Source organism: Planosporangium mesophilum (genome assembly GCF_016863255.1).
Lineage (GTDB): Bacteria > Actinomycetota > Actinomycetes > Mycobacteriales > Micromonosporaceae > Planosporangium > Planosporangium mesophilum.
The window spans coordinates 1-57671 of the sequence record NZ_BOON01000045.1; the positions used below are offsets into that span (position 1 = coordinate 1).

Annotated in this window: 48 protein-coding genes (1 of these 48 running past the window's edge); 20 read left to right on the forward strand and 28 right to left on the reverse strand. The window is 71.5% G+C overall.

Annotation, left to right across the window (positions count from 1 at the left end):
- Positions 1-297: 297 nt before the first annotated feature.
- Entirely contained in the window at positions 298-516 is a 219-nt protein-coding gene (locus Pme01_RS22920; RefSeq protein WP_203935815.1) for a hypothetical protein, read from the forward strand.
- On the opposite strand, the gene Pme01_RS22925 is transcribed toward Pme01_RS22920, so the two are convergent.
- The gene (locus Pme01_RS22925; RefSeq protein WP_168117388.1) at positions 504-2102 is read right to left on the reverse strand and encodes an esterase/lipase family protein; all 1599 of its coding nucleotides are present in this window, start codon (positions 2100-2102) and stop codon (positions 504-506) included. The two genes, Pme01_RS22920 and Pme01_RS22925, sit on opposite strands and share 13 nt — an antisense overlap.
- Before the next feature lie 300 nt (positions 2103-2402).
- On the opposite strand from Pme01_RS22925, the gene Pme01_RS22930 reads away from it, so the two are divergent.
- Positions 2403-3149, forward strand: a complete 747-nt coding sequence (locus Pme01_RS22930; RefSeq protein ID WP_168117387.1) for a hypothetical protein — start codon at positions 2403-2405, stop codon at positions 3147-3149.
- A 28-nt stretch (positions 3150-3177) separates the two neighbouring features.
- Here Pme01_RS22930 and Pme01_RS22935 read toward each other — a convergent pair whose 3' ends face one another.
- The gene (locus Pme01_RS22935; protein ID WP_168117386.1) at positions 3178-5319 is read right to left on the reverse strand and encodes a hypothetical protein; all 2142 of its coding nucleotides are present in this window, start codon (positions 5317-5319) and stop codon (positions 3178-3180) included.
- 416 nt (positions 5320-5735) lie between these two features.
- On the opposite strand from Pme01_RS22935, the gene Pme01_RS22940 reads away from it, so the two are divergent.
- Complete coding sequence (locus Pme01_RS22940; protein WP_168117385.1) at positions 5736-9800, forward strand: nSTAND1 domain-containing NTPase; 4065 nt, start codon at positions 5736-5738, stop codon at positions 9798-9800.
- Between the two features lie 10 nt (positions 9801-9810).
- Here the strand turns inward: Pme01_RS22940 and Pme01_RS22945 are convergent, their stop codons facing one another.
- On the reverse strand, positions 9811-10359 hold the full coding sequence (locus Pme01_RS22945; protein WP_168117384.1) for a DUF2165 domain-containing protein: 549 nt from the start codon (positions 10357-10359) through the stop codon (positions 9811-9813).
- 73 nt (positions 10360-10432) lie between these two features.
- Positions 10433-10870 carry a DUF4383 domain-containing protein gene (locus tag Pme01_RS22950; RefSeq protein ID WP_168117383.1) on the reverse strand — a complete coding sequence of 146 codons (438 nt, stop codon included), beginning with the start codon at positions 10868-10870 and terminating at the stop codon, positions 10433-10435.
- A 245-nt stretch (positions 10871-11115) separates the two neighbouring features.
- Here Pme01_RS22950 and ligD point away from each other — a divergent pair, with 245 nt between their 5' ends.
- Positions 11116-12075 carry a non-homologous end-joining DNA ligase gene (ligD, locus tag Pme01_RS22955; protein ID WP_168117382.1) on the forward strand — a complete coding sequence of 320 codons (960 nt, stop codon included), beginning with the start codon at positions 11116-11118 and terminating at the stop codon, positions 12073-12075.
- A gap of 64 nt (positions 12076-12139) precedes the next feature.
- Here ligD and Pme01_RS22960 read toward each other — a convergent pair whose 3' ends face one another.
- Complete coding sequence (locus Pme01_RS22960; RefSeq protein WP_168117381.1) at positions 12140-13285, reverse strand: MalY/PatB family protein; 1146 nt, start codon at positions 13283-13285, stop codon at positions 12140-12142.
- A 228-nt stretch (positions 13286-13513) separates the two neighbouring features.
- Here Pme01_RS22960 and Pme01_RS22965 point away from each other — a divergent pair, with 228 nt between their 5' ends.
- On the forward strand, positions 13514-13777 hold the full coding sequence (locus Pme01_RS22965) for a S1 RNA-binding domain-containing protein (RefSeq protein WP_168117380.1): 264 nt from the start codon (positions 13514-13516) through the stop codon (positions 13775-13777).
- Between the two features lie 75 nt (positions 13778-13852).
- On the opposite strand, the gene Pme01_RS22970 is transcribed toward Pme01_RS22965, so the two are convergent.
- The 6 genes from Pme01_RS22970 to Pme01_RS22995 form a co-directional block, all read right to left on the reverse strand.
- Complete coding sequence (locus Pme01_RS22970) at positions 13853-15196, reverse strand: phenylacetate--CoA ligase family protein (RefSeq protein WP_168117379.1); 1344 nt, start codon at positions 15194-15196, stop codon at positions 13853-13855.
- Positions 15197-15222: 26 nt separating this feature from the next.
- Complete coding sequence (locus tag Pme01_RS22975) at positions 15223-15921, reverse strand: nucleoside/nucleotide kinase family protein (protein ID WP_275408559.1); 699 nt, start codon at positions 15919-15921, stop codon at positions 15223-15225.
- A gap of 32 nt (positions 15922-15953) precedes the next feature.
- Positions 15954-16628, reverse strand: coding sequence for a response regulator (locus Pme01_RS22980; RefSeq protein WP_168117378.1), 675 nt, complete (start codon positions 16626-16628; stop codon positions 15954-15956).
- 28 nt (positions 16629-16656) lie between these two features.
- Positions 16657-18027, reverse strand: a complete 1371-nt coding sequence (locus tag Pme01_RS22985; RefSeq protein WP_168117377.1) for a sensor histidine kinase — start codon at positions 18025-18027, stop codon at positions 16657-16659.
- Between the two features lie 47 nt (positions 18028-18074).
- Positions 18075-20015, reverse strand: a complete 1941-nt coding sequence (locus Pme01_RS22990; protein ID WP_239088402.1) for an APC family permease — start codon at positions 20013-20015, stop codon at positions 18075-18077.
- A gap of 95 nt (positions 20016-20110) precedes the next feature.
- The gene (locus Pme01_RS22995; protein WP_239088403.1) at positions 20111-21292 is read right to left on the reverse strand and encodes a metallophosphoesterase; all 1182 of its coding nucleotides are present in this window, start codon (positions 21290-21292) and stop codon (positions 20111-20113) included.
- 59 nt (positions 21293-21351) lie between these two features.
- On the opposite strand from Pme01_RS22995, the gene Pme01_RS23000 reads away from it, so the two are divergent.
- Both Pme01_RS23000 and Pme01_RS23005 read left to right on the forward strand, forming a co-directional pair.
- Complete coding sequence (locus Pme01_RS23000) at positions 21352-22296, forward strand: DUF5996 family protein (RefSeq protein ID WP_168117374.1); 945 nt, start codon at positions 21352-21354, stop codon at positions 22294-22296.
- 9 nt (positions 22297-22305) lie between these two features.
- Positions 22306-23214, forward strand: a complete 909-nt coding sequence (locus Pme01_RS23005; RefSeq protein ID WP_168117373.1) for an endonuclease/exonuclease/phosphatase family protein — start codon at positions 22306-22308, stop codon at positions 23212-23214.
- A 50-nt stretch (positions 23215-23264) separates the two neighbouring features.
- Here the strand turns inward: Pme01_RS23005 and Pme01_RS23010 are convergent, their stop codons facing one another.
- The 3 genes from Pme01_RS23010 to Pme01_RS23020 form a co-directional block, all read right to left on the reverse strand.
- Positions 23265-23711 (reverse strand): DUF6789 family protein, encoded by a 447-nt coding sequence (locus Pme01_RS23010; RefSeq protein WP_168117372.1) that lies wholly within the window; start codon positions 23709-23711, stop codon positions 23265-23267.
- 70 nt (positions 23712-23781) lie between these two features.
- Positions 23782-24765, reverse strand: a complete 984-nt coding sequence (locus Pme01_RS23015) for a phosphotriesterase family protein (RefSeq protein WP_168117371.1) — start codon at positions 24763-24765, stop codon at positions 23782-23784.
- Positions 24766-24907: 142 nt separating this feature from the next.
- Positions 24908-25585: an IclR family transcriptional regulator gene (locus Pme01_RS23020; protein ID WP_203935816.1), complete on the reverse strand. Its 678-nt coding sequence runs from the start codon at positions 25583-25585 to the stop codon at positions 24908-24910.
- A 159-nt stretch (positions 25586-25744) separates the two neighbouring features.
- On the opposite strand from Pme01_RS23020, the gene Pme01_RS23025 reads away from it, so the two are divergent.
- The 7 genes from Pme01_RS23025 to Pme01_RS23055 are packed head-to-tail and all read left to right on the forward strand — an operon-like array spanning position 25745 to position 34019.
- Entirely contained in the window at positions 25745-26920 is a 1176-nt protein-coding gene (locus Pme01_RS23025) for an ABC transporter substrate-binding protein (protein ID WP_168117370.1), read from the forward strand.
- Positions 26921-26929: 9 nt separating this feature from the next.
- On the forward strand, positions 26930-27799 hold the full coding sequence (locus Pme01_RS23030) for a branched-chain amino acid ABC transporter permease (protein ID WP_168117369.1): 870 nt from the start codon (positions 26930-26932) through the stop codon (positions 27797-27799).
- Positions 27799-29598: a branched-chain amino acid ABC transporter ATP-binding protein/permease gene (locus Pme01_RS23035; RefSeq protein ID WP_168117368.1), complete on the forward strand. Its 1800-nt coding sequence runs from the start codon at positions 27799-27801 to the stop codon at positions 29596-29598. The genes Pme01_RS23030 and Pme01_RS23035 overlap by 1 nt, the downstream gene beginning before the upstream one ends.
- On the forward strand, positions 29598-30341 hold the full coding sequence (locus Pme01_RS23040; RefSeq protein ID WP_203935820.1) for an ABC transporter ATP-binding protein: 744 nt from the start codon (positions 29598-29600) through the stop codon (positions 30339-30341). The genes Pme01_RS23035 and Pme01_RS23040 overlap by 1 nt, the downstream gene beginning before the upstream one ends.
- 57 nt (positions 30342-30398) lie before the next feature.
- Positions 30399-31358 (forward strand): MBL fold metallo-hydrolase, encoded by a 960-nt coding sequence (locus Pme01_RS23045; protein ID WP_168117367.1) that lies wholly within the window; start codon positions 30399-30401, stop codon positions 31356-31358.
- Positions 31355-32938, forward strand: a complete 1584-nt coding sequence (locus Pme01_RS23050; protein ID WP_168117366.1) for an FAD-dependent monooxygenase — start codon at positions 31355-31357, stop codon at positions 32936-32938. The genes Pme01_RS23045 and Pme01_RS23050 overlap by 4 nt, the downstream gene beginning before the upstream one ends.
- A 4-nt stretch (positions 32939-32942) precedes the next feature.
- A complete protein-coding gene (locus Pme01_RS23055) occupies positions 32943-34019 on the forward strand; it encodes an L-histidine N(alpha)-methyltransferase (RefSeq protein WP_203935817.1) in 1077 nt (358 codons plus the stop codon).
- Between the two features lie 23 nt (positions 34020-34042).
- Here the strand turns inward: Pme01_RS23055 and Pme01_RS23060 are convergent, their stop codons facing one another.
- The gene (locus Pme01_RS23060; RefSeq protein WP_168117365.1) at positions 34043-35296 is read right to left on the reverse strand and encodes an MFS transporter; all 1254 of its coding nucleotides are present in this window, start codon (positions 35294-35296) and stop codon (positions 34043-34045) included.
- Between the two features lie 137 nt (positions 35297-35433).
- On the opposite strand from Pme01_RS23060, the gene Pme01_RS23065 reads away from it, so the two are divergent.
- Both Pme01_RS23065 and Pme01_RS23070 read left to right on the forward strand, forming a co-directional pair.
- Positions 35434-35607 (forward strand): hypothetical protein, encoded by a 174-nt coding sequence (locus Pme01_RS23065; protein ID WP_168117364.1) that lies wholly within the window; start codon positions 35434-35436, stop codon positions 35605-35607.
- Positions 35608-35686: 79 nt separating this feature from the next.
- Positions 35687-36280 carry a hypothetical protein gene (locus tag Pme01_RS23070; RefSeq protein ID WP_168117363.1) on the forward strand — a complete coding sequence of 198 codons (594 nt, stop codon included), beginning with the start codon at positions 35687-35689 and terminating at the stop codon, positions 36278-36280.
- A gap of 88 nt (positions 36281-36368) precedes the next feature.
- Here the strand turns inward: Pme01_RS23070 and Pme01_RS23075 are convergent, their stop codons facing one another.
- Together Pme01_RS23075 and Pme01_RS23080 are read right to left on the reverse strand one after the other, a co-directional pair.
- On the reverse strand, positions 36369-36908 hold the full coding sequence (locus Pme01_RS23075; RefSeq protein ID WP_168117362.1) for a hypothetical protein: 540 nt from the start codon (positions 36906-36908) through the stop codon (positions 36369-36371).
- Between the two features lie 83 nt (positions 36909-36991).
- Complete coding sequence (locus Pme01_RS23080; RefSeq protein ID WP_168117361.1) at positions 36992-38155, reverse strand: globin domain-containing protein; 1164 nt, start codon at positions 38153-38155, stop codon at positions 36992-36994.
- 869 nt (positions 38156-39024) lie between these two features.
- On the opposite strand from Pme01_RS23080, the gene Pme01_RS23085 reads away from it, so the two are divergent.
- Positions 39025-41244: a fibronectin type III domain-containing protein gene (locus tag Pme01_RS23085; protein WP_168117360.1), complete on the forward strand. Its 2220-nt coding sequence runs from the start codon at positions 39025-39027 to the stop codon at positions 41242-41244.
- A gap of 345 nt (positions 41245-41589) precedes the next feature.
- Positions 41590-42756, forward strand: coding sequence for an alpha-hydroxy-acid oxidizing protein (locus Pme01_RS23090; protein WP_168117359.1), 1167 nt, complete (start codon positions 41590-41592; stop codon positions 42754-42756).
- 122 nt (positions 42757-42878) lie between these two features.
- Here the strand turns inward: Pme01_RS23090 and Pme01_RS23095 are convergent, their stop codons facing one another.
- From Pme01_RS23095 to Pme01_RS23105, 3 genes are all read right to left on the reverse strand, one after another.
- The gene (locus tag Pme01_RS23095) at positions 42879-46472 is read right to left on the reverse strand and encodes an ATP-binding cassette domain-containing protein (RefSeq protein WP_168117358.1); all 3594 of its coding nucleotides are present in this window, start codon (positions 46470-46472) and stop codon (positions 42879-42881) included.
- An 86-nt stretch (positions 46473-46558) separates the two neighbouring features.
- Positions 46559-47821 carry a L,D-transpeptidase gene (locus Pme01_RS23100; RefSeq protein ID WP_168117357.1) on the reverse strand — a complete coding sequence of 421 codons (1263 nt, stop codon included), beginning with the start codon at positions 47819-47821 and terminating at the stop codon, positions 46559-46561.
- A 217-nt stretch (positions 47822-48038) separates the two neighbouring features.
- A complete protein-coding gene (locus Pme01_RS23105; RefSeq protein ID WP_168117356.1) occupies positions 48039-48500 on the reverse strand; it encodes an SRPBCC family protein in 462 nt (153 codons plus the stop codon).
- Between the two features lie 93 nt (positions 48501-48593).
- Between Pme01_RS23105 and Pme01_RS23110 the strand changes: the two genes are divergently transcribed.
- A complete protein-coding gene (locus Pme01_RS23110) occupies positions 48594-48728 on the forward strand; it encodes a TetR/AcrR family transcriptional regulator C-terminal domain-containing protein (protein ID WP_203935818.1) in 135 nt (44 codons plus the stop codon).
- Between the two features lie 74 nt (positions 48729-48802).
- Complete coding sequence (locus Pme01_RS23115) at positions 48803-49603, forward strand: endonuclease/exonuclease/phosphatase family protein (protein ID WP_168117355.1); 801 nt, start codon at positions 48803-48805, stop codon at positions 49601-49603.
- Positions 49604-49650: 47 nt separating this feature from the next.
- On the opposite strand, the gene Pme01_RS23120 is transcribed toward Pme01_RS23115, so the two are convergent.
- The 8 genes from Pme01_RS23120 to Pme01_RS23155 form a co-directional block, all read right to left on the reverse strand.
- On the reverse strand, positions 49651-50424 hold the full coding sequence (locus tag Pme01_RS23120; protein ID WP_168117354.1) for an enoyl-CoA hydratase-related protein: 774 nt from the start codon (positions 50422-50424) through the stop codon (positions 49651-49653).
- A gap of 92 nt (positions 50425-50516) precedes the next feature.
- Complete coding sequence (locus Pme01_RS23125; protein WP_168117353.1) at positions 50517-51470, reverse strand: PDR/VanB family oxidoreductase; 954 nt, start codon at positions 51468-51470, stop codon at positions 50517-50519.
- A gap of 19 nt (positions 51471-51489) precedes the next feature.
- On the reverse strand, positions 51490-52215 hold the full coding sequence (locus Pme01_RS23130; RefSeq protein WP_168117352.1) for an SDR family NAD(P)-dependent oxidoreductase: 726 nt from the start codon (positions 52213-52215) through the stop codon (positions 51490-51492).
- On the reverse strand, positions 52212-53411 hold the full coding sequence (locus Pme01_RS23135) for a cytochrome P450 (RefSeq protein ID WP_168117351.1): 1200 nt from the start codon (positions 53409-53411) through the stop codon (positions 52212-52214). Before Pme01_RS23135 ends, Pme01_RS23130 begins: the two co-directional genes overlap by 4 nt.
- Before the next feature lie 13 nt (positions 53412-53424).
- A complete protein-coding gene (locus Pme01_RS23140; protein ID WP_168117350.1) occupies positions 53425-54888 on the reverse strand; it encodes an aldehyde dehydrogenase in 1464 nt (487 codons plus the stop codon).
- Positions 54889-54959: 71 nt separating this feature from the next.
- Entirely contained in the window at positions 54960-56276 is a 1317-nt protein-coding gene (locus Pme01_RS23145) for an ABC transporter substrate-binding protein (protein WP_168117349.1), read from the reverse strand.
- Between the two features lie 53 nt (positions 56277-56329).
- Positions 56330-57463, reverse strand: coding sequence for a branched-chain amino acid ABC transporter permease (locus tag Pme01_RS23150; RefSeq protein ID WP_168117348.1), 1134 nt, complete (start codon positions 57461-57463; stop codon positions 56330-56332).
- Positions 57460-57671, reverse strand: partial view of a branched-chain amino acid ABC transporter permease gene (locus Pme01_RS23155; protein WP_168117347.1) — the end only. The gene runs 715 nt beyond the window's last position; the window shows 212 of its 927 coding nt (coding positions 716-927); the start codon falls outside the window, past its right edge; the stop codon is at positions 57460-57462. The genes Pme01_RS23150 and Pme01_RS23155 overlap by 4 nt, the downstream gene beginning before the upstream one ends.

Sequence of the window (57671 nt, forward strand, 5' to 3'; positions counted from 1 at the left end):
AGCAGTCGGTACCCGCCAAAGGCGGCGGCCACGATAGCCAGCGCGGCCACCGCAGCGGCAACCGCCCACAGCAGACCGCGCCCCCTCGGCCGCCGCTCGGGGCGGTCATCGACGTAGTGGCTGCGGTAGGAGTTCTGAGTACTCATGGCTGCCTGTGCGCTCCTCGATCGGGGGCGGATCGCCTTACGCTCGGCCGCCAACCTACTGGTCCGAACGAGGGGAGACATCCACCGAACCGTCGGAGCGCATCGATATCCAACCGACACGGACCCCCCGTCAGAACCGTCCGGTAATCGTGTGAGAACACTGCGTCGCACTCGGCGGCTGCTGGCCGCGTACGGGGGAAACGCCGCGGGCATCGCGGGCACGGCCTGCCTGGTGATGACCTTCCTACTGGCAACCGCGCACGCCGACGTCCCGAGCACGGCTGTCCCGAGCACGGCTGTCCCGGGCACCGCGGTCCCGCACCGCGACGACGAGGTGGCGCACGGCTCCCCCGACGATCAGCCCCACTGACTCACGGTCATCCGGAGCCGCGCATGGTCACCGAACAGATAGCGGCCGGAGGGCGGCAGCGGCACCGAGGCGATCAGCGTCCCGCCGTCCTCGCTGAACTTCAGCGGCTCGGCGCTGATCGGGTCGGTCGCCGCGATCGTCTGCCGGACGTCGGAGTTCCAGGCGGCCCAGGTCCCGACCGAGGCGTCCGGGGCGGCGTCATCGGTACCGACGTCGGCGATCAGCGTGTCCTCCCACTCGGGGATCTGCTCCAGGTGGTCGCCCCACAGGAACGTGTCGTGGTGCTCCTGGAGACGGAGTACGCGCAGCCCCAGCGCGTACCGGGCACGGCGGGAACCGGTCGTCCCGGTCGTGACGCCTGCCCGCGCCGGATCCAGCAGGAACGCCGTGATGAGCGGTACCGGGGTGTCCGGGGTGTCGCTGTGCCTGACCACCTCCCGGTCGAGTTGGACCGGGCAGTAGTGCGCCGCGCTCTGCTCGTGCATGAGGATCGGCAGCCCTCGTACGGACAGCCGCACCTCCGCCTGCCACGTCGAGTTCTCGGCGTCGGGGTCGCGTGGCAGCGAGAAGTCGCACAGGTCGATCCTGACCTGGTACCGGCCGAACAGGAACCGCCGCAGGTTCTGGTATCCCTCCTCCGAGTTGACCTCGCCGTACCGGCCCGAGTGGCTGCGGTGGACGAAGGCGCGGTGGGCGCCGCGCACGTACGCGTTGTCGATCTGAACCAGGCCGTCGCTGCGCGCGCCCACCACCTTCGCCGACAGCCCGAACCCCGCGCCGTAGTCGCCGGGGTCGGTGCCGATCAGGCAGAACACCCGCCCCGGCGGGAAGCCGACGAGGTCCCTGGGGTCCCAGCCGTCGGGCGGGCCGCCGTTGCTCTCGCCGGGGGTGAGGTACGTGTACATCACCGGAGGGCTGAAGATGTCGGCCCCGTTCGGGCCGAAGACCTCCATCGCCCAGTCCAGCAGGCCGCCGCCGGCCTGGAAGGAGATGCCGCCGTGCGGCGTGCCGTAGGTGAACAGCTTGTCGACGATGCTCGCGGCGTAATTTTCCGGCGTCGCGTCTTCCGGCGTCGCAGCCGGGTTGCCGGGGTCCCGCTCGGCCGGGGCGGCGGCCGGGCACGCTCGCTGGAGCATCGACCGACACAGCAGGCCGCCCATCGAGTGCGCGACGAGGTTGACCCGCGGCGCGCCGGTCTTGCGGCGCACCAGGTTGACGAAGTCGAGCAGCTGCGTGGCGGCCTTCTCGAGGTCGAACGCGACCGGGACCTGCCCGAACGTGGTCGCCGACCGGTCGTAGAAGCGGTAGATCCAGATGGTGGCGGGGCCGACGTCGCCCCCGCCGTCGGCGCACGCCTCCAGGAAGGCCTGCTGTCCACCGCGTACGAAGAGCTGGTAGCCCTCGTCGAGCATGAGGCGGAGCAGGGGACTCTCGAACTGGTAGTAGCGGGGGACCCCGTCGCCGTCGACGCGCACATGGGTGGAGCCGCCGTTGAAGCCGTAGAACGGGTCGTCGACCTGCGCGTCGATGCCCGACGTCCCGCCGGCGTAGCCCCGGACGTAGATGATGGGAAGTCTGTTGCCCATGTCGGCCCCCAGCGACTCAAGCCCTCAGCGACGTGGATCCCTGGGAGTGAGCCTGCTACGGACGGTGTGCGGTGGTGCCGAAGTGTCGTTGACCCGTCAGCGAGCGCCTCCGACGCCGCAGACCGGGCGACACTCCCATGGACCGGCGGTGTTCACTCCCCGACTTCCGGACGGGCGGTCGCGATGAGCCATCCTCACCAGCAACCTCAGCAACCGGCGGCGCCTCCGGCGTTACGGGAGCCGGCACTGGCGCCGCAGCCGACGCACGCCGAGGCACGACTCTCCGAGCAGAGCGCCAGGGTGCTCCCCGAGGCGGCGTTGGTCCGAACGGACCACGTCCTCGCGGAGGTGCCGCGGGAGCCCGAGGCGGCATTCACGGTATTGGTGACGATGACCGACTCCAGGCCGGGTCTGATACGCGATATCACCCAGCCGACCGACACCGCGCCCGGGTTCGTGAAGATCTCCTCGCAGCCCGTGGAGATCGAGGCTACGCTCGATGTCAAGGTCCCCGGGGACGAGATCGGCAAGTGGCAGGTCGGGTTCATCCAGACCGTCACGTTCCAGCGTGAACTATGGATAAGGGCCACTTCCGGCATATACCTCTGCTTCGCCCATGACCTGAAACCGACGCGAGACGCGGGTGAGGGCACAGAAGCGCCCTGGTACGACCCCATGTCCGTGAGAACCGTGACCAGCAAATCGGATCGGTTGACGGTGAGGATGTTCGATCAGCCGGCCTTCGAGGTGCGCCCCGCCAAAGGAACCCGGTTCGAAGACTTCCGTGGTAAGGACACGTACAAGACGTGGCTCATCGCCAAGAAGTTGGGCGCGTCCCTGTCACAGATCAGGTTTCTCTGGTGCTGGATCTGGAAGATCGACTGGGGCGGCGCGACGCGGGAGGGAATGGGCGTTGAGCAGATCGAGGACAGGCCCGGCGACTCCGGGGCCGAGGCGGTGCTGAGCGGTCGCGTGGCGCCGGCCGGGGAAGAGGAGACAGACTTCGGCCCGTACGACCAACCCCGGTTCCCGCCCGCGTCCGGCTGACCGGTGGCCGCCGGTCAGCCGGCACTGTTCACGCGGTGGCCGAGGTCGGCCTGGAACCGTCGGCAGTCTGACCGATGACGGCCTGATCGACCTGGTTGACGATCTGGGGCGGCGGGAACAGCTGCCGGTACAGGGCGGCGCGGACGGTGTCACCCGACTCGACGATCTGGGTGGCCAACTCCAGCCGGTCGACCTCGGCCTGGTGACGGTCGTTCTCGATCCGGCGGGCCCGCACCGACTCCGCCTGCAGGCCGATGGAGTAGTCGTCCAGGCCGTTACCCAGGCCGAGGAAGCTGTCGACGACGACGCCGTCGGTACGCATGACGTGGGAGTCGGCCGCGAGGATGATGCCCGGCACGTACACCACGGGCCCGTCGGAGCCGGTCTGGTAGCCCGACACCGTATCGGGGTTGACCCGCAGGTACGTGATGGAGTCGCTCTTGGCCTCGCCGGTGAGGGTGACGGTCTGGACGAAGTCGGGGTGGACCTCGCCGCGATAGTCGGTGATGCTGTCCAGCTCGGCGGTGATCGCGGCGCGGACCTCGTCCTGGTGGTCCGCCACGATGTAGGTGTCCAGGAGCTCCTGGAGGTGGGGCAGCGGCACCTCCAGCCGGGACTCGCGATAGCCGTTGAAGAAGGCCACCCGGACGTCGACCAGGTGTAGCAGACTGACGAACTCCTGGTTCATCTGCCGGAACACGAAGTTGAGGGTACGGCTGACGTTGATGTTCTCCAGGTCCCGCTCGACCGCCTGCTCCTCGCCGGTCTCCAGCTTGACGTCGAGGCTGGTGTCGACCTCCACATCGCGCCGCGAGGAGGCGCGGGCGGCGTTGTGCGCCACCGAGTTGGAGACGTTCTTGGCGAACTCCTCGCGCGCGGCGTTCGAGACGCCCTTGACCCCGCCGCTGGCCTTGACGCTGGCGCTGCCCCAGCCCCAGCTACCCTTCGCCTCGGCCGAGACGTCGGCCTGGTACTCGAAGCTCTTGTTGGTGTTGTCCTGGCGGGTCTGCTCGGCCAACACGGTGCGCTCAAACTCGCTCTCGGTGTCGTCGCTGGTGGAGTCGACGATCGAGGTGGACCGCTGGATGCTCTCCGTGCTGCGCTTGTAGGTGTTGAGCCGGATGCGGCTCCGCTCGCCGGGGAGCAGCGAGAAGGTCTTGATGGTACGGCCGGCGCCGTAGCGGGCCGGGAACGACGACAGCCGGTAGTACTCCACGAGCAGCAGGGTCGGCACGGCGCGGGCGGGGGCCGGGATGAACCGGAAGATGCACCGCCCGCTGATGTCCCGGTAGATAGTCAACTGGTTGCCGGCATTGAGTTGGGCGTAGACGGTGGCGACGTCGAGGCCGGCCAGCGCCTCCATGACGCAGGCGCGGCTGAAGGTCTCGTTGCCGGCCTGCACGTTCGGGAACACCTCTGGGTCGAAGTAGCCGGTCTGCTGCGCGATGTTGAACGCGTCGGTCACCGTATCCCTGGTCAACTCGGTTGACAGCGTCCGATTGGGGGTCGCGTCGCCCCGGATCGGCTCGGGGCTGCCGTAGATGTCGCTCGGGCCGGACACGATCGATGTCGCCGGCCGCGAGCCCGGCCCGGGCTGCGTGGGGGCCGGCGTGACCATCGCCTTGCGCTCCGCGGGCGTCGCCTTGCGCTCCGCGGGCGTCGTGGGTGACGGCGGGATGAAGTAGGTGTCCGGGAAGTCCAGTTCGATCACGTGCCGTCCGCGGTAGCTGGTCGGCTCGGGTACGTCGTAGCTGAGCACCACCGGCGAACCGTGCGGGTCCAACTCGATCAGCGGCCGGGCCGGGCCGGCCACCTCCACGGTGCGCGCCGACCAGACAAAGTGGAGGTCGCGCTGGTTCAACGCCGTGGCCAGATCGTCGGCGAACACCAACGGGACCACGATGTCGTCGAGCCCGCTGTCGGCGTAGTTCAGCCGCGCCGACAGCGACTTGCCGGCGAACCGGTCGAAGGGGATCGGCTTCGACCGCGTCGTACCGCCGGTGGTGGCCATCCGAATGACCTTGCCACCCCGCTCGTTGTACAGGTCGCAGATGAAGCGACGCGGATCGCCTGCGATGGCCGTCACGGCGAGCCGGAACGTGTTGTCGGGAAGCGAGTCATCCGGCTCGATCAAATAACTGACGTACAACGTCTGCTCGGGCGTGGGCATGGCGACCTCCGGGCGGTACGGGGCGCCGCGACCCTCCGCGGCGCCACCTGATCCCCCGTCGCTGCCACTATCGGCCCGGGCCGGTACCAGCGACCGCCCCTGTCCCCTATCCGACACAGCGCTCGGGGCCGTGTCGGGATCCGGTCCCTCCCGGATGAGCCGCCCCCGTTGTGTATCGCAGCCATCCGGGTCGACCGTCACCGACCCAGCCCCGTCGTGACGCGCCGGTTGTGCCGCGCGCCGGCTTGTGTCCCTTATGTAGGTTCACGAACAACGATGGGAAGCATGACTGCCGCGGAAGCGCGGAGCCAGGTGCGGCGCCCTCCCGGTCCGCATCGTCGCTGGTCAGTCGATCACGGTAGGTTTCCGGTCCGGAGCCGGAACGCTTGGGAACCAAGACCTTGAGAATTGGGGACATGGACGCGGGCATCGACGAGGCAGGTCCGGATCGGGATCCCCGCGCCGCGTTCGCGGAGCGGTTCGCGTTGCTGTACGCGCAGGCCGGCAACCCGACCCTGGACCGGGTGGCCACGTCGGTCGCACGGGCCCGCCGGCTGGACGAACGGGGGCGGCCGACGCGGGTGTCGACCCAACGGGTCAGCGACTGGCGCCGGGGCAGGAACGTGCCCGCCCGGTTCGCCCCACTGGCCGCCGTCCTGGAGGTCCTCATCGGGGAGGCCCGGAAGACCCGGCCGCAGCCGGCCGTGGAGGGCCTGTACAGCCTGGACGCCTGGCGATCGCGGTGGGAGGAGGCGCTTGCCAGCCCCGCGACCGTGGCACCGGACGGTGGCGCCGAGCGGGACTCACCGCCACCGTCCCGCCAACCCCAGCCGGGCGTGTGCCCGTACCGAGGGCTGTCGGCGTTCAGGCAGGAGGACACCGCCTGGTTCTTCGGCCGTCAACGCAGTACGGCCGCGCTGGTGGCGCGGCTCGCCGACGCCCTCGCGACCGGCGGGATCGTCATGCTGGTGGGGCCCTCGGGGGCCGGCAAGTCCTCCCTGATGAAGGCGGGCCTGGCGCCCGCCCTGGCGCGGGGGGCGCTCGCGGGGCCGGGGTCGGCCGACTGGCCGATCGTCATGATGACCCCCGGCACCGACCCGCTCAAGGAACTGGGCCGCCAGATTCCGGAGCTGACGGAGGTCCTCGAGAACGGCCCGGATGCCCAGAACGGCTCGGATGCCGAGAACGGCCCGGAGGGCCCCGAGAACGGCCCGGAGACGGCCGGCGTCCGGACCGCGTTCGCCGCCCATGCCGAGCGCAGGGCCGGTGCCGGCGCCCGGACGGTCCTGCTCGTGGACCAGTTCGAGGAGTCCTTCACCCTCTGCGAGGACCCCGACCGGCTCCGGAGGTTCATCCACGCCCTCGACGCCGCGTGCACCCCGGCGCCGGGCGGGACGGCGCCCGGCCTGGTGGTCCTGGGTATCCGCGCGGACTTCTACGGCCGCTGCCTGGACCATCCGGAACTGGAACAGGCCCTGCAGCACAGGCAGATGGTGCTGGGGCCGATGACCGCCGGCGAGCTGCGGGAAGCGGTTGTCGGCCCGGCGAAGGCGGCCGGCCTGCAACTGGAGACCGGCCTGGCGGACCTGATCCTGCGTGACCTGGGTGTCACTGGCGGGCGCGGGCGGGGCACCGACGGCCGGGGAGCGTACGACGCCGGGGCGCTGCCGCTGCTGTCGCACTCCCTGCTGGCCACCTGGCAGCGCCGGCGAGGCGGCAAGCTCACGATCGCCGGTTACCGGGCCGCCGGCGGGATCCAGGGCGCCGTGGCGACGACGGCCGAGCGCGCGTGGTCCGAGCTGTGCGCGGCCGGGCAGACGGCGGCACGCACGATGCTGCTGGGGCTGGTACGCGTCGGCAACGACACGCAGGACACCCGCCGGCGGGCCAGCCGGGACGAGCTCGTGGAGCGGGCGGAGGACCCTACGGCCGCCGCGGACGCGCTCGAGGTACTGGCCAAGGCGCGGCTGGTGACGCTGGACGCGGGTTCCGTCGAGATCACCCACGAGGCGCTGCTGCAGGCCTGGCCCCGCCTGCGCGCCTGGATCGACGCCGACCGAACCGGCAGCCTGGTACGGCAGCGGCTGGAGGAGGACGCCTCGGCCTGGGCCGACGAAGGACGGGACTCCTCGCTGCTGTACCGGGGCGCCCGGCTGGAGACGGCCCAGCACTGGGCGCAGAGGGCCGGCGGGGCGGGGCTGAGCGCGGCGGGCCGGGACTTCCTGGCCGTGTCGGCGGGGTACCGGCGGCGCAGCACCTGGATGAGGCGGGCCGCCGTCGCCGCCGTGGTGGCGTTCGCGTTGATCGCGGCCGCGGCGGCGACCGTGGCCTTCCGGCAGCGCGACGACGCCGTGTTCGAGCAGCTCGCGGCCCAGGCCGACCACATGCGCCAGACCGACCCGTCGCTGTCCGCGCAGCTGGATCTCGTGGCCCACCGGATGCGGCCGGACGACGGGGGCACCCGGGCCCGGTTGCTGTCGACGCAGAACGTACCGCTGGCCACACCGCTGGCCGGGCACACCGGCGCGGTGTACCTGACCTCGTTCAGCCCCGACGGTCGTACCCTCGCGACCGCGAGCTTCGACCGGACCGTCCGGCTCTGGGACGTACGCGACCGTGGCCGGCCGGCGCCGCTGGGCCGGCCGCTGACCGGCCACGGGAGCTGGGTGACCTCGGCGGTGTTCAGCCCGGACGGGCGGACGCTCGCCACCGCCGGCGACGACGCGACGGTACGGCTGTGGAACGTGACCGACCGCGATCGCCCGGTACCGCTGGGGTCACCTCTGGTCGTCGGCAACGGCACCATCTACCTGGTGGCGTTCAGCCCCGACGGCCGTACCCTCGCCACCGCCAACGCCGACCACACCGCGCGGCTGTGGGACGTGACCGATCCGGCCCGACCGGCGCCGCTCGGCCACCCGCTCGCCGGGCACGACGCGGCGGTACGCGCGGTGGCGTTCAGCCCGGACGGCCGTACCCTCGCCACCGGCAGCGACGACAAGACGGTCCGGCTGTGGAACGTGACCCAGCCGGGACGGCCCACCATCCTCGGCCAGCCGCTCGCCGGACACGCGAACACGGTCCATTCGCTGGCGTTCAGCCCCGACGGGCACGTCCTCGCCAGCGGCAGCGAGGACAAGACCACGCGGCTGTGGGACGTGACCGACCCGGCCCACCCGACCCCGACCGGCATGCGCCTCACCGGGCACGACGGGCCGGTCTGGTCGATCGCGTTCAGCCCCGACGGCCGCATGCTCGCCTCGGGGAGCGCCGACGGTACGGCTCGCCTGTGGACGGTGTCCGACCCGGCCCGTGCCGAACCCCTCGGCCAGCCCCTCGCCGCCCGTACCGGCATCGTGTACGCGGTCGCGTTCAGCCCCGACGGGCGTACCCTCGCGACCGGCGCCGACGACAGCACGGTACGGCTGTGGTCCCTGCCTGACCGGGTCCTGTCCGGCCACAGCGCCGGCGTGCTGTCCACGGCGTTCAGCCCGGACGGGCGGGTCCTCGCCACGGGGAGCGCGGACAACACGGCTCGGCTCTGGGACGTACACGATCCAAGCCACCCGGTACCGTTCGGACCGCCCCTCGCCGGCCATACCGGCCTCGCCACCAGCCTGGTGTTCAGTCCGGACGGGCACCTCCTGGTGACCGCGAGCGGGGACAGGGTGACCCGCGTGTGGGACGTACGCGACCCGGGCCACCCGGTGCCCGTCGGGCTTCCCCTTACCGAAAACGCCGGGAAACAGGTGGCGTTCAGCCCGGCCGGCGAAATCCTCGTCACCCAGAGCGAGCAGACGATCCAGCTGTGGGACATCCGCTCGCCGGACCGGCCGGCGCGCCTCGGCGTCATCCAGACCGGGCACGCCGGCTACATCACCTCGGTCGCGTTCAGCCCGGACGGCCGCACCCTTGCCACGGCGAGCTTCGACACCACGGTCCGGCTGTGGGACGTGACCCACCCGGCCGCCCCGGCGGCTCTGGGGCAGCCCCTCACCGGGCACTCGGGGCCGGTCTGGTCGGTACGGTTCAGCCCGGACGGGCGTGTCCTCGCCACGGCCAGCGGCGACAAGACCGTACGGCTGTGGAACACCCGCAACCGTTCCCACCCGGTGCCGCTCAGCGCGCCGCTGGCCGGGCACACCGATGTGGTCAGCGCCCTGGCGTTCAGCCCGGACGGTCGGACCCTCGCCAGCGCCGGCTACGACAAGACCGTACGACTGTGGGACGTGAGAGACCCGGCGGAGCCGGTGTTCAGCGGCGAGTCCCTCACCGGGCACACCGGCATCCTGCTCTCCCTCGCGTTCAGCCCGGACGGACGGTTCCTGGCCACGGGCAGCGGTGACACCACGGTCCGGCTGTGGGAGGTGGACGTCGACCACGCCGTCCAGCGGATCTGCGACATCACCCGGGGCGTCCTCACCGCGGCGCAATGGCGGGAACTGCTGCCCCAGTTGCCGTACCGGCCGCCGTGCCGGTAGTCCAGTGCCGCTAGCGCGTGCTCTGCTCGACCCGGCTGGACACCCGGGCGCCGTCGCTCTCGACAGGGGCGTCACCCGGTCCGGAGAGGTGGACGAGGACGAGACCGACCGAGGCGATCAGAAAGTTCTGCAGCGCCGACTGGAGACCGTTCCAGTCCGACGACTGCCACATCTGGAACCACTCGCCGCCCACCGCGATGAAGCCGCCCCCGAAGAGCATGACCTGCATGAGCCACCCGAGCGTCGACAACCGGCGGGCGACCGGAACGCCTCGGACCCAGGCGACACACGCCCCGGCGAGGACGACTGCGGTGGCCCACTCCCAGGCGATGATCGCGAGGTAGACGGCGGTGACGGCCGCGGGCGAGGTGATGGCGCGCCACATCATGTGCGGCGACCTGAACGTCGTGTCCATGGCGAGCACGTGCCTGACGAACGCCTCGTTGGTGCCGTAGTCGGTGACGTTGCCGAAGGCGGCGAGGCCGATCAGGGCGGCGGTCATCGCGGTCAGCACCACGAGGACCGCACGAAGCGAGCCGATCCGCGCGAGAAGACGCATAGACCAAGACCTTAGTCGTCGAAGGGCCCGGAGTGAGGTGTCCCGGGCCCTTCGCGATCACGGTGCGTACGCGCTACCGCCGCCGGCCCGTCACCAGACCCAGCAGGATCATGACGACCCCGAGTCCGAGGTGCAGCCAGTCGTCGGCACCGTTGACCGGCACGAAATTGGCGGCGCTGCCGTCGCTGATGACCAGCCCGTAGAGCCACAACGCGAGGTAGATGACGCCGCCTCCGACGAGGAACAGCCGGGCAGAGTCGGCCCGCCGCGACATCGCGATGCCGGCGACGCCGAACAGCAGGTGGACGATGTTGTGCAGGATCGATACCTGGAAGAGGCCGAGCAGCATGGCGCCGGACCCGTGCCCGGCGAAGCTCAGCGTGTCGTAGTCCGTCGTGAGGCCGGGGATGAACCCGGCCACGCCGACCAGCAGGAACACCACACCGACGACGAGAGCGAGCCGGCTGACCAGTGGCCGTGCCTCGGCCCTCGATTGGGGAACACTTACCATTCGCGTCACCTCCATGCGATGGGGACGGCGTTGCGCCGTCCCGAGGGGACCGCGGTGCCGGCGTTCGCGGGTCGCGACGTCCGGCATCGATACTGGTAAACATCGTCCCAATCGGAACTGCCGTCAATAGCCCACGTCGCCCCTGCCTGTCCGGGTGGCACCCCATCTTGGAGAGTTTGGAAATGGACGCCGTGAGCACGCTCCGGCGGCGCCCTGTCCGTACCCTGATCCGGTGAGGGGGTCCGATGGGCAATCAGGGTGAGACGCGCGACGGGGTGGCACTGACCAACCTGGACCAGCCACTGTTCGACGGGGCCGACGCCACCAAGCGGGACCTGGTCGACTACCTGGACGCGGTCGCCGACCGGGTCATCCCGGCGCTGCGGAACCGGCCGCTCTCGGTGATCCGGGTGCTGCGCGGCCAGGCGCCGTTCATGCAGAAGAACCTGCCCAGGTACACCCCGCCGTGGGTGCCGAGGGCATCGCTGTGGGCGGAGGCCTCGAAGCGGCAGGTGTCGTACGCGCTGTGCAACGACCGCCGTACCCTGCTGTGGTTCGCCAACCAGCGCGCCGTGGAATACCACCCAACGTTGTTCCTCGCCGATCGCTGGGAGCACCCCACCCACCTCATCCTCGACCTCGACCCGCCGGAGGGTGACGGGTTCGGGCTGGCGGTCCGGGCCGCCCAGTTGGTGCGCCAGGTGCTTGCCGACGCCGGCCTGGCGGGGGCGGTCAAGACCAGCGGGGCGAAGGGCGTGCACGTGTTCGTACCGGTAGAGGCGCAGGCGACGGCCGAGGAGGTGGCCGCCGCGACCCGGGCGGTCGCGGCGCGGGCCGAGCGCCTGGACCCCGCGCTCGCCACCACGGCCTTCATCCGGGAGGAGCGCGGCGGCAAGGTGTTCCTCGACTCGACCCGGGCCTACGGGGCGACGGTGGTGGCGGCGTACAGTCCCCGGATCCGGCCGGGCGTGCCGGTGTCGTTCCCGGTGGCCTGGGACGAACTCGACCGCGTCGCGCCGGCCGACTTCACGCTGCGCACGGTGCCACGGCTGGTCGCCGACCGCGATCCGTGGGCCGACGAGATGCCCGAGCCGCAGCGGCTGCACCCCGACCTGGTCGAGGAGGGTCGCGCCATCCCGGTCGCCCGGGTACAGGCGATGCACGAGGGCAAGCGGCGCGCCCGCGCCCGCCGCGAAGCCGAATGACGCCCGCTCAGCGCAGCACGGCCGGGTGACGCCCGCTCAGCGCAGCACGGCCGGGTGCGCCCGCTCAGCGCAGCACGGACGCCATCCGGCGGACCGCCTCGGTGATGATGTCCGGGGAGGTCGCGAGGTTGAGCCGGACGCGCCCGTCGCCTCCGGTACCGAACTCCGGTCCCGGGTTGAGCGCGACACGCCCGCGCTCCAGGAACACCGCCGCCGGGTCACCGGGCAGGTCCAGGGCGCGGCAGTCCAGCCAGGCCAGGTAGGTGCCCTGCGGCTGCCGGTACCCGATCTCGGGCACCCGCTCGGCGAGCAGCTCACCGAGCAGGCGGCGGTTGTCGTCCAGGCCGACCAGGAGGCTGTCGAGCCAGTCGCGGCCGTGCCGCAGCGCCGCGCTGTGCGCGATGATCCCCAGGTGGCTGGGGCCGTGGCTGACCTCCTCGGGCATCCGCTCCAGGTCCTTCGCGACCGCCGGCCCCGCGACGGCGACGGCGGCCTTCAAGCCGGCCAGGTTCCAGGCCTTGGAAGCCGACAACAGCGCGAACGCGTTGTCCGCGCCGGGCAGGGTCAGGTACGGCACGTGCGTGGAGTCGGGGTAGACGAGCGGCGCGTGGATCTCGTCGACGACGACCCGTACCTCGTGGCGGGCGGCCAGGTCGGCCACGGCGGTCAGTTCGTCGCGGGTGTGCACGGTGCCGGTCGGGTTGTGCGGGCTGCACAGCAGGTACGCGGCGGGCCGGCCGCCGGCGGTGGCGGCGCGGAAGGCGGCGTCGAGGGTGGCCAGGTCGATCCGGTGTGCGGGCGACAGCGGCGCCTCCACGACCCGGCGGTCGGAGTGTTCGATGAACTGGTAGAACGGCGGGTACACGGGCGGGTTCACGACGACGGCGTCGCCGTTGCCGGTGACCAGCTTGAGGACCTCGACGATGCCCATCATCACGTCCGGCACGATCGCCGTACGCTCGACGTCGACCGTCCAGCCCCACCGCGCGGTGGCGAAATCGGCGAGCGCCTCCGCGTAGACCGGCCCCTCCGGGTACCCGGTGTCGCCGAGCGCCACCGCCTCGGTCAGCGCCCGCGCGACGGGCTCCGCGAGCGGCACGTCCATCTCTGCCACCCAGAGCGGCAGCACGTCCGGCGAGTACCGGCGCCACTTCATGCTGGTACGGCGGCGCAGCTCGTCCGGCGAGAGCACGCGTAAGGGGTTGCTCATCCTGGCACGTTACAGGACCCGCTACTCCGGACGGCGGCACACGGCATCGACGATACGCCGTTCCGTCCAGATCCGAGACCCGCTACGATCGCGACGTGACTGCCGGGTCGGCTGCTACCAGCCACGAGCGGATGAGGCACCCGGCCACGCCTTGATCACGCCGCGGGCCCGCGGCCCGCCCCTCCTCGCCTGCGCACGGCGGAATCTGCGCGGAGAGGAGGTGATCGCATGTCCCGCCCCGAACACTCCAGTCACGAAAGCAACGGAGCCGGCTGGGCCGAGTTCGTCGCCCGGCACGGCGTCGGTGACGTCGTCGACGGCCAGGTCGTGAGCATCGTGCCGTTCGGTGCCTTCGTCCGCATCGGCGACGGCGTCGACGGGCTCGCGCCGAAGTCGCACTGGCAGGCCCTGCCCGACCTCGGATCGCGGATCCGGGTACGGATCGAAGCGATCGACGCGGATAACCAGCGCGTCGCGCTGCACCCGGCGTAACGGCCGGTTTCCGGGGGCTCGATTTCCGGGGACTCGGTTTCCGAGCGCTGGGGTCGAGCCCCCGGAAACCCCGCGTCACCGTTCGGCCGGGGTTTCCGGGGGCCCGGCCGGGTAGTCGACGAGCTGGAGCTTGTACTCGCTCCGCGGCAGCGTGCCAGGCCGTACCAGCTCCACACGCATCCGAGCGACGAGCTTCGCCCGAATGGCTGTCTCGATCTCACCGGCCAGGCCGTCGTCGGGCTGCTCCGCGTCGGCCAGTTCGACCAGCACCGTCGGGGGCTGGTCCTGTCGTACCCCGGTGATGCGCGGCCGGATGAGGACCGCCCCGCTCACCCTCGGCCGGAACTCATGCACCACCGCCCGTACCGCGGTCGGGAAGACGTTGACGCCCCGCACGATCAGGAGATCATCGGTACGCCCGACGCACCGGACCCGGACGCTGGTCCTCCCGCACGGGCACGGTCGTGCGTTCACCACGACCCGGTCGCGGCTGCGCAGCCGCAGCATCGGCACGGCCTCCCGCCGCAGCGCGGTGTAGACGAGTTCGCCCTCGGCGCCGTCGCGCCAGGCCAGGGGCTGCCCGGACGCCGGGTCGACCAGTTCGATGTGGACGTAGTCCTGCCCGCAGAAGTGCATCCCCTGCTGGTCGTCGCACTCGCCCCACAGCGACGGCGACACGTCGCCGATCCCCATCGCCTCGGTCACGATCGCGCGGAAGGCGGCCTCGAGCTGCGACCGGATCGCGGCCTCTCCCCCACCCGGCTCGCCGGCCAGGCACAGCCGCCGGACGCCGAGCCCCGCCGGGTCGAGGCCGCGCGCGGCGCACCACTCGGTCAGGTACAGCGCGTACGACGGGGTGCAGGCGAGCGTCTCGGCGCCGAGCCGCTGGAAGGCGCGTACCACCCGCTCGGTGTTGCCGCTGCCGACCGGGATCACCGTGGCGCCGATGGCGGTGAGCGAGTCCAGGACGGCGCCCGCGACGAACGGGCCGGCGTTGTACGTGAGGACGATCCGCTGCGCCGCCCGTACGCCCGCCGAGGTGTACGAGCGGGCGCCGATCCGCGACCAGGTGCCGAGGTCGGCGGCGGTGACCGGGATGTAGCAGGGCTCCCCGGTCGTGCCGCTGGTGGAGTACACGCGCCGGATACCGTCGGCGGGTGCGGCGAGGTGGTCGCCGTACGGCGGATGCTCCGCCTGGCTGCGCCGGATCTCGTCCTTGGTGGTGAAGGGCAGCGCGGCGATCCCGTCCAGGTCGCCGGCGTCGGTGGCGTCGGGGAAGCCGGCCTCGGTGAGCTTGCGCCGGTAGAAGGACGAGTGGTCGAACAGGTAGGCCAGCTGTACGCGGTACGCGTGCCGGTCGCGTTCCCGCTGAGCCGGCTCGGGACGGGTCTCGACTTCCGGATCGACGTGGAAACTCATGCTCACCTCCAGGATGGACACCATGGTCACCCGGCGGTGAGCGTCACCACCAGATCGCTGCGCGATCGGGTCGTCGCGATGAACTCCGCGTTGCGCTGGTCGTTGCCGTACGCCCGCTCGGCCGCCTCCGCCGGATCCCGGCCGTACGCGACGTGCCGGGCGACCAGGCGGGACAGCCGGGTCTCGTCGTCGACCTCCACGTACCAGGCCTCGTCGAGCAGGTCCCTGATCGCCGCCCACTCCCCCTGGTCGGCCAGCAGGTAGTTGCCCTCGGTGACCACCAGCGGCACGTCCGGCGGTACCGGGATGGCTCCGGCGATCGACTCCTCGATGTCCCGGCGGAACTCGGGTGCGTACACCGTCGCCGGCCCCGCTTCCCGCAGCCGGCGCAGCAGGCAGACGAAGCCGGCGGCGTCGAAGGTGTCGATGGCGCCCTTGCGGTGATGCCGGCCGAGCCGGTGCAGCTCGGCCTCGGCGAGGTGGTACCCGTCCATCGGCACGAGCACCGCCGCGGGCCCGAGCGCGGCCACGATCCGGGCGGCCAGCGTGGACTTGCCGGCGGCCGGGGCGCCCGTGATGCCGAGGATGCGCCGACGACCGTCCCGGATCAGCTCTCGCGCCCGGGCCAGCAGCTCGTCGACGTCACTGTCGTCGACGCCTCTGTCGTCGACAGAGCCACTGTCGTCGACAGAGCCACTGTCGTCTACAGCCAGGTGTTCGGTCACGGCTGGGTTTCCCGGTGCGCCACGATCAGAGGTTACGGGACGAACCGGTACCCCAGCCCCGGCTCCGTGATGAGGTACCGCGGCCGGGCCGGGTCGGGCTCCAGCTTGCGGCGCAGGTTGGCCAGGTGTACGCGCAGGTAGTTGGTCTCGGTCTGGTACTGCGGGCCCCACACCTCCCGCAGTAGCTGGCGCTGGGCGACGAGCTTGTCCGGATGCCGGGCCAGGATCTCCAGCAGGTGCCACTCGGTCGGGGTCAGCCGGATCTCGCCGTCCGGACCGGTGACCCGCTTGGCGGCCAGGTCGACGGTGAACGCCGCCGTGCTGATGACCGGCGCGTCCGGGGTGGGCGCGGCCCGGCGCAGCGCGGCTCTCACCCGGGCCAGCAGTTCGTCCATGCCGAAGGGCTTGGTGACGTAGTCGTCGGCGCCGGCGTCGAGCGCGGCGACCTTGGCGGCCTCGGCGTCCCGGGCGGAGAGCACGATGATCGGGACCCGGCTCCAGCCGCGCAGCCCCTCCACGACCGCGATGCCGTCCAGGTCGGGCAGGCCCAGGTCGACGATGGCCAGGTCCGGTGGTTGCCGGCCGGCGGTGGCCAGGCCGCCGGCCGCGTCCGTCGCGGTGTGGACCTGGTACCCATGGGCGGTGAGGTTGATCCGCAGGGCGCGCAGCAGGTACGGGTCGTCATCGACGACGAGAACACGAGTCATGGCGAGGCCGCGGGCGGGATCGTGATGGTCATGACGAGACCGCGAGCGGGATCGTGATGGTCATGGTGAGACCGCCACCTGGGGTGTCGGACGGGGTGAGGACGCCGCCCATCGCCTCGGTGAAGCCGCGGGCGATCGCCAGGCCGAGCCCGAGGCCGGTACCGCCGCGGTCGTCGAGGCGCTGGAACGGCGCGAAGAGCCGGTCGCGGTGCTCGGCGGGCAGGCCCGGACCATGGTCGACGACGCGCAGCGCGAGGCGTTGGCCGTCGAGGCGGCCCTCCAGGTGGACCGTACCCTCGGGCGGGCTCGCGGTCAGGGCGTTGGCGAGGAGGTTGGCGACGACGCGCTCGAGCAGCCCGGGGTCGGCCAGGGCCAGCGGCAGGTCGTCGGGGACGTCCACCTCGACGCCGGTACGGCCGGGGGTGTGCAGTACCGCCTCGGCCACGACGGCGTCGAGCGCGACCGGCCGCGGATCGGCCGACAGCACCCCCGCCCGCAGCCGGCTCACCGACAGCAGGTTCTCGACGAGGTCGACCAGGCGGTCGGTGGATTCCTCCACTGTGGACAGCAGTTCGGCCCGGTCCTCGGGGACCCAGGCGACGTCGGGCTGGCGCAGGCTGGACACGGCCGCCTTGATCGCCGCGAGAGGGGTACGAAGGTCGTGGCCGACGGCGTTGAGCAGAGCCGCCCGCAGCCGGTCGATCTCGGCCAGATCGCGGGCCCGGGCCGCCTCGTCGGCCAGCCGCTGGTTCTCCCGCAGCCGTGCCGCGGCGGCGACGAGCCGGGCGAGCGTACCGCGGTCCTCGGCGAACACCGCCGGCCCCCACGCGGCCAGCCGCAGCCCCGGCACCTGCGAGGCGCGCCCGTCACCGTCCACGCTCAGGGCCGGCTCACCGTCCGGCACCGGGCCGACCCGCGCCACGGCGCGGTCGGCCTCGAACAGCGCGACCGAGGTCATGCCGTAACTGTCGCGCACCCGCTTCAGCAGCGTGGTCAGCGAGTCGGGTACCGCGGGCGCGGCGCTGATCTGGGCGAGCAGGCCCGCCTCGACCGACCGGCGGGCCGCCGCCGCGCGGTGCCGGGCGGCGACGTCCACGGCCACCGCGACGGTGGCCGCCACCAGCACGTACACCACGAGCACGACGACGTTACCCGGGCTGTCGACGACCAGGGTGTGGTAGGGCGGCACGAAGAAGAAGTTGACCAGCGCGTCGGCGGCGAGCGCACCGGCCAGCGCGGGCCACGCCCCACCGGCGACCGCGGCCGCCAGTACCGGTACCAGGTAGAGCAGCGTCACGCCGGCCAGCGACAGGTCCCCGCGCAGCGGCAGCAGTACGGCGGTGGTCCCGGACAGCCCGGCCACGCCGACCACGGTGCCCAGCCAGCCTCGCCGCACCATCCCGGCATTGTGCACCCCGTTCCTATGATCCTGGAACGTTGGTGCCGCTACGACGACGCCACCTTGCCGTGATCATGGGAGAAGGAGGAGCGGAGCTGCCACGGCACGCTGATCACCATGACCTGGCGCTGGAACAGCAGCCGCGTTTTCAACCGCAGCGCGCTCTGGTTGTGCAGCAGCTGCTCCCACCAGTGGCCCACCACGTACTCGGGGAGGTAGACCGCGACCAGGTCGCGCGGCGCGTCCCGGCGCAGCGCCGCGACGAAGTCCAGGATCGGGCCGGTGATGTCGCGGTACGGCGAGTCGAGCACGGTCAGCGGTACCGGGATGCCCCGCTCGGCCCACCGGGCCTGCAACGCCCGCGCGTCGGCCGGCGAGGTCGCCACGGTCACCGCGGTCAGCGTGTCGGGCCGGCCGGCGCGGGCGAACGCGAGCGCCCGCAGGGTGGGCCGGTGCAGCCGGGACACCAGGACCACGGCGTGGATGCGCGCCGGGAGCACCTCCCCGCGCGCCTGGGGTTCGAGTTCGGCGCTGACCCGGTCGTAGTGCCGGCGTACGGCGCTCATCATCGCGTACAGCAGCGGCATCGCAATGATCACCAGGTACGCGCCGTGGCTGAACTTGGTCGCCAGCACGATCACCAGTACCAGCGCGGTGAACGCGGCGCCGACGGCGTTGATGGCGCGGGAGCGGTGGATTCGCCGGCGCGCCGCGGGGTCGCGCTCGGCGGCCAGGGCCCGGTTCCAGTGCCGCACCATGCCCGCCTGGCTGAGCGTGAACGAGGTGAAGACGCCCAGGATGTACAGCTGGATCAGCCGGGTCACCGAGCCGTCGAAGGCGTAGATCAGCCCACCCGCGACGACGGCCAGCACGATGATCCCGTTGGAGTACGCCAGCCGATCACCCCGCGTGTGCAACTGCCGGGGCAGGTACCGCTGCTCGGCCAGGATCGCGCCCAGCAGCGGGAACCCGTTGAACGCGGTGTTGGCCGCCAGGATCAGGATCAGCGCGGTGGTGGCCTGCACGAGGTAGAACCCGGCACTGTGGTCGCCGCCGAACACCGCCGCCGCCAGCTGCGCGATGACCGTACGCTGCGCCGCCGTGGTGCAGTCTCCGGGGAAGCCGACCAGGCTGCAGGCGTTGTCGGCGATGCGCACGTGCGCGATCAGCGCCAGCGCCGTGATACCGGCGAACATGGTGATCGCCAGCGCACCCATCGCCGCCATGGTCCGGGCGGCGTTCTCGCTCTTGGGCGGCCGGAACGCCGGTACTCCGTTGGAGATCGCCTCCACCCCGGTGAGCGCGGTACAGCCGGAGGCGAACGCGCGCAGCGCCAGCAGCGTGAGCGCCAGGCCGGTCAGCCCGACCTGATGGGGTCGCACCTGCCAGCCGGCCGACTCGGCCACCGGCGGGTGCCCGACCGCGGTCCGGCCCAGGCCGACCGCGATCAGCACGAGCACCCCGGCGATGAACAGGTACGTGGGTACCGCGAACGCACGGCCCGACTCCCGCACGCCGCGCAGGTTCATCGCCGTCAGTACCGCGACGAAGGCGAGGTTGATGCCGACCCGGTGCGGGTTGAGCGCGGGTACCGCGGAGATGATGTTGTCCACCCCGGCGGCGACCGAGACCGCGACCGTCATCACGTAGTCGACCATCAACGCGGCGGCCACCGTGAGGCCGGCCGCCCGGCCCAGGTTGCGCGACGCCACCTCGTACGAGCCGCCGCCGCCCGGGTACGCCCGCACCACCTGCCGGTACGAGACGACGACCACCGCGAGCAGCACGACCACCGCGATCCCGATCCAGGGCGCGAGGTACAGGTACGCCAGCCCACCGAGGGTGAGCACCAGCAGGATCTCCTGGGTCGCGTACGCCACCGAGGACAGCGGATCGCTGGCGAAGATCGGCAGCGCCAGCCGCTTGGACAGCAGCTGCTCACCGAGCCGGTCGCTGGGCAGCGGACGGCCGACGAGCAGTCTTTTCACCCACGTCACCACGGTCACAGCAAACCGCGCGGCTACCCGGATCCGACCGATCTTGACGCGTTCTTCGCGGCCGTACCGTCAATCTTGTCGCGTTCTTAACCCGCCGCCCTCAACGTGAGCAGGGTGATCTCACTCGGCGCGAAGATCCGGAACGGTGGCCCCCAGAAGCCGGTCCCCCGGCTCGTGTACAGCTGGGTCTTCTCCCCGTGCCGGCTCAGCCCGGCGACCACGGGCTGGTCGAGGCGTACCAGGTAGCGGAACGGCCAGATCTGGCCGCCGTGGGTGTGCCCGGACAGCTGGAGGTCGACGCCGTACTCGACCGCCCCGTCGATCTGCTTCGGCTGGTGTGCCAGCAGCAGGACCGGCGCGTCCGGGTCGGCGCCGGCGAGCGCGGCGGCGTGGTCGGCGCGGTGACCGGGGGTGCCGGTGGACGCGGCCGTCCGGTCGTCGACGCCGGCGACGACGAGCCGGGCGCCGTCGCGCTCCACCACGATGTGCCGGTTGTGCAGCGGCTCCCAGCCGAGCTCGCGCATGTGGTCGAGCCAGCCCTGGGCCTGCCCGAAGTACTCGTGGTTTCCGGTCACGTAGGTCCTGGCCAGCCGGGCCTTCACCACGCCGAGCGGCGCGGCCTGCTCCCGGCGGCGCTCGACGGTGCCGTCGGCGATGTCGCCGGTGTGGCACACCACGTCGGCGTCGAGGGTGTTGACGGCCTCGACGACCCGGGCCGACCACCGGGCCCGGTTGATCGGGCCGTAGTGGGTGTCGGTCAGCAGCACCACCCGTACGCCGTCCAGACCGGCGCCCAGCCGCGGGATCGTGACCTCCACCCGCCTGATCCGGGGCAGCCGCATCGCCTCCACGTACCCCCACAGCAGCAGGATCAGCGACACGGCGGCGACCGCCACCGCGACGATCCGCGACCGGGCCGGGTCGGCGACGCCGGCGATCACGAGGGCGAGCCGCAGCCCGTTGCCGAGCAGCGACCAGGCGAACAGCACCCAGACCACGCCGAGCATCGTGTCGCCGAGGCGGGCCGCCCGGTCCCGGTGACGGCCGTGACCGTGGAACATCAGGATCGGAAGCGCGACGAGCGCCCCGGCGAACAGCACCGTGCCGGCGACCACGACGGTGCCGGGCCAGCGGGCACCCGCGACGACCAGGGTCCACCACGGCACGCCGAACAGCAGCGCCAGGACGACGGTGATCGTCGCGGCGAACCGTAACCGCAGACGTGATCGCTCGGCGGCCGCCGCCGGTACGGCCTCGGTAGTTGACACGTTGTCCTCCCTCAATCCCGGTCCGTGCAGCATGACACGCGTGGCGGGATGGTGGTGCCATGGACCTGTTCCCCCCGATGCCGCTGGCCGACTGGCACGAAACGAAGTCCACTCTGCACCGGTTCGCGCAGGTGGTAGGCAAGATCCGGCTCGCCGCCGGCGTGCGGCGCAACCACTGGTGGAACGTGCCGTTCCACGTCACCGGGCGTGGCATCACCACCCGCCCGATGGGCCAGGTCGACGGCAACCCGATCTTCACGATCGACTTCGACTTCGTCGACCACCAGTTGGTCCTCGCCGCCGGCGACGGCGCGTCGGTGTCGTTTCCCCTGTACGGCCGATCGGTGGCCGCGTTCTACCGGGACACCCTGGCGGCCCTGGAGGCCGTCGGCGTACGGGTGAGCCTCGACCGGCCGGTACCGTTCGACCTGCCCGACTCCGACCGGCCGTTCGCCGACGACACCGAGCACGCCGGCTACGACCCCGTCTGGGGCAACCGGTACTGGCAGGTCCTGAGCCGGGTGAACCTGATCCTGGAGGAGTTCGCCGCCGGGTTCTCCGGCAAGGCCAGCCCGGTGCACCACTTCTGGCACACCTTCGACATCGCGCACACCCGGTTCTCGGATCGCCGCGTCGTCGCGCCGCCGGCGGTCGACTCGGTCACCCGCGAGGCGTACTCGCGGGAGGTGGTCAGTTTCGGCTTCTGGTTCGGTGACGAGAGCTTCCCCGCGCCCGCGTTCTACTCGTACACCGCACCGGAGCCCCCGGGGCTGGCGGCCGAGCCACTGGTACCGGAGGCCGCCGAGTGGACCGAGCGCCGCGGAAGTCACCTCGCCGTGCTTCGATATGACGATGCCCGTGCCGAGCCCGACCCGCGCACCGCGGTGCTCGACTTCTACGAGAGCGCCTACCAGGCCGGAGCCCGGCTCGCCGGCTGGGACATCGCCGGCCTCGCCTGCCCCGGGGGCATCACGGATCCGCACCACTGGCTGCCGCTTCGTTAGGAGACCCGGATGACGCTCAGGAGCCGACGGTCCCTGCTCGGTACGCTCGCCGCGTCGGTCGCGTTCGCCGTCGGCGCAGTAGCACCAGTAAGCGCAGTACCCCCGGCAAGCGCAGTACCACCAGCAGGCGCGGCGCCCGCCGCACCAGCGGCACCCGACGACAACGCCCGGGCGACCTGGCTGCGGGTGGCCACGTACAACATCCACGCCGGCGCCGGCGAGGACAACGTCTTCGACCTCGGACGTACCGCGGACACGCTGCGCTCACTGCACGCCGACGTGATCGGCCTGCAGGAGGTCGACGTGCACTGGGGTGCCCGCAGCGACTTCGTCGACGAGGCTCGTGAGCTGGCCGTACGGCTGAACATGCGGGTCTTCTTCGCCCCCGTCTACGACCTCGACCCGGCCATCGAGGGCGCGCCGCGCCGGCAGTTCGGGGTGGCGGTGCTCAGCCGGTACCCGATCACGCGCGCCGAGAACCGCGAGATCACCCGGCTGTCCACCCAGACGCCCAACCCGGCACCCGCCCCCGCGCCCGGCTTCCCCGACGTGACCGTCAACGTCCGGGGCGTACCCGTGCACGTGTACTCGACGCACCTGGACTACCGCTCCGACCCCTCGGTCCGCCGTGCGCAGGCCACCGACATGCTCAAGATCCTGGCCGCCGACCCGGGGCCGAAGGTACTGGTCGGGGACTTCAACGCCGAGCCGCAGGCCCCCGAACTGGCCGAGCTGTGGCAGCGCGGGCTGCGGGACGCGGCGCCGGACGGCGGCGGCACCTACCCCGCCGCCGACCCGGTCAAGCGCATCGACCTCGTGACGGTCTCGCCCGAGATCATGGTCCTCGGCGCGCGCGAGGTCGCCACCACCGCGTCCGACCACCGCCCGGTCGCCGCCGACATGCTGGTACGCCGCTAGGCGGACCTCCGCGCCGCTGGTCCTCGGCACGGTCCGCGAGGCTGCGTCCGCTAGTCCTCGGCGCGGTCCGCGAGGATCTGCCCGAGGACCGCGCCGTAGATGACGTGCGCGGTGAGCATCGTCCAGGCCCGGCGGGGCTCGTCGCGGTGGGCCGGCGGCAGTATGCCGATCGCGGGAATCCAGCCGAGGTAGGAAACGCCCCACACGGCCAGCCCGAACGCGACGCCGCGCGGAATCGTGGACCGGGGAACCGCCGCCGCGTACAGGGCGCCGGCGCCGACACCGAAGCCGAGGTGCGCCACCCCCGACGCCAGTACGGTGCCCGGGCCGCGCCGGCGCGCCGGTAGCCCGGCGCGCCTGGCCAGCCGCCGTACCAGCTTCTTGGGCGCCTGCTCTCCGTGCGGCCCGGTCAGGTCACGGGCCACCATCCACCCCGTCATGACGACGGTGGCCAGTGCGCCACCGACCGATCCCGTGGCGATACGTTCGGCGCGCATCGGGCCTCCTCGGATACGCAGCGGTGAGTGAGCCTGCAATCCGTTGGGGTTTACCCGCGCGCCGGTCGCGCTAATCGCCGGCGAGGACGCGCCGCGGCACGTCGACCAGCATCGTGGTGAGCTGGTCGTCGGTGACGCCGTGCTCCCGGAGGTAGGGCAGCACCTCCTTGTCGATATGCAGATAGTTCCACTGCGGCAGGAAGGCCATCACGTTCGGGTCGATCCAGTCGATGTAGCAGGACGCGTCCTGGGACAGCACCATCCGGTCGGCGAAGCCCCGGCGGCACAGCTCCACGACCGTGTCGGCCCGCGCCTCGAACGTCGTGTCGAGGTTGATGCCGAACCGGTCCATCCCGAGCACGAACCCGGCCTCGGCCAGCTCCGACAGGTGGTCGACGTCGGCGGAGTCGCCGCTGTGCCCGAGCACGACCCGGCGCGGGTCGACCCCCTCGGAGTCGCACAGCACCCGCTTGACGTGCAGGCCGGTACGGCTGCCGGGGTGGGTGTGCACGGTGATCGGCGTACCGGTCTGCAGGTGCGCCTTCGCCACCGCCCGAAGCACCCGCTCGACGCCCGGCGTCAGCCCCGGCTCGTCGATGGCGCACTTGAGCATGCCGGCCTTCACGCCGGTACCGGCGATCCCGTCGGTGATGTCACCGACGAACATCTCCACCATCGGGTCGGGCACCTCGGCGCCGACGACCGCGTTGAGCGCCGGCCCGCGGTGGCGGAAGAAGAACGGCACGTCCTCGTAGGTGTAGCAGCCGGTCGCCACCACGATGTTCAGGTCGGGTACCTGCTCGGCGATGCGCTGGACGCGCGGGATGTACCGGCCGAGGCCGAGGACCGTCGGGTCGACGATGGTACGCACGCCCTGCGCGGCCAGTTCGCGCAGCTTGGTCACGGCGTCGTCGACGCGGGTCTCCTCGTCACCCCACTCCCCCGGGTAGTTCTGCTGCACGTCGGCGGAGAGGACGAAGATGTGCTCGTGCATGTACGTGCGGCCCAGGTCGGCGCTGTCGACCGCGCCTCGGACGGTGTTGACCGGTGACATTCAGCGCAGCTCCTTCTCGAGGTTCTTGCCGGTCGGCCCCTTCGGTATCCCCTGCTCCCGATGTGTGGTACGGGTCACCGGAACATACCGGTCGGCGCTACGGTGGGGACAGCCCCTTCGGGGCAGCGGAGAGACAGCCGGCTCAGGGCAGTCGCGCGGCGACGGCGGCCGCCGCAGCCGCGACCCGCGCACCCAGTACGGCCCTGTCGGTGTCCTCCGCGACGTAGACCACCGCCACCGACGCCGGCACGTCGCCGCGACGGTCGACCACGGGCGCGGCGACGGAGCGCATCCCCGACAGCACTTCGCTGTACGAGTACGCCCACCCGGCGGCCCGGGCGGCCGTGACGCGCGCGGGGTCGTCGGGCTGCGGCGGGCGCCCGGCAAGGACGGCGATGCCCGGCGCGCCCCTGGTGACCGGGTGCCGGTTGCCCGGCCGGTACGCGACGTGCACGTTGGCGCGCCGGGGTTCGACGCTGAGCAGCGTGACCACGTCATCGCCCTCCGGCACGACGATGAAGGCGGTCATGCCGACGTCGTCGGCGAGGTCCGACAGCGCCGCGAGCGCGGCGGACTGCAGCGCCGAGTTGACCGAGCGCGCGAGCGCGGGCAGTCCGAGGCCGAGTTCGTACAGCCCGTCCCCCGTACGGGCGACGAGCCGGTGCTCTTCGAGGGTGCGCACCATGCGATAGACGATGGAGCGATGGACCCCGATGGATCGGGTGAGGTCGACGATCGACATCGGCCTGTCGGCCGCCGCGAGGACCTCCAGCACTCGCAGCCCCCGGTCCAGGGTCTGCGAGTACGGCGCCTGCGTCACGGGTGCCAACCTTCCGCTCGGGTCCGTACGGTCTTGTGCCAAGACATCGATGAGGACTAACCTCTCGATTCATTATTAGAACATCCCGTTCCATTATCGAACAGCCACCGGTGCAAGCCGGCCCACGTCGCCGGCAGCCGTGACGTCAGGGAGCGAGTGATGGTAGGGACCCGGGGAGTCGGCACCGTCGCGGCGATTGCGGCCCTGCTGGTCGCGGCCGGCGGGTGCGCCGAGAAGAGCGGCACCACCGGCACCGGCAACAACACCGGCCCGATCAGGATCGGCGCGGTGCTCGACATCACGGGTGCGGGCGCGAGCCTGGGCGTACCGGAACGCATGACCCTCGAGATGCTCACCAGCCAGGTGAACGAGGCCGGTGGCGTCAACGGGCGCAAGATCGAGCTGATCACCGAGGACAACAGGTCCACAGAGGACGGCGCCGCCAAGGCGATGAACGTGATGCTGTCCAGGAACGTGGACATCGTCATCGGCGCGAGCCGGACCGGGCCGAGCCTGGCGATGCGTCCGCTCGCGGAGTCCAACAACGTCCCGATGATCTCGCTGGCGGCCAACGCGAAGATCGTCGAAGGTGCGAAGTGGACGTTCAAGACGGCCCAGAACGACTCCGCCGTCCTGCAGAACATCGTCGACCACGCCAAATCCAAGGGGTGGAAGAAGGTCGGCCTGCTGCGTGACTCTTCCGGGTTCGGCGAGGGGGTCGCCGAGACCCTGAACGAGCTCGGCAAGCCGTCCGGGATCTCGGTGGTGGCCACCGAGAAGTTCGCCCCCGACGCCACCGAGTTCACCGCGCAACTGATCAACCTCCGCAACGCCAGGGCGGACATGAACCTCATCTGGGGGATCCCGCCCGCGGCCGCGCTGGCCCAGAAGGCGTACCAGCAGCTCGGAATCACCACCCCGGTGATGCAGAGCCACGGCATCGGCAACCAGGTCTTCCTCGAAACCGCCGGCACCGCCGGCGACGGGCTGGTGGCGCCGCTGGGTCGGCTGGTCGTGGCCGACCAGCTCCCCGACAGCGACCCGCAGAAGCAGGTCCTCACCAAGTTCCTGGTCGACTACGACCGGACGTACCGGGCCCGCCCGTCGACCTTCGCCGGCCACGCGTACGACGCCTTCCAGCTCGCGGTCGAGGCGTTCAAGGCGGCCGGTACCGACCGGCAGAAGGTACGCGACCACCTGGAGCGGGTGAAGGGCTTCGTCGGGGTGACCGGCGTGTTCACCATGACCCCGGACAACCACTCCGGCCTCGGCAAGGACGCCCTCGTCATGGTCACCGTCAACGCCGGCTCGTGGCAGATCCTGCCGGGCAGGTAGCCGCTCGCGATGGCTGACCTGCTCCAGCTTCTTCTCGCGGGCGCGTCCGTCGGCGCCGTGTACGCGCTGACGGCGTTGGGCTTCGTCGCGGTCTACACGGTGAGCCAGGTGGTCAACCTCGCTCAGGGTGAGTTCGCCGCGCTCGCGGGGCTGGTGGCGATCAGCGCGGTGGGCGGCGGGCTTCCGCTGCCCGCCGTCGTCGTCCTCGCGGTCGGTACCGTCGTCATCGTCGCCGCGGTCATGCAGCGGTTGACGATCGCCCCGGTCAAGCGGATGACCACGCTGCTGTCGATCATCCTGACGCTCGGCGTCTCCACCACGCTCAAGGCCGCGATGCTGCTGATATGGGGAGCTGAGGGCAGGGGTCTGACCCCGTTCGGAGGCCACGACCTCACCGTTGCCGGCGTCTCGGTACAGGCGCAGCAGCTGTGGATCCTCGGGGTCACCGCCGTGGTCGCCGTCGCGGTCGGCTGGTTCTACGAGCGCACCCTCGCCGGTAAGGCTCTGCGGGCCTGTGCCGAACAGCCCACCGCCGCCCGGCTCGTCGGGATCTCCATCGCCCGCGCGTCGCTGCTCTCTTTCGTCATCGCCGGTCTGCTCGGCGCCGTCGCCGGAGTACTGGCCAGCCCGATCTACTTCAGCGCCTGGGACTCCGGGCTCGCCCTCGGGCTCAAGGGCTTCGTCGCGGCCACCCTCGGCGGCCTGACCTCGGTCCGCGGCGCGATCGCCGGCGGCCTGGTCCTCGGGGTCCTGGAGTCGCTCGTCGCCGGCTACGTCGACTCCGGTCTGCGCGACGCGGTCGCCTTCGTCGTCCTGATCGCCGTCCTGGTGATACGCCCCGGCGGTGTTCTCCGCCAACGCGCCGCGGCGGGGATCTGATGACCGGCGCCCGCCGCGGGGAGCTGCCGGCCTTCGCCGCCCTGGCCCTGCTGCTCGCCGTCTTCCCCCTGGTGGCACCCGACTCGGTCGTCAACGTCGGCGTGTACGCGTTGACCTACGGGCTCGCCGCGATCGGGCTGACCCTGCTGATGGGGCTGGCCGGGCAGGTCAGCCTCGGCCAGGCCGCGTTCTTCGCGGTCGGCGGGTACGGCCAGGCGCTCCTGGTCACCCGGTACGAGGTACCGATGGTCGTCGCGGCCGGAGCCTCGGTCGGGCTCGCCATGCTCGTGGCGCTGCTGGTGGGCCTGCCGCTGCTGCGGCTGCGCGGGCACTACCTGGCGCTCGCGACGCTCGGGCTGGGCATCATCGTCACGGTCGCCGCCACCGAGTCGTCGTACCTGGGCGCCACCTCCGGTCTGTACGGCGTCGGCAAGCCGGCGTTCGGCGGGCGCCGGTACGACAGCCCGGCCGAGTACTTCTGGCTGCTCGCCCCAGTCGTGTTCGTCGCACTGCTGGTGGCCCGCAACGTCGTCGCCGGCCGGGTCGGGCGTGCGCTCGGCGCGGTCAACGACTCGGAGGTGGCCGCCGAGTGCCTCGGCGTGAACACGTTCCGCCTGCGGCTGCAGGTCTTCGTGCTCTCCGCCGGGTACGCCGGGCTCGCCGGCGTCGCGTACGTGCACTGGATCGGCGTGGTCAACCCGAACGCCGCCAACTTCCCGCTCTCGGTCGAGTTCCTGCTGATGTCCGTACTCGGCGGCCTCGGCAGCGTCTGGGGCGCCGTGGTCGGCGCGTTCGCGGTCGAACTGCTCGACGAGGGGCTGCGCTACGGGATCCCGCTGGTCATCCCTGACGCGGTCGGCGAAGTACAACTCATCGGTTTCGGCGTCGTCCTCACCGCCGTCATCCTGTTCATCCCCGGCGGCCTCCACCAGATCGTCAAACGGATGTCGCGGCGCCCGACACCACCGACAGAAGACCCGACGGTGCCGGCAGAGGACGACTCCCCGCTGCTGCCGCGCACCGGGCGCCCGGAGCCCGGCACGGTACTGCTGGAGGTCCGCGACCTGACCCGGCACTTCGGCGGGGTGACCGCCGTGGACGGCGTCTCCTTCGACGTCGCGGCCGGCGAGATCCTCGCGCTCATCGGCCCCAACGGCGCCGGCAAGACCACCTGCTTCAACATGATCAGCGGCGTGCTGGCCCCGTCGGCAGGATCGGTGCGGCTGGGCGGCGAGCGCATCGACGGCCGCAAGCCGCACGTGTTCGCCCGTCACCGCGCCACCAGGACGTTCCAGAACCTGCAGATCTTCCGGTCGGCGACGGTACGCGGCAACGTCGCCGTCGGCCGGCACCTGCGCAGCCGCGCCGGGATGCTGCGCGGCGCGCTGGTACTGCCGGCGCGCGGCGAGGAGCGGCGGCTGCACGAGCGCGCCGACGACCTGCTGGCGCTCGTCGGTCTCACCGCCGAGGCCGACCGGCCCGCGGCGGACCTGCCCTTCGGGCGGCAGCGGCTGCTGGAGATCGCGCGGGCCCTCGCCGTCGAGCCCGACCTGTTGCTGCTGGACGAGCCGATGGCCGGGCTGTCCGGCGGCGAACGCCGCGAGCTGGTACGGCTGCTGCGCCGGCTGCGCGCCGGTGGGATGGCCGTGGTGCTCGTCGAGCACGACGTGGAGGCCGTCCTGGCCCTCGCCGACCGGGTGGCGGTCCTCGACGACGGGCGCCTCATCGCCCTCGGAAAGCCCGACGAGGTCCGCACCGACCCGGCGGTCGTCACCGCCTACCTGGGGGTTGACGCGTGATGCCGCACGTCAACATGCTCGACGTCGGCGGCCTGCGCGCGGGCTACGACAAGCTGGAGGTCCTGCACGACGTCGACCTGCGGGTCGGCGAGGGCCGGCTGCTCGCCGTCATCGGCGCGAACGGCGCGGGCAAGACGACCCTGCTGCGCGCGGTGTCCGGGCTGATCCGGCCGACCGCCGGCCGGGTCGTGCTGGACGGCCGGGAGCTCACCGGGCTGCCGCCGGAGCGGATCGCCGCGGCGGGGCTGGCGCACGTACCGGAGAACCGGCTCGTCTTCCCGTCCCTGTCGGTGGCGGACAACCTCGCGCTCGGTGGTTGGACCCGCCGCCGTACCGGTAAGGGCGCCGCCCGGCGATCGTACATTCTGGAGCTTTTCCCGAGGCTGGCCGGCCGCCTGAAGCAGCCGGCCGGCACGCTCTCCGGCGGCGAGCAGCAGATGGTCGCGATCGGCCGGGGGCTGATGGCCGAGCCCGCCGTGCTGGTACTGGACGAGCCCAGCCTCGGGCTCGCACCGCGGCTGGTCGGCGAGATCTTCGCCGCGCTCGGCCAGCTCAAGGCCGAACACCGCCTCGCCATCGTCCTCGTCGAGCAGAACGCCCGGGCGGCGTTCCGGGTTGCCGACGAGGTCGTCGTTCTGGACCGCGGCCGGGTGGTGACCACCGGTACGCCCGAGGACCTCGCGGCCGACGACCGCGTGCACGCCGCCTACCTCGGCGGCGGCTACCCGACCGCGCCGACCTGACGCCAACCAGCCTTGGACGTCCGGAGACGTCAACCAGCAGGGAGAGGACGACCAGCCATGCCCAAGCCGTTCGCATCATCGGCCGACCTGCAGGAGAAGGCCGAGTCTCTCGAGGTCCTCGCCGACGGGGTGTACGCCCTCACCGCCGAGGGCGACCCCAACGTCGGCGCGATCGAGGGCGAGGACTTCCTGATCGCATTCGAGGCGCGGGCCACCCCGGTGATGGCCCGGCGCTGGCTGGACCGGCTCCGCGAGCACACCGACAAACCGGTGCGGTACCTCGTCCTGTCGCACTACCACGCGGTACGGGTGCTCGGCGCGTCCGCGTTCGACGCCGACGTCATCGTCACGCACGAGGTGACCCGGTGCCTGATCGAGGAGCGGGGCCAGCAGGACTGGGAGTCCGAACGGGCCCGGATGCCGCGGCTGTTCACCGGCGAGGCGAGCATCCCCGGACTGACCCGTCCGGACGTCACCTTCTCCGACCGCCTGGTGATCCAGCTCGGCGGGGACCGGGGCGAGGTGGTCCTGCAGTACTGCGGACGCGGCCACACCGCCGGCGACATCGTGCTGTGGCTGCCCAGGGACCGGATCCTGTTCGCCGGTGATCTGGTGGAGGCCCAGGCCGCGCTGTACACCGGGGATGCGTTCCACACCGACTGGTCGACCACGACCCTCGGACGGGTCGCCGCGCTCGGCGCCGAGACGCTCATCGGCGGGCGTGGCGCGGTGGCGCAGGGTTCGGAGGCGGTGGCGGCGGCCATCGCGCAGACCCGGGAGTTTCTTCTGGTGATGCGGGAGAAGGTGGGTGAGGTGCACGCCGCCCACGGATCGCTGCGGGATGCTTTCGAGGCGACCCACGCCGCGCTCGCCCCCCGGTACGGGCAATGGCCGATCTTCGAGCACTGCCTGCCGTTCAACGTGCAGCGGCTGTGGGACGAGCTCGACGGCGTCGACTGGCCACGGATCTGGACCGTCGAGCGCGACCGTGAGGTGTGGGAAAGCCTGCAGGGTTGAGCAGCCGGGTGACCGTGGTCGGCGGCGTGATCGTGATCGGTGCGGGCCCGGTCGGTCAGACCGCCGCCCTGCTGCTGGCCCGGTGGGGCGTCGCGGTGACCGTCGTGGACGAGCGCCCCGGCCGCGACCAGGTCGGCTCCCGGTCGATCTGCCAGCAGCGCGACGTGCTCGACATCTGGGAGGCGGTCGGCGCCGGCCGGCGGATCGCCGATGAGGGCGTCACCTGGGAACGGGCCCGCACCTACTACCGCGACACGGAGCTGTTCTGCCTGACCTTCGCCTACCCCGGCCGGTCGGCGTTCCCGCCGTTCGTCAACATCTCCCAGGCGCGGACCGAGGAGATCCTCGACGCGCGGATCGCCGCCTCGCCGCTGATCACCGTCCACTGGGGACACGAGGTGACCGGTATCGCGCAGGACGGCGACGGCGTGACCGTGACCTGCCGTACCCCCGACGGCGGGGCGGTCCTGCGCGCGCCGTACGCGATCGCCTGCGCGGGCGGCCGGGGCGAGCCGGTACGGCGCGCGCTCGGGCTGACCTTCGCGGGCCGGTCGTTCGACGACCACTTCCTCATCTGCGACCTCCGCGCCGACCTGGGAGACTTCGCCCGCGAGCGCCGGTTCTACTTCGACCCGGCGTGGAACCCGGGCCGGCAGGTGCTCATCCACCCGTGCCCGGGCTCGACGTACCGGATCGACTGGCAGGTGCCGGCCGACTTCGACCTGGATGCGGAGCGCCGCGACGGCACGCTCGAGCGGCGGATCCGGCAGATCATCGGAGATCGACCGTACGAGATCGTGTGGTCGTCGGTGTACCGCTTCCACTCCCGGCTCGTCGACCGGATGCGCGTCGGGCGGGTCCTGGTCGCCGGTGACTGCGCCCACCTCGTGGCGCCGTTCGGCGCGCGCGGGCTCAACTCCGGGGTACAGGACGCCGAGAACGCCGCCTGGAAGCTCGCCTTCGTGCTGCGCGGCTGGTCTCCGCCTTCCCTCCTCGACAGCTATCACACCGAGCGGATGGCCGCGGCCGCCGAGAACCTCGCGGTCACCGGCTCCACAATGGACTTTCTGGTACCGCACAGCGGGGCGGCCCGGCGGCGACGGCTCGACGTGCTGGAGCGGGCCCTGACCGACCCGGCCGCCCGCGCCGAGGTCGACTCCGGGCGGCTCGCCGAGCCGTACTGGTACGTCGACTCCCCGCTCACCACCCCGCACCCGACCAGGGTCTTCACCGGCCGGCCGGCGCGCGGCCAGGCGCCGCCGGTCGTCCCCGGCGTTCTGGTACCCGACGCGCCCGTCACCGTGCCGCACCGGCCCGAGGTGACCCGGCTGCGCCAACTCGTCCGCGACGGCATCCTCGTGCTGACCGCCGGCGACCCCGGGGTGGCTCCCGGGGCTCCCGTTCGGGTGCTCTCGATACCCGACATCGACCCGACGGGGCTGCTGGCCGAGGCGCTCGACGCCCGCCCCGGCGAGGCGTACGTGATCCGGCCCGACGGGCATCTGGCCGCGGTGGTCGGATGCGACGACGCGCCGGCCCTGTCTGCCGCGGTGTGCCGGGTGCTCGGCGGCCCGAGCTGAGCCAGTGACCCTGACGCCAAACTTTGACATGGACCAATTTCCCGCCACAGTGCCGTACTATCGCACCGTGGCGGGCGCAAGTCTGTGCGCGGTGTCGCCGGACGAGGCGTTCTACCGCACGTATTCGGCGGCGCAGGTCGATGCCATCATCGGTTCGCTCGCGCAACACGCGGAGTTTCCGTTTTCACTGACCTACCTCGGCAGCGGCAGCGAATCCTGGCGCGACGGCGGACTGTCGCCCACCTCCGCCGCCGCGCCGATCGCGCCCGCCACCCTTCTGGAGCGCCACGCCGAGCAACTGCTCGCCCTGGTGCCGCCGTCGCCGTCGATCCAGGTCGTCGACCTCGGACCGGGCACCACGCGACCGATCCACGGGCTGCTACGGCATCTGCTGGGCCGGTCACGACTTGCGGGCTACCGCGCGATCGACATCAGTGCGGAGATGCTGGAGCTGGCAAGGCAGAACCTTCGAACCGCCTTTCCCCACGACGCCGACCGCTTCGAGCTGTGCCGGGGTGACTTCACGGGGCCGGATCTCGCTCAGGTACTCATTGCCAAGGACGAGCCTCACGACGACGATTCCGGCCCGGTCCGGTTCGTCGTGATGGCGGGCGGGACGCTGTACAACTTCGCCGAGCCGGACCGGGTTCTGCGCCACGTCCGCCACGCCATGTCCGGACACGACCTGCTGGTGCTGACCCTGCGCTTCGACACCGGCGTCGATCAGCCGCCGCTCATGGACCACTCCGGTAGCGCGACCAAGTCCCAGCACCGGGCGGGGCTGGACCTGCTGAACATCGACCGATCGTGGTACGTGACCGAAACGGGGTTCGACCGCGACCGCAGCGAGGTCTTCGTCCGGGCCCGGTTCGTCCTACCCGTCGCCGTGACGTTCGACGTCGACGGCGCCCGGCGCACCGTGTCGTTCGAACCGGGCGACACGCTGCTCGTCTGGCGCCTCTTCTATCCCGACCGCTCGACCCTGGTCGACCAACTCGACCGCAACGGGTTCAAGATGCGCCTCTTCCAATTCGGTCAGGGCAGCCAGGTGGCGCTCGTCGCCGCGACGCCGGGATCGTAGACTGCCGACCCGGCCTTGATAGTTCATGCCGAAACGCTTGCGCAGCCGGAGCTCTCCTCGCCGGTCCCGGCCCCGCCCGGGGCCGGGCTCACGGAGGACTCCGATCCGGCGCTCCGCAGCTGCCGGGCGCTGGCCAACAGCACGCACCCGACGGCACTGAGGACGCCGCACAACAGCAGGGTCGCCCGATAGCCCAAGGCCTGGGCCGCGGCGCCGGCCACGACGCCTGAGATCAGCGACCCGATCGTGAGGGTGTTGGCGAACAGCGTGGTCGCTCGCCCGGTCGCGCCCGGGATCAGGTCCTGCATGTACGTGATACCCAGGGCCCCGACCACGGCTATGGCTGTGCCCCGGGCCACCTGGGTACCGATCAGCAGCGGCATGGTCGAACTGACCGCGACGAGCAGGAAGTAGGTCACGAACACCAGCATGCCGAGCAGGATCACCCGCTGCTTGCGTACACGGGCCGGCAGCAGGACCAGGCTCAGCGCCGCCGGAACCTCCACCAGCGCGCACACGCTGAACAGCAGCCCGACGTCGCTGTCGGCGCGATCCAGGGTCCGGGTGACATAGAGGGGCAGGGCCACCGAGCCGGAGATCATCGCGGTGTGGAACAGCGTGAAGGCGGTCGCGGCCAGCAGTATCGGACGGGTCATCCGGGTGCCGGTCCTGCTCACGGCCGTACGCCGCGGCGGGGCCGTCGCGGCAGGCAGCAGCAGCAACGGCAGGGCGACGAGCGCGAACGCCGCGGCGGTGACAATCAGGAGCCCTCGGTACCCCTGCCGGGCCAGCACGGCAGCACCGATCATCGGACCGGTCGCCCAGGCCAGGGACCACACCGACCGCAGAACGGGCGTTCCCCGCCGGGCAGCGCTGCCGGCCGACCCGTCAAGGTGCGTACGGGCCAGCGCGAACAGTTGTGGGAATGCCGCCAGGCCGGCACCGAGGAGTCCCACCGCGATGAGCAGCAGCAGGGCGTACCCGGTGGTCGTGGTCAGCGCCAGGTAGCCGACCGCTGGTGCGGCCAGTGCGATGAACGCCGGTCCTCGGCTGGCGGACCGGTCATAGTGGCGGCCGAGCCAGGTGCTCACAACGAGACCGCTGGCGGCGACGAGCGACATGAAGACACCGACCTGCAACGGCGACAGGTGCGCCTCGTCCACGCCGAAGAGCACCAGGTACGGCCCGATCATGGAGTCGGCGATTCCGAGCAGCAGGACGCTGACCAGTAGTTGCGGCAACCTCGTACCGCTGGTGCTGCCGGTGCCTGACGTCATCGCCCACTGTTTCCCTCGGTCGACCGGTCATAGTGGTCGCCGCCGATGGAGACCGGCTGGCAGGCACCGTCTTGACCTCAACTGCGCTTCAGCTTGAACACTGACCGAGACGCTGTCGTCGAGCAAAGGATTTACTGATGCGTGCGGGCCTCCACGGGCTGGAGGACGCGTTCGGGTACTACCTGCGCGCCGCCCGCGAACTCTGCCTCGAACTGGCCCAACGGCCGTGCCGCGACGGCCACGGCGGCGCGGCCGTGTCGGCCGGCTTCGAGGAGCTGCGCTGGTTCGCGCTGAGTGAGGTGCATTCGTGACGGAATTGGTGGCGCCGACGCCGTATACGAGGAAGGACCTTGCGAAACGTCCGTCTACGAGAAAGATGAGGTGCAAGGGATGCGCCATATCTGGACCTTGATCGCCGCGATCGCCATCGGTCCGCTGGTGTGGATCATGATCGCGTTCGGGCAGGAGCGTTCCGCCCGGGCGGTCTCCAGCGCGCAGGACAGTGGTGTCATCCAGACCGGTGACTTCATCCAGCCGCTGCTGCTGTTGGCCGCCGCCGGGCTTCTTCTCGGGCTCATCGGCACGCTGCGGTTCTCGCCATTGGGTGCGGTGCTGACCGGGATCCTGTACGCGGCCAGCTATGTCGGCTTGCTGTTCGAACCGAAGTGGCTGCTGAGCCTGTTCAGCCACGACCTCGCCGTTGCCGGTCGGCACGCCGACCCGGCCACACCGATACGGACCGGCACCACGCTGCTCCTGGGTACGTTGCTGCTGGTATCGGTGGTGAGTGCGGGTCGGTGGCGGCGCTGGCCCCGACCGGCCGGTGACGAATCCGCGGCCGTGCCGGAGCGGGACCGCCTGCCGGAGGGGCTGGAGCAGATCACCCGGCCGACCGACTACGAGACAGAGCCGGCGCCTGTCGGAGCCGGCGGATCGCGTTGGTCCACCGCATCCTCCGACCAGCCGGACGACGCGCGGCGGTAGCCGGAAGACACCTCGGCGCACACCGGTGGAGCGGCGGGTGAGCCGCACCGCCCCACCGGTGGCCGGGCGGAAGGTCGAGTACTCCCGATCAGTTCTGATCCGGGGCGGCCGGCTGTGCCCGGGCCGGGTCCGCCGTGGTGAGAGCTTCGAGTCGTGCGGTGAACCGGGCTTGGGCTGAGCTGGCCACGTCCAGACCCTCGTTCAGCCAGTTGAGCATCGACGCGGCGAACCGGCGATACTCGTCAGCCTGCGTCGTGGTCTGGGCGTTCGCCTCGGCGAGGATCTCGTCGGCCTCGGCCTGAGCGGCCTCGACGATGTACCGGCCCTGTTCCTGGGCGGCTTCGACCATCTGCCGGCTCTGCTCCGTCGCCAACTGAAGTGTCTCGTCGCCTTGCTGCATGGCGGTCCTCTGCATGGTTGTCAGCAGATCGGCGAGCGGACCGGACAGGCTGTTGTCCGGTAGAAAGCCACTGCGGCGGGCTGTCAGTTCGGTCCATGTGTTGTCGTGGTCGGCCCTGAGCTTCCGGTGCCGGTCCTCGAGGTCCTCGAGGAGCAGACAGACGCGGTTGACGAACGCCTCGACAGCGGTCTTGTCGTAGCCACGCCCGATCCGCTTCGCGTCGTCCAAGGAAGCCGCCATGCGGCGGACCTGATCGGTGAGAGTCATGTCGGGCAGCGGATGGCCCGGCGCGGTCTCGTCGAGAGGCAGTGTCACGAAATCACCTCGGGGTGTAGGTTGGCGGCCGCCAACGGCGGGTAGGTGGTGCTCGCGAAGCTCTCCACGTGCACGCGGCGCCGGTCGTAGCCGTGGGCGCGCAGCCGCTCCACGGTTGTTGTGACCATGGCGTCCGAGCCGCACAGGTAGATTTCGGCAGTGCCGTGCGGGCTGGCTTGCAGGGCCACGTCGGCCGCGGTGCCGACAGCACCGGTCCATCGCCGCCCTCGTCGCACGACCGGTATCACCCTGAGCCAGGACGCCCGGCTCTCCAATGCGTTCACCGCGGACATGTCGTACAGGTCCGTTTCGGTGTCCGCGCCGATGACGAGGGTTACCCGCTTGCTCCAGTAACGGTCCAACGTCAGCTGCTCGACGATCGACCGCAGCGGCGCCAGGCCGGTCCCGCCGGCGATCAGCATCAGTTCACTGCCGGACCGGCGCCAGCCTGCCAGGACGGTGCCGACCGGCGGCCCGAGTGTGACGACGTCACCGGCGCGCAACTGGTAGGTGAGCATCGGTGACAGCTGGCCCCCGGGGATGGCACGTACATGGAACTCGATGGTGTTGTCGGGCCTCGGCGCGTTGGCCGGTGACAGGTAGCGCCATACGGCGGGGCGGGACTGGTGGTGCACCGCGCAGGACTGTCCCGCCAGGTACGGGTACGGATACTGCGGGGTGACGGTGATGACGCTGAGGTCGGCGCCGCGGCGCTCTACCGCGTCCACCCGCGCCGGCCAGGCCGCCGGATTGACGCGGCCGTCGGCGTCGGCGGCATTGATCATCAGCTGGGCGACGAAGTTGTAGGCCCGCATCCAGTCGGCGGCCAACTCAGGTGTCCACCCGGGGCCGAGGCTACGGCGCAGGGTCTCCATCAGGGCCCGGCCCACGGTCTGGTAATGATGGGCGACGACACCGAAGCGACGATGGTCCCGGCCGAGTTGACTCGCGAACGACGACAGCAGTCTGATGTCGTCGACGTTGGCGACGATGTGTCCGAGCGCCTTGAGCAGCTTGTCTCGCTGCTCGCTCATCCCCATGGGAAACATGGAGCGCAGGCGCGGGTCTGCCGTGAACAGGAACGAGTAGAAGGTGGTGGCGGCCTCGTCGCCCAGTTCTTCGACGTGTCGCCAGCTTTTGCGTAGGGCGTCCGCGTTCATCGCCTGCCTTCTCCGCCGACCATGGTTGGATCACTGTCGTTGGCGGGGACTGACGGTCCGCCGTCCCCGTCGGCCTCACGGTCGCCGGTTGAGCGCGGGTGAACCGGCGATTTCGAGCTGGTCACTGGCGTGGGGGACATGATGGAGCTCCTCCAAGGTTGAGCGGCGGGGCGCTATACGGCTTCGGCGAATGCCTTCGCCGCGACGGGTACCAGGCGGTCGAGTGTGCTGCGCACCTCTTCAAGCACGCGGTTGGAGCGTTCGTAGCCCGCAGTGCGACGCCGGTCCGAGGGCAGTCCGGTGTCGCTGCACGGATGGGACAACTTCCACACCGCGGCCAAGCGGTGGCGCCGACCGAGTCCAGTAGGCCGAGCGAGGTGCCAGCGAGACGGGAGCGTGGCACGAAACCTCTTTCGTCGGGTCGGGGGCCCCTACCACGGGCGCCGTTACGGACGCCGCCGCCGGTCCGGCGGTGGGGCTGAGGCGAAGAATGCCGCGGAGGATCATCGGGGCTGCCGGCGGTCGCCGATCCATCCGGAGGGGTCCGTTGCGTGGTCATCTCGTCACTGTTGGCGTCGCGGCCTTCGTAGGTGTCACTCCCCGTGCCGGCATGCCTGCACCGACGCTCCGGTAGGTGTGGCGGCACGTGGGTCGGGACCTGCGGCGTCGTCACCCGCCATGGTGTGCAGGTCACCGGTGAGCGCCGGAGAACGCTGAACCCGGATGTGGCGGGCGCCGAAGAGAGCGGTGCCGGTACCGAGTGCCGCGACGCAGGCGTCATCCCTTGGTCTTTATCCGAAAAGGCCGCTTTTGCCATCACTAGCTACGTATTGTGACGAATAGAATACGTACTGCTACGGAGATTCTCCATGATCGAGGTGTTCGCGGCGCGCGGACGGCCCACCAGGCGGTGGCCAACGGTGGGCGCCGCCATACTGCTGGGCGCCGTCGTGACGGTCGGCGCCAGTCCGCAGGCCGCGTTCGCCGGGCCCGGCGCCTCAGGCACCGGTGCTGCCGACACCGCCGCACGCGGACCCGCCGGCGGAGTTGCCACCCGGGACAAGGCCGCGCGAACCAAGGTTGACAAGAGCAGGCGGGCCCAGGCCAAGAGCACGCCGTCGAAGCGCGCCCAACCCAAGACTGTGCCGTCCAAGACGGCCCAGGCCCAAGCTCAGAACGACCAGGCCAAGCAGGTCCAGGCGAGTCCCGCGCCGAGGACGCAGGCGTCGAGCGCTGCGCCGCGTGCCCGGATCACCGAAGCCGGGCAGCCGGTCGTCACGTCGGCCGTTCCCGGCAACGGATACGTCACCGTGTCATGGCAGTCGTTCGCGGGGACCACGGAGTACGAGGCGGGCATTGCCGACGCGACCGGCCACAGTTCGCTCGGGGTGAAATATGTGGGCGGCAACGTGCTCCAGGCCGACGTCCAGGCCGACCTGTCGTCTGGCGACTACACCGCATATGTGTGCGCCACAGGTTCGTTCGGCGGTGCCTGCAGTGAGCTGTTCCCGTTCAGCATCGCGCCGACCGCGCCCGGCCAGCCGGCCAACGTTGACGTCCAGCGGGGGCCGCGGGCGTTGTCGGTGAGCTGGCAGCCGCCGGCCGACGGCGGCCCGGTGGACTCCTACCAGGTGTGGGTGACGGATAACGGCGACGGCCAGCGCACCGACTGCGGGCCCGTGACGGGCCTGAGTTGCACCATCTCCGGGCTGGTCTACCCCGACACGTACACCGTTTATGTAGACGCGATCAACAAGGCCGGCCACAGCACGGACGAATCCTCCGGGCATCGGCCTGGTCCGCAGCCGCCGACCAGGCCGGACCCGCCGACCGTGACCCCGGGCAACGGCTCGCTGCACGTGACCTGGGCGCCTCCGGCCGATCCCGGTGACGGCATCGACGGGTACCTCGTCACGGCCAATCCGGGCGAGTACGAGTGCACGCCCGATTCGGACGCCCTGGCGTGTGACCTCTACGGGCTCGTCAACGGCCAGCAGTACACGGTCCAGGTCTACGCGTACGACGTCGAGCACGCCAACCGGGTCGGCAGCGAGACCGTCACCGCCACACCCAGCGTCGGGCCGGCGCCGGGTGCGCCCACCCTGACGTCGGTCAAGGCCGGCGACGGCAAGATCGACGTGGCCTGGGCGCCGGGTACCACCGGCGCCGGGATCACCGGGTACACCGCGACCGCGTCGCCGGGCGGCGCGACCTGCACCGCCGACACCGCCTCGGCCACCGGCTGCACGATCACCGACCTGACCAACGGCCGGGAGTACACGGTCACGGTCGTCGCACACGGTGCAGGCGGTGACTCGCCGCCCAGCGCGCAGAAGACCGCGACACCGTACGGGCGGCCGGGCGCGCCGACCGCGGTGACGGCAACCGCCGGGGTGTCATCCATCGTGGTGACCTGGACGGCGCCGGCCAACCCCGGCCCGGGGATCACCGGGTACACGGTCACCGCCGAACCGGGTCCGGCCACCTGCGAGACCACCGAAAACCGGTGCGTGCTCGGCGCGGTCGCCGGTACCTCGTACACGGTCAGGGTCGTCGCCCACGCCGGTAACGGCATGGACTCGGACGTCAGCGCACCGTCGGCGGCCGTCGTGCCGACCGCGCCGGTCGTGAGCGCGGAGCCGCCCGCCACGGATCTGACGCTGACCACCGATCGTGGCGCGATCGACACGGCCGCGCCGGGTGAGCAGATCGTCGTGATCGGTACCGGGTTCGCGCCCCACTCGACCGTCACCGTCACCATCTACTCCACGCCGACCGTACTCGGCACCGCGGTCGCCGACGCCGACGGCAACTTCAGCAAGGCCGTCACGGTGCCACGCGACCTGGCCGCCGGAACGCACACGCTGGTCGCGCAGGGCGTGGACCCCACCGGTGCGGCACACGCGATGAAGCTCGCCGTCACCGTTGCCGCGGCCGGCGGTGGCGGTGGGTCGGGCGACAGCGGCGCCTCGACGCTTCCGGTGACCGGGGCGGGGGTGACCGCCATGCTGCTGGCCGGTGGAGTGCTCGTCGGCGCCGGCGGTGGGCTCGTCGCGGCCGTGTCGCGGCCCAGGCGGCGGAGGGCGTAGCGGCGCTTCGGGTATCGGGGCCGACGACCACCGTCATGGTGGGCGCCGGCCCCTTTCGCCGTAAGGATCTCCTTTCGCCGGGGGTGTCGGACCGTTCAGTCAATGTCGATGAGCCTGATGTCGGCGGTCACGGTCGGGCGCCGCCGCTCATGATCCGTACCGCGTCTGCGTTATCGGGGTCTCCGGCCGATTCAGAGCCCGATAACGCAGACCACCTCGCGATCGTGGTAAGGACACGGCCTGGTACGGCGTACGCGGACCCCACGGGTCCGCGACGCGGGTATGCTCGCGTCCCGCCGGATCCCGGCGACAATCGCGGCGGCATCGTGGACTGGAGGCTGGTTGATGACTGAGGCGTTCGGCAGCTACCAGTACGAGGTCTACTTCAACGCGCTCCGCGGCGTCGTCCCGGACCTCCCGATGACCTACTCCGAGCTGGCGGCCAGGGCGGAGTCGGTGCTGCCTCCGTCGCTGTGGTCCTACGTGGCCGGCGGCGCCGGGGACGAGTACACCCAGCGCGCCAACGTCCGGGCCTTCGAGCGCTGGGGCCTGATCCCGAGGATGCTCGTCGGGGCGACCGAGCGCGACCTGTCCGTCGAACTGTTCGGGATGACACTGCCGTCCCCGCTGTTCATGGCTCCGGTCGGGGTGCTCGGCCTGTGCTCGCAGGACGGTCACGGCGATCTGGCCACGGCGCGGGCGGCGGCCCGTACCGGTGTTCCGATGGTCGCCTCGACGCTGTCGGTCGATCCGATGGAGGCGGTGGCGGCGGAGTTCGGGCAGACCCCCGGCTTCTTCCAGCTGTACACCCCGACCGACCGGGAACTGGCGGCCAGCCTGGTCGAGCGCGCCGAGAAGGCCGGATTCAAGGCCATCGTGGTCACGCTCGACACCTGGATCCCCGGTTGGCGCCCGCGCGATCTGAGTACCGGCAACTTCCCGCAGCTACGGGGGCACTGCCTGGCCAACTACACCTCGGATCCGGTGTTCCGGGCCGGGCTGGAGCGCACGCCGGAGGAGGACATGCAGGCCGCGACGCTGCGCTGGGCCCAGCTCTTCGGCAACCCGCTGACCTGGAACGACCTGCCCTGGCTGCGCTCGCTCACCAGGCTGCCGCTGATCCTGAAGGGCATCTGCCACCCGGACGACGCGCGGCGCGCGAAGGACGGCGGCGTGGACGCCATCTACTGCTCCAATCACGGCGGCCGTCAGGCCAACGGCGGGCTGGCCGCCCTCGACGTGCTGGCGGGCGTGGTCGAGGCCGCCGACGGACTGCCCGTACTGTTCGACTCCGGCGTCCGCAGCGGCGTCGACATCGTCAAGGCGATCGCCCTCGGCGCCACGGCGGTCGGGGTCGGCCGACCGTACACGTACGGGCTCGCGCTCGGCGGTACCGAGGGCGTCGTCCACGTCCTGCGTTGGCTGCTGGCCGAGGCCGACCTGACGATGGCGGTCGACGGGTACCCGAGCCTGGCCGACCTGACGCCGGGCACCCTCCGGCGAGCCGCCTGACTGTCCGTCCGAGCGCCGCCGGCTGGTCACCGCCGTCCGGCGTCCCCGTACCCGCACCACAGCTTCGGCGTGGACCTCGTCGGGCAGGTGTACGAACTGGACCTCCGGCAGGACCGCCGGGTTCACCCCGCGAAGTGACCCCAGCGGTCCTCCAGCTCACGCCACGTACCCTGAGCCACGGCCTCGCCGCCGAGCAGCACCACGACCCGGTCGGCCTGGGCCAGCGCGGCCCGCTTCGACGTCGACCCGACCACGGTCACCCCGTGCTCCCGCAGCGCCCGCCACAGGTCCAGCTCGGTGGTGACGTCGAGCGCGGACGACACGTCGTCGGCGATCAGCAGTTCGGTACGCGGAGCCAGCGCCCGGGCCAGGGCGAGCCGCTGTAGCTGCCCGCCGGACAGCCGGGTGCCCTTGTGCCCGATCACCAGCCCGAGCCCGCCCCCGGCGGCCGCGCCACCCCCGGCGGCCGCGAGGTCGTGCTCCAGCTGCGCGGTCGACACCGCGCCGGCCACGTCCACCTCGTGCCCGAGCCGGATGTTGTCGGCGATCGTGCCGGAGAGTACCCGCGGCAGCTGCGCGACGTACCCGACCTGGTTCGGCCGCAGGAACATCTCCGGCGCGGTGACCGGCTGCCCGTTCCAGCGCAGCTGCCCCGTGTGGTGGACGATCCCAGCCAGGGCGCGCAGCAACGACGACTTGCCCGAACCGACCGGTCCGACCACGAGCACCAACTGTCCCCGTTCGACGGTCAGGTCGAGGTTCCGGACGGCGACCGTCCCGTCCTCGTGGACGGCGTTGAACCCGGCCAGGTCCAGCCGGCGCAGCGGGTGGCGCGGCGCCGCCACCGGGGCCGGTGCCGTGCCCGCCGACAGGTCGACCGCCGGCACGGCCGCCGAGTACGCGTCCACTCCGGACATCGCCACCGTCCGCCGGGTCCACACCCGGGCCGAGGGCAGCTGTGAGATCAGGGACGCGGTGGTCCAGGCGAACCAGCGGGCCGCGGCCAGCGTCGAGACCGCCACCAGGGTCGCCCCGGACGACAGCTCGCCGGACAGGTACAGCGCCCACGCCCCGATCGGCAGCAGCCCGCTGGCGACCGACGGCGTCGACCGGGCCCACACCTGGATCGAGATCTCGCGCCGCTGCCGGTCGCTACGGACCCGGTCGAGCCGGGCCAGGTGCGCCAGCACCGGCCGGGTCGCCCCGGCCAACTTCACCGTGCGGGCCGCCGACAACGACGACACCAGCGCGGTGGCGAACGCGGCGCGGGCCGCGACCGTCTTCCGCGCGGCGCGCGCCAGCACCGGCCCGAACAGGGTCGCGGCCAGCCCGGAGACCAGCATCGTGCCGGCGAAGAACAGCGCCGGTACGACCGACCCGGACACCAGCGTCATCGCGGCCAGGATGACCCCGCACACGAACTGGTCCATCAGGTTGTCGGCGAGAATCACGACCCGCTCGGTGTCCCCGCCCTGCGCGACGACCTCGGCCGGGGTGTGCTTGCTGACCCGGCGCGGCCCGGTCTGCCCGTGCACCAGGCGCAGGCTGATCCGCAGCATCTGGCGCACCCACCACTCCGGGAACCACTTCGCGGTGTAGTACGGCAGCGGCATGGTGACCAGCAGCGCGGCCACGATCCCGGCGGCCGGCCACCACGGTTCACCGACGCCGTCCACCAGGTCGGCCCACAACCACGGCAGGACCGAACCGTCCAGCGCGAGCAGCATCATGACCAGGAACAACGCGAGCGAGACGAGCCCGTACCGCGGGTCGTTCGTCAGCAGCCGGTAGATCTCGCGGAGGGTCCGCGCGCGGGCCGGCTCCGGCAACGGCGGCTGGCCGGCCTTCGGCGGTACGGTCTGCGCGACCGCCGTGGTGGCGACGGCGCCGTCCAGCCGCGGCCACTCGTGGTCGGAAGCAGCGCGGTCGGAGGAGGCGGCGTCGTCGGGGGAGGCGGCGTCGTCGGAGGCGGCCAGGGCCAGCCCACCGCGCCCGGCCTCGACCCGCCCGGTCGGCCCCGCCGCCACCCGCTCCTCGCGGGCGGGTACCGAAACCCGGCTGCTGGCCAGCAACCGCGCGAACCGCTCCGACTCCCGCAGCGGCCCGGCCTCGACCACCTCGCCGTCGGCCAGCACCACGACCTCGTCGCAGCGGCGTACCGAGGACAGCCGGTGCGCGATGACGATGCCGATCCGGTCGCGCAGCAGCCGCTCGGTGGCTCGCTGCACCCTGGCCTCGGTGACCGGGTCCATCCGCGCGGTGGCCTCGTCCAGGATCACCACGTGCGGGTCGCGGACCACGATCCGGGCGAACGCCACCAACTGCTCCTGCCCGGCCGACAGCACGTACCCGCCCTCGCCGAGCCTGGTCTGCAGCCCGTCCGGCAGGTCGGCCACCCAGGGCGTCAGGCCCAGCTCGTGCACCGCCTGGGCCGCCGGTTCGAGCAGGTCCGGGTCGAACAGGGCGATGTTCTCGGCGAGCGTGCCGGCCAGGATCTCGGTGCGCTGCGGTACGACGGCGATCCACCGGCGTAGGCCCTCAACGTCCAGGTCGAGCAGGTCGGTACCGCCGAGGAACACCGTGCCGCGCGGTACGTCCACGGCCCGGGTCAGCACCTTGGCCAGGGTGGACTTGCCCGACCCGGTACGGCCGATCAGCGCGTACGAACGGCCCCGCGCGAAGGTCAGGTGGACGTCGCGCAGCGCCGATCGCCGCCCGTCGTCGGCCTCCCCGTACCGGTAGGTCAGGCCACGGATGGCGAGGTCGCCATCGGTGGGCGCCGCCCCGCCGGGCGGCTCCTGACGGGCGGCCTGCAACAGCTGTACCCGACCCCAGGCGCCCAGGGCGTACTGAAGCTCCGGCACCATCCGGCTGATGTGCTCGACGGTCCCGCCGAAGGCGAGCGCGAGCAGCCAGACGGCGGTGAGCCTGGCGCCGTCGATCCAGCCCGCGGACAGCGCCCAGGCCCCGCCGAGGACGACCGCGGCGATCCCGCCCCGCGTCACGCCGGAGGCGATCGTGGTGACCCGGGCCGACATCGCCCAGACCAGCCGACCTCGGCCCAGCACCCGGCTGGCCCGCTGCGCGTACAGGCGCAGCACGTACGGCCTGGCCAGGCTGGTACGGACGTCGTCCTGCCCGTGGATCGACTCCTCCATCACCGCGGCAAGGTCCGACCAGGCCTCCTCCTCGCCCATCCGCGCCGGGGAGATCTTCCGGGTGGGTGCGTTCAGCCCGACCGCGAGCAGCCCGGCGAGCATCAGCATCCCCACGCCGGCCGGCCACCAGACCGCAAGCGCGGTGACGATCGACAGCACCCCGATGGCCAGCGACTGTGCGATCCGTACGCCGCTGCCGCGCAGCTCGGAGGCGACCTGGTAGACGTCGCCGTCGATGCGGTCCAGCAGCTCACCGACCGGGGTGTTCTCCAGCGCCGGCAGGTCCTGCCCGAAGGCCACCCGGCACAGCCGGCGGCGCACGTCGGCGGCCCAGTCGGCGGTCAGCCCGGCCACGATCAGGCCCACCGCGAGGTCGCTGAGCACGACGGCGACCAGCGCCACGGCCAGCACGGCGAACAGCGTGGCCGAGCGGTGCAGCAGCACCGGGCCGGCCAGCGCTGACGCGGCCGCCTGGCCGCCCGCACCGAGCACGATCAGGCAGGCCACGAGCGCGGTACGGCGCGGTGACGTCGTCCACAGGTCGCGGAACAGGCGCATCGGAAGGATCCCCAGACTTGACGGCGGATCTCCAGCCTGCGCCGGGACGCGGGATCACTCAACGCATTTATGGCGGGACGGACCGGTCAGCTCTCCCCCAGCGCGCTGCCGGCCAGCCACTGCTGCCACGGCATGTTCCAGTCGGTCAACCCGTCCATGTTGTCGAGCTGGATGCCGGTGTTCTTCACCTCGACGATGTCACCGGGGATGAACGTGTTCATGAACCACTTGGCGTCGGTGGTACCGAGGTTCAGGCAGCCGTGCGAGTCGTTCTGCTTGCCGTGCTTCCAGACGTTCCAGGTCGCCTCGTGCAGGTACTCGCCCTGATACGACAGGTGGGTGGTGTAGTTGACGTCGAGGGCGTAGCTGTCGTCGCCCAGGCCCCAGCTGGCACCGGTCATGCGGGTCCGCGACTCGGTGCCCAGCACGACGTGGACGCCGCTGCGGGTACGGAAGTCGAGCCACTGACCGTTGCTGCCCCGGACCCTCTCGTTCTTGCCCATCGACGTCGGCACCGTACGGTCCAGCTTGTCGTTGATGAAGACCTGGATGTGGTGGGTGTTGTCGTCGGCGATCGCGACGTGCTTGTCGGCGATGACGAACGACGCGCCGTTGTCCTGCTGGCCGTAGAGGCCGCCGCCGAGATGCACGCCGTACACGTTCGCCCGGACGGTGACCTTGGTACCGGGGGCCCAGTACTCCTTCGGCCGCCAGTGCACCTCCTGGTCGGTGTACCAGTGCCAGGCACCGGTGACCTTCGGCTCGGTGGTCACCTGGAGGCTCTTCTCGGCCGCCGCCCGGTCGGGGATCTTCTCGTCGAAGCGGACCACGATCGGCTGCCCCACGCCGAACGTGGTGCGGTCGGACAACGACAGGTACGAGTTCGCCTGCAGGTACGGCAGGGTCAGGTTGGCCGGCTTGACCGTGGTGAACCTGCTGGCCTGCGAGATCTGCTTACCGCCGGAGTCGGCCGCGGTCACCGTCGCGGTGTAGGTCGTGCCGTACTTCAGGCTGTCGGTGGTGGTCCAGGTTCGACGGTCAGCGGCGAGCTGGCCCTTCACCTGACCGCCCCCGCCGTCGACCACGGTGACGGACTCGATGGTGGCGTTGGCCGCGGTCACCGCCAACGGATTTCGGGGCGACGCGTCCGCCGTACCGTCGCCCGGTGTGATCGTCACCGAGCCGGGCGGCGCGGAACTCGACGCGGCGGACGGCCGGGCCTGGTTCCGGTCATTCGCCCGTGCGCCGTGCGAGCAGGCAGTGGCCGCGAGCAGTGACGCCGCGACGACCACCGCCCCCAGCCCGCGCCGCATTCCGGCCCCGCGCAGATTTTCCCGCCGCTCCCCCATGAACGCCCCTTGTCCCGCCGCGCCGGACCAGCGGGGCCCCGATGGCCCGCCCCCGGCGGCACAAATATAGACGCTCGGCACCACCGGTCCGGTTGCCTCCATCGTCGAAGATCAACGCCGTGTGGGCGAAAGTGCTGCTACCCGCGCTCGCGATGGGACGGTTTTCCCCAAACTGTGTGGATCTTCGCGGCGCATCGTGAGCGAATCAGCGAGCGAATCAGGCGGCCTCCAGCTCCCGCTTGAGCCGCTCCAGGGTGGTACGCATTCCTTCGCGGTTGGCCCGCGGCCGGTCGTTGGCCACCCGACCGGTGAACACCCGCCCCAGCACCCGGCCTCCCCGGCCGCGGCGGTCCTCCCAGTACTCGCTCAGCTCGACGCCCTCCGGCACTTCCGCCAGCCGATAGCCCCACAGCGACACCGGCAGCCCGAAGGCGGTCACCTCGAACGCGAACTCCTCGTCCGGCACGGCGGCCGTCACCCGGCACGAGGTGAACCAGAGGAACGGCCCACGCCGGTTGAACCCGACGAACCGCGCCTGCGCGTCCCCGCGCCGGGACCACACCCAGACCGCGAAGCACTCCGGACTCCAGCGCGCCATCCGGCGCACATCGGACACTGCCCGGTACACCTCGGCAGCGGGCGCTGCGATGGTGATCCGCTCGGTCACATCGGCTGACATGAAGGCACCATAGTCGTCGGAGAGTCAGGGCAGTACGGGACCCTGGAGGCCGTCACCCTCCCCCGCCCGCTCGGCCCGAACGAGCTGGGCTGGATGGAGGCGGCCGTCGCGCGCACAATGGCCGAGGCCACTACCGGCGAGGGGCGCGACCGGGCATTCGACTTCGGCCTCGAGCGCATCCTCGACGGCCTCCAGGCGCTGATCGATACCCGGGCCGCCCGTCGCTGACCGCGCGACAGGACCGGAGCGGCGTGGTAAGGCTGACGGAAGCCGGCATACGGATCGGAAGGGCGGCAGCGCGGATGCGGATCCTGACCTGGAACCTGTGGGGCCGCTACGGACCGTGGGAGCGCCGCCAGGAGGCGATCGCGGCGACGCTGGCCGAGGTGGACCCGGACGTGTGCGGATTCCAGGAGGTATGGGGCACCCGCGGCCGGAACCTCGCCGCCGACCTGGCCGAGCGGCTGGGCCTGTACTGGTGCTGGGCGATCGCGGCCCAGTCCGGCAGAGGGGACGACGACGGCGACCTGTTCAACGGCAACGCGGTCCTCAGCCGCTGGCCCATCGCCGCGCAGAACGAGGTACGCCTGCCCACCGACGACCCCGGCGAGGGCCGGGTGGCGGTGGCCGCGCGGATCGACGCACCGGGCGGCGTCCTGCCGATGGTCACCACCCACCTGACGTTCCGGCCCGGCGGCTCCCAGGTACGGCTGCCCCAGGTCCGGCAACTGGCCTCGTTCGTCGCCGAGGAGGCGGCGGACTGCGCGTACCCGCCGGTGGTCACCGGCGATCTCAATGCCGAGCCCGACTCCGACGAGCTCCGGCTGCTCGGCGGGTTGCTCACCGCCCCCACCGTACCGGGGCTGGTGCTCCTCGACGCCTGGCGCTACGCCGACCCGGGCGACCCCGGCTTCACCTGGGACCGCCGCAACGGCTACCAGGCCGACACCATGATCCCCGACTCGCGGATCGACTACATCCTGGTCGGCCTGGCTCGGCAGGGGCGCGGCCGGGTACGGTCGGCCCGGCTCGCCGGCACCGCCCCGGTCGACGGCGTCTGGCCGTCGGACCACTTCGCCGTCGTCGCCGATCTCCGGAACTAACCGATCTTCGAAACTGGCCGGCCTCCGGAACCAGCCGACCTCCGGGGCTAATCGCGCCAGTCCGGACTGCGCTTTTCGAGGAAGGCGGCCATGCCCTCGCGGGCGGACGGGGTCTGCGAGGCGGCCGCCATCACCTCGAGCGCGATCGTGTAGGCGTCCGCCTCGGGACGGTCAAGCTGTGCGTACAGGGTCTGCTTGCCCAACGCCTTGCTCGCGCGGCTACCTCGCGTTGCCCGGCCCAGCAGTTCAGCGACGGCGCCGTCGAGATCTTCGTCCGGTACGACCCGGTTGACCAGGCCCCAGTCGAGCGCGGTAGCCGCATCGATCACGTCGCCGGTGAGCGCGAGCTCCATCAGCCGTTTGCGCCCGACCGCCCGGGCCACCGGGACCGCCGGGGTGTGGCAGAACCACCCACCCATCCCACCGGGCAGCGCGAAACCGGCCGAGCGCGCGGCCACGGCGAGGTCACAGGACGCGACCAGCTGGCAGCCCGCCGCGGTGGCCAGCCCGTGCACCCGGGCGACCACCACCTGGGGCACGGATTGGATCGTCCGCATCAGGTCGGTGCACAGCCGCAACAGTTCGCGGGTTCCAGCGAGATCTCGGGCGGCGACATCACCGAAGTCGTGCCCCGCGGAGAACACTGGACCGGCGCCGGCCAGCACGATGCCGGAGGCGCCGGTCTCCCCCGTTTCGCGGAACGCCGCCAGCAGCTCGGCGAGATGATCCGCCGACAGGGAGTTGCGCCGCGCAGCGCGGTTCATCGTGATGGTGACAGTGTCCTGCTCCCGCTTGAGAAGAACGTGCTCGTACTCGCCCATGACCTCAACGCTATGTCGCCTGGAAGTGGTCGACCCACTCGACGGTCAGGCTGAAGGTGCTGCGGTACGACACCCGGGCCAGGCACGGCGGGCTACAGGTCGAGTACCAGCCGAGGCGAACGGCACCGGGACACACAGATCATCATGGTGTCCCCGGCGGCCTGCTCCTGCGGGGTCAGGATGGAGTCCCGATGGACCGGTTCGCCCTCCACCACGGTGGTCTCGCAGGTGCCACAGGTGCCCTCCATGCAGGAGGACAGGACGAAGATGCCGGCCTCCTCGGCGACCTCCATGATGCTCTTGTCCGGCGGTACCGTTGCGGTCACCCCCGAGCGCTTGAACTCCACCTCGAAGGTGTCGGCCCCGGCCGGCTCGTCGTCGAACGTCTTGGCCGTGAACCTCTCCACGTGCAGGCTGCCGGCCGGCCAGTGTCCACAGTGCTCCTCTACGGCGCGCAGCAGCGGCTCCGGCCCGCACGCGTAGACCAGGGTGTCGGTGCGCGGCTGCGCGAGTACCGAGGCGAGGTCCAGCAGGCCGTACTCGTCCTCGGGCCGGATCAGCACCCGGTCGCCGTAGCGACCCAGCTCGTCAACGAACGCCATGGACGCGCGCCGGCGACCGCCGTACAGCAGCCGCCACGGCGCGCCCCGCGACTCCGCCGCGGCGATCATCGGCAGGATCGGGGTGATGCCGATCCCGCCGGCGACGAACAGGTACCGCTCCGCGGGTTGCAGCGGGAAGTGGTTGCGCGGCCCGCGTACCCCCACCGTCGACCCGACAGATAGTCCATCGTGGACGAATCGCGAACCGCCCCGGCTGGCGGGATCGCGCAGGACCGCGATCCGCCACGCCCCGCGGTCCGCCGGGTCGCCGCAGAGCGAGTACTGGCGGCTCATCGAGTCGCCGGTCAGGATGTCGATGTGCGCGCCGGGCGTCCACTCGGGAAGCTCGTTGGCGCCCGCGTCCCGCAGGGTCAGCACGACGACGTCGTCGGCGATCACGTCCCTGCCGGCCACCAGTAGGCTGACGGGTTCGGTTGATGACATGGGCCCTCCCTCGGGGAGATCAGTGCAGGTAGCCGCCGCCGTCGACGACGATCGTCTGGCCGGTGATCATCGCTGCCCGGTCGGAGGCCAGGAAGGCCACGAGGCCGGCGAGGTCGTCCGGCTGTACCCGCCGCTGGATCGCCTGCTGGCGCATGGTCGCGTTGAACACCGCGTCGTCGGAGTGCTCACGCGTTCCCGGGGTGTCCACCTGCCCGGGCATCACCGCGTTCACGGTGACGCCGTGCGGGCCGAGCTCCTTGGCGAGCACCCTGGTCATGCCGAGGACCGCGCCCTTGCTCGCCACGTACCCGAGCTGGCCCGGGGCGCCGGTGAAGAAGGTGCGGGAGGCGACGTTGATGATGCGGCCCCGGTCACTGCGTACCAGCCAGGGGTGGCACGCCTGGGTGGTGATCACGTACCCGCCCACGTTGACGGTCAGGAACCGCATCAGCTCGTCCTTGGCGAGCTCGGTGTAGGGCGCCCGACCGGACAGCACGCCGGCGTTGTTGACCAGGATGTCGATGCCGCCGCAGCGCTCGGCCACCTCGGCGGCGGCCGCGTCGACCTGGTCGGGTTCGGTGACGTCCACGATCCGCCCGGCCACCGCACCGTCGGGTACGGCAAGCACGTCGAACACGGTCACGTCCGCGCCGTCGGCGGCGAGCTGCGCGGCGATGGCCGCACCCAGTCCACGGGCGCCGCCGGTCACGATCGCCGACGTACCGTGCAGTGGAGCAGCACTCATGACCTGACCCACGTTACGCGCAGCGGCAGGGCGCGCAGCCCGCGGTTGACGAAGCTGGGCAGGTACTCGACGTTGTCCGCGGGCTCGGCCAGCTCGATCGAGGTCGTCCGGGACAGCAGTGTCTCCAGCGCGATCCGGCTCTCCATGCGCGCCAGCGGGGCGCCGAGGCAGGCGTGGATGCCGCGGCCGAAGGCCAGGTGGGTCGTGACGTTGGCGCGCTCGGGCCGCAGCGTGTCGGGGTCGTCGAAGGTGGCGCCGTCGCGGTTCGCGGAGCCGTACAGCACCATCACCCGGGAGCCGGCCGGGATCTTGACGCCGCCCACCTCGCCGTCGGCGGTCGCGAGCCGGAAGAAGCCCTGGATCGGCGCCTCCAGCCGCAGCGACTCCTCCACCAGCTTGGGGATGGTGTCCGGATCCCCGCGGTACCTGTCGGCCAGCTCCGGGTTGCGGGCGAGCATCAGCAACGTGCTGGACAGGTGGTGGGTCGTGGTGATGTTGCCGGCGATCAGCAGCTCCATGACGAACCGCGCGGCGTCGTGCCGGGGCAGCTCGCCGGCGGCCTCGGCGGCGGCGATGATCGCCAGGATGTCGTTCTGCTCGCGGTTGCGCGCCTCGTCCAGCAGCGGCCCGAGGTAGGCGGCGAACTCCTTGGCGATGCGCAGCACCTCGCCGGGGTCCACGTTGTGCGCGCCGATGGAGGCGGCCAGCTGATCCGACCAGCTCCGGAAGCGGCCGGCGTCGGCCGGCGGTACGCCCAGGACGTGGGTGATGACGGTGATGGGCAGCGGTACGGCGAAGGCGTCGATGAACTCCACGACCTCGGAGCCGCTGAGCCCGTCGACGATCTGGGTGCACAGCGACCGCACCAGCGGCTCCCAGGCGGCCAGCTTCGCCGGTACGAACGCGCGGTTGACGATTGAGCGGCGCCGCGCGTGGTCCGGGTCGTCGGACAGCAGCAGGAACGGGATGTACTTGGCCATCTCGCTGTCCGGCGGCGGCTTCGGCGCGCCCGTGGTGATCGACGAGGAGTAGGTCCGGCTGTCCCGCAGCACCTGCGATACGTCGGCGTAGCGGCTCACCACGTACGCGTTCGCCTCGGGCGAGAAGTAGACGCCCTTCTCCCGGGCGTCCGCGTAGCCGGTGAACGGGCATCGCAGTGCGGCGGGGTCGAGGCTCAGAACGTCTTCAAATCTCATGGCGACCTCTCAATTAATCCGACGTTGCAAGCGGCGTGAAGACCGCCTTGGTCTTCAGGTAGGCGGCCATCCCCTCGGGGCCGTACTCCCGGCCCATGCCGCTGGCCTTGTAGCCGCCCCACGGCGAGCCCAGGTCGGGGATGTACTGGTTGACGCCGAAGGTGCCGGCCTCGACCCGGCGGGCGATGTCGAGCCCGTGCTCCGGGTCGCCGGTCCAGACCGATCCGGCCAGCCCGTAGTCGGAGTCGTTGGCGATCGCCACCGCCTCCGCCTCGTCGTCGTACCGGATCACGGTGAGGACCGGGCCGAAGATCTCCTCGCGGGCGATCGGCATCGAGTTGTCGGCGTCGGCGAAGACGGTCGGCTCGAAGAAGTACCCCCGGCCCGGCTCCGGCGGGCGCCGCCCACCGGTGACCACCCTGGCCCCGGCGCCGGTACCCAGCCGCACGTACGACTCGACCCGCGCCCGCTGGCGCTCGGTGACCAGCGGACCCATCGTCGTCGCCGGGTCGAGGGGGTCGCCCAGCACCTGGGAGGTCGCCAACCGTTCCAGCCCGCCCACGACCTCGTCGTAGCGGGACCGGGGCGCGATGAAGCGGGTCATGGCGAAGCAGGTCTGCCCGGAGTTGCCGAACGTCAGGAACGGCAACTGGGCCAGCATCGCGTCGAGGTCGACGTCGTCGAGGACGATCGCCGCGGACTTGCCGCCGAGTTCGAGGTTGACCGGTACGAGCTTGTCGCCGCAGATGGCCGCGATGCGCCGACCGGTCGTGGTGGAGCCGGTGAACGCGACCTTGTCCACCTGCGGATGGCGTACCAGCAGCTCACCGGTGGCGCCGAGGCCGGTGACCAGGTTGAACACCCCCGCCGGCAGGTCCGCCTCGTCGGCCGCCTCTGCCAGCAGGTACGCGCTGAGCGCCGTCTCCGGTGCCGGCTTGAGCACCGTGGTGCACCCGGCCGCCAGCGCCGGCGCCAGCTTGGTCATCGCCAGTTGCAGCGGGTAGTTCCACGGCGCGATCATGCCGACCACGCCGACCGGCTCCCGGCGCAGCACCGTACGGCCCGGGTAGTTGACCGCGGTACGGGTCTCCTCGGCCTGGAACTCCCGCGCCAGCCCGGCGTAGTAGCGCAGCGTGCTGACCGGGCCGAACATGTTGTTGAAGCGGGACAGCTCCAGCGGCATGCCCATCTCCTGGCTGACGAGCCGGGCGAGGTCGTCGCCGCGGCGCTCCAGCGCCGCGGCGAGCCTGTCCATCGCGTCGGCCCGCTCCACCGGCGTGGCGCGGCCCCACGGTCCACTGTAGAACGCCCGGCGGGCGGCACCGACCGCGGTGTCGACGTCCTGGTCGCCCGACGCGGGTACGCTGCCGAGCACCTCCTCGGTAGTCGGGTTGACCACCGGGACGGTCCCGGTCGACGTGGTCGGCTGGAACCGGCCGTCCGCGTAGATGTCGCGGCGATCGAGCGTTGTGTCCACGTCCTCGTCCTCCCCTTGGCCGGCTGCTGGTGGGGCCGCGTCGGCCAGCGCCGACGCGGCCCCCCGGCGACCTACTTGAACTGGTTGGTCTTGCCCTCGAAGGCGAACTTCGACTTCGTCGTCCAGCCCTTGGTCGCGGCGCTGTACTGGACGATCTCGCCCGACTCGACCAGGTACGGGTCGTCCGGACCGGCGGTGGCGTTGTTCGGCTCAAGCTCCAGCGGCCGGCTGATCTTCGTGTTCCACGCCGCCGTCATGAGGTTGGCGCGGGTCAGGCCGCCCTTCATGGCCGCCGCGTCCTTGAGGTTCTGCACCAGCAGTACCGCGTGGTTGTAGCCGTCGAGCACGTTGCCGACCGGCGCGTTCTTCGAGGCGCCGATCGCCTCGAGGTCCTTCAGGTACTCCTGCATGGCCGGGTCGTCCTTGTACCGCGGGTCGGCCGGGTCCTTGCGGAACATCGGCGTGACGAGGCCGTCACCGGCCGGGTCCACCGGGCTGATCCACTGGCCGGCGCCGTTGCACGAGGAGTTGACGGCGATGATGCCCTTGTACCCCGAGCGGGCGAGCGCGGTGAGGAAGCCCGGGCAGTAGTTGGGCTGGGTCTCCAGGAAGACGGCGTCCGGCTTGGCCGCGACCATCGCCGCGACCTGGGTCTCCACGCTGGTCGCGCCGGCCGGGACGGTCTGCGGGTCGAGGACCTTCAGGCCGGCGTCCTTGGCCGCCTTCGGGAAGGAGGCGTGGAAGTCCTTGGCGAGGTCCTCCGGGCCGACCAGTTCGACGACCGAGGCGCCCGGCTTGGTCTGGGCGATGTAGTCCGCGATCGCCTTCGACTCGACCGGTGCCGGCGGGATGACGTTCGCCGTCCAGCGGTGCCCGGCCGGGTCGTGGCCGAGCGTCGCCGACGTGGCGATCGCCCACAGCTGCGGCACGCAGGCGGCCTCGTAGATCGGCTGGGTGGCCCGGATCGCCGGGGTGCCGACCTGCATCAGGTTGGCGAAGACCTTCTCCGGTCCGGTGAACGCCTGGGCGTTGGAGACGGCGCGGGCGGCGTCGAACGCGTCGTCCTTGGCGACGAGCTCGAGCTTGTGCCCGTTGATGCCGCCCGCCCGGTTGATCCGCTCGAAGTACGCGCGGACGCCGTTGATGCCGAGGCCGGCGCTGGCGAGCGGCCCGCTCAGCGGCTGGCTGGTACCGATCTTGATGGTCTCGCCGGCGGCGAGTTCCTTGGTGGCGTCGGCCGGGCACCCGTTGGTGCTCACGGTGAACGTCCCCGACGCGGAGCCGGAGTCGGTGCTGCCACCGGTGCTCTGGCTCTTGCTGTTGCCGCAGGCGGCCAGGCCGAGTACGAGTAAGCCGGCGGTGGCCACCGCGGCCGGACGGATCTTCATAGGCGTATCTCCTGTTCGGAACTGCGGGGATTTCGGAACTGCGGGGACGAGGCTCAGCGTCCGGACTGGACCGGGCCTGGCGAAGGGGCGGGTGAGGCGGGCACGGCCGGTGCCTCGGCAGCTGCGGGCAGGGCCGGCGCGGCGGCCGCCGGCACGATCGCCACGAACCGCGAGCGCGCCTTGGTGAAGAACGGGGCGAGGCCCTGCGGCAGGAAGTAGATGAACACGATCAGGATCACGCCGTAGATGACGTTGGAGAACAGGCCGGGCTGGTCGGTGACGCTGGCGAGGAAGCCGACCTGGCCCGCCCACTGCGAGGTGTAGTACGGCAGGAACACCATCGCCAGACCGCCGATCCAGGCGCCGGCGACCGTCGTCGCGCCGCCCAGCACCATGGCGGTGATGAACAGCAGCGTGATGGCGAACCCGATGCCGGCCGGGCTCACCACCGGCGTGGTGAGCACGTAGAGCGAGCCGCCCAGGGCCCCGTACATCGCGCTGACGGCGAACGCGACGGTCTTGACCTCCGCCGGCCAGACGCCGGAGACGGCGGCGGCCGTCTCGTTGTCGCGCAGCGCGGTCAGCGACCGCCCGACGCGGCTGCGCAGCACGCCGGTCGCGAGCCAGAACAGCAGCGCGGCGACGGCCGCCATCACCAGGTACTTCCAGCCCAGGTTGGACACGTCGAGGGTGAACCAGGCGGGCTTGGTCCAGTTGACGAACACCGTCTTGCCGGCCACCCCGCCGGTGCCGAGCTTGTTGGCGATCGGCTGGGTGAGCAGGACCGGGAATGCCACACCGACGGCGAGGGTGACGACCGCGAGGTACAGGCCGTGCAGCCGCAGCGCGGGCATGCCGACCAGGAACCCGAGTACCAGGCCGAGCAGGGCCGCGACCGGCAGCGTCGCCAGGTACGGCCAGCCGTGGTCGGTGAACAGGATCGCGGTGGTGTACGCGCCGATGCCGAAGAACGCGCCGTGGCCCAGCGACACCTGGCCGGTGAACCCGGACACCAGGTTCAGCCCGAGCACCGCCACCGAGTACGCGATGACCAGGGCGAACTGCCCGAGCCGGAAGTCGTCCAGCAGCACCGGCAGCGCGATGACGACCAGGGCCGCCAGCAGCAGGCCGGCGCCCTGCCAGGCGCGGTGCCGGCGCGACCCCTCGACGATGACCCGTGGCGTCATACCCGCTCCAATGGCTTGGTGCCGAAGAAACCCTGCGGCCGGACGAGAAGCACGACGAGCACCACGGCGAGCGCGATGATCAGGCCGAGGTCGCCCTCGATCACGGTGAAGAGGCCGGGCACGAAGGTCACGATCATTCCGAGTACGAGACCGCCGACGGCCGCGCCGGGCACGCTGTCGAACCCGCCGAGCGTGGCCGCGGCCAGGC

Coding starts and splice junctions, on each gene's coding strand:
- Pme01_RS22950 (WP_168117383.1), bottom strand. CDS start 10,870: ATGGTAAGTGTTCCCCAATCGAGGGCCGAGGCACGGCCACTGGTCAGC.
- Pme01_RS22985 (WP_168117377.1), bottom strand. CDS start 18,027: ATGGTGCGGCGAGGCTGGCTGGGCACCGTGGTCGGCGTGGCCGGGCTG.
- Pme01_RS22935 (WP_168117386.1), bottom strand. CDS start 5,319: ATGCCCACGCCCGAGCAGACGTTGTACGTCAGTTATTTGATCGAGCCG.
- Pme01_RS22960 (WP_168117381.1), bottom strand. CDS start 13,285: ATGAGCAACCCCTTACGCGTGCTCTCGCCGGACGAGCTGCGCCGCCGT.
- Pme01_RS23120 (WP_168117354.1), bottom strand. CDS start 50,424: ATGGGCGAGTACGAGCACGTTCTTCTCAAGCGGGAGCAGGACACTGTC.
- Pme01_RS23010 (WP_168117372.1), bottom strand. CDS start 23,711: ATGCGCGCCGAACGTATCGCCACGGGATCGGTCGGTGGCGCACTGGCC.
- Pme01_RS22965 (WP_168117380.1), top strand. CDS start 13,514: ATGTCCCGCCCCGAACACTCCAGTCACGAAAGCAACGGAGCCGGCTGG.
- Pme01_RS23100 (WP_168117357.1), bottom strand. CDS start 47,821: ATGGGGGAGCGGCGGGAAAATCTGCGCGGGGCCGGAATGCGGCGCGGG.
- Pme01_RS23105 (WP_168117356.1), bottom strand. CDS start 48,500: ATGTCAGCCGATGTGACCGAGCGGATCACCATCGCAGCGCCCGCTGCC.
- Pme01_RS23000 (WP_168117374.1), top strand. CDS start 21,352: ATGGACCTGTTCCCCCCGATGCCGCTGGCCGACTGGCACGAAACGAAG.
- Pme01_RS23005 (WP_168117373.1), top strand. CDS start 22,306: ATGACGCTCAGGAGCCGACGGTCCCTGCTCGGTACGCTCGCCGCGTCG.
- Pme01_RS23040 (WP_203935820.1), top strand. CDS start 29,598: ATGCCGCACGTCAACATGCTCGACGTCGGCGGCCTGCGCGCGGGCTAC.
- Pme01_RS23015 (WP_168117371.1), bottom strand. CDS start 24,765: ATGTCACCGGTCAACACCGTCCGAGGCGCGGTCGACAGCGCCGACCTG.
- ligD (WP_168117382.1), top strand. CDS start 11,116: ATGGGCAATCAGGGTGAGACGCGCGACGGGGTGGCACTGACCAACCTG.
- Pme01_RS23130 (WP_168117352.1), bottom strand. CDS start 52,215: ATGAGTGCTGCTCCACTGCACGGTACGTCGGCGATCGTGACCGGCGGC.
- Pme01_RS23070 (WP_168117363.1), top strand. CDS start 35,687: ATGCGCCATATCTGGACCTTGATCGCCGCGATCGCCATCGGTCCGCTG.
- Pme01_RS23095 (WP_168117358.1), bottom strand. CDS start 46,472: ATGCGCCTGTTCCGCGACCTGTGGACGACGTCACCGCGCCGTACCGCG.
- Pme01_RS22945 (WP_168117384.1), bottom strand. CDS start 10,359: ATGCGTCTTCTCGCGCGGATCGGCTCGCTTCGTGCGGTCCTCGTGGTG.
- Pme01_RS22970 (WP_168117379.1), bottom strand. CDS start 15,196: ATGAGTTTCCACGTCGATCCGGAAGTCGAGACCCGTCCCGAGCCGGCT.
- Pme01_RS23090 (WP_168117359.1), top strand. CDS start 41,590: ATGACTGAGGCGTTCGGCAGCTACCAGTACGAGGTCTACTTCAACGCG.
- Pme01_RS23150 (WP_168117348.1), bottom strand. CDS start 57,463: ATGACGCCACGGGTCATCGTCGAGGGGTCGCGCCGGCACCGCGCCTGG.
- Pme01_RS23035 (WP_168117368.1), top strand. CDS start 27,799: ATGACCGGCGCCCGCCGCGGGGAGCTGCCGGCCTTCGCCGCCCTGGCC.
- Pme01_RS23115 (WP_168117355.1), top strand. CDS start 48,803: ATGCGGATCCTGACCTGGAACCTGTGGGGCCGCTACGGACCGTGGGAG.
- Pme01_RS23110 (WP_203935818.1), top strand. CDS start 48,594: ATGGAGGCGGCCGTCGCGCGCACAATGGCCGAGGCCACTACCGGCGAG.
- Pme01_RS22925 (WP_168117388.1), bottom strand. CDS start 2,102: ATGGGCAACAGACTTCCCATCATCTACGTCCGGGGCTACGCCGGCGGG.
- Pme01_RS23145 (WP_168117349.1), bottom strand. CDS start 56,276: ATGAAGATCCGTCCGGCCGCGGTGGCCACCGCCGGCTTACTCGTACTC.
- Pme01_RS23080 (WP_168117361.1), bottom strand. CDS start 38,155: ATGAACGCGGACGCCCTACGCAAAAGCTGGCGACACGTCGAAGAACTG.
- Pme01_RS23085 (WP_168117360.1), top strand. CDS start 39,025: ATGATCGAGGTGTTCGCGGCGCGCGGACGGCCCACCAGGCGGTGGCCA.
- Pme01_RS23135 (WP_168117351.1), bottom strand. CDS start 53,411: ATGAGATTTGAAGACGTTCTGAGCCTCGACCCCGCCGCACTGCGATGC.
- Pme01_RS23030 (WP_168117369.1), top strand. CDS start 26,930: ATGGCTGACCTGCTCCAGCTTCTTCTCGCGGGCGCGTCCGTCGGCGCC.
- Pme01_RS22980 (WP_168117378.1), bottom strand. CDS start 16,628: ATGACTCGTGTTCTCGTCGTCGATGACGACCCGTACCTGCTGCGCGCC.
- Pme01_RS23065 (WP_168117364.1), top strand. CDS start 35,434: ATGCGTGCGGGCCTCCACGGGCTGGAGGACGCGTTCGGGTACTACCTG.
- Pme01_RS23125 (WP_168117353.1), bottom strand. CDS start 51,470: ATGTCATCAACCGAACCCGTCAGCCTACTGGTGGCCGGCAGGGACGTG.
- Pme01_RS22940 (WP_168117385.1), top strand. CDS start 5,736: ATGGACGCGGGCATCGACGAGGCAGGTCCGGATCGGGATCCCCGCGCC.
- Pme01_RS23045 (WP_168117367.1), top strand. CDS start 30,399: ATGCCCAAGCCGTTCGCATCATCGGCCGACCTGCAGGAGAAGGCCGAG.
- Pme01_RS23060 (WP_168117365.1), bottom strand. CDS start 35,296: ATGACGTCAGGCACCGGCAGCACCAGCGGTACGAGGTTGCCGCAACTA.
- Pme01_RS23025 (WP_168117370.1), top strand. CDS start 25,745: ATGGTAGGGACCCGGGGAGTCGGCACCGTCGCGGCGATTGCGGCCCTG.